Origin of the sequence: Sphingosinicella xenopeptidilytica (genome assembly GCF_042676985.1) — a bacterium.
In the GTDB taxonomy this organism is placed as follows: domain Bacteria; phylum Pseudomonadota; class Alphaproteobacteria; order Sphingomonadales; family Sphingomonadaceae; genus Sphingosinicella; species Sphingosinicella xenopeptidilytica.
In genome coordinates this window covers 621,095-678,134 of the sequence record NZ_JBHTIK010000015.1, presented here as the reverse complement: position 1 = coordinate 678,134, position 57,040 = coordinate 621,095, and the positions used below count along the sequence as shown (strand labels likewise).

Annotated in this window: 49 protein-coding genes, 2 tRNA genes and 1 pseudogene (1 of these 52 only partly in view); 26 read left to right on the top strand and 26 right to left on the bottom strand. The window is 65.5% G+C overall.

Annotated elements, in window-relative coordinates:
- Positions 1-872: the 5' portion of a hypothetical protein gene (locus ACFQ00_RS19900; RefSeq protein WP_381495185.1), read on the bottom strand. Its footprint begins 19 nt before the window's first position; 872 of the gene's 891 nt are visible here — the first part of the coding sequence; its start codon is at positions 870-872; the stop codon falls past the left edge of the window.
- A 97-nt stretch (positions 873-969) separates the two neighbouring features.
- Between ACFQ00_RS19900 and ACFQ00_RS19895 the strand changes: the two genes are divergently transcribed.
- Together ACFQ00_RS19895 and ACFQ00_RS19890 are read left to right on the top strand one after the other, a co-directional pair.
- On the top strand, positions 970-1,149 hold the full coding sequence (locus tag ACFQ00_RS19895; RefSeq protein ID WP_374593759.1) for a hypothetical protein: 180 nt from the start codon (positions 970-972) through the stop codon (positions 1,147-1,149).
- 22 nt (positions 1,150-1,171) lie between these two features.
- On the top strand, positions 1,172-2,002 hold the full coding sequence (locus ACFQ00_RS19890; RefSeq protein ID WP_374593757.1) for a class I mannose-6-phosphate isomerase: 831 nt from the start codon (positions 1,172-1,174) through the stop codon (positions 2,000-2,002).
- Positions 2,003-2,009: 7 nt separating this feature from the next.
- On the opposite strand, the gene ACFQ00_RS19885 is transcribed toward ACFQ00_RS19890, so the two are convergent.
- Positions 2,010-2,840 carry an NUDIX hydrolase gene (locus tag ACFQ00_RS19885; RefSeq protein WP_381495181.1) on the bottom strand — a complete coding sequence of 277 codons (831 nt, stop codon included), beginning with the start codon at positions 2,838-2,840 and terminating at the stop codon, positions 2,010-2,012.
- On the opposite strand from ACFQ00_RS19885, the gene ACFQ00_RS19880 reads away from it, so the two are divergent.
- The 3 genes from ACFQ00_RS19880 to ACFQ00_RS19870 are packed head-to-tail and all read left to right on the top strand — an operon-like array spanning position 2,830 to position 6,124.
- Positions 2,830-3,444 (top strand): DUF4126 domain-containing protein, encoded by a 615-nt coding sequence (locus tag ACFQ00_RS19880; protein WP_381495179.1) that lies wholly within the window; start codon positions 2,830-2,832, stop codon positions 3,442-3,444. The genes ACFQ00_RS19885 and ACFQ00_RS19880 overlap by 11 nt on opposite strands.
- 1 nt (position 3,445) lies before the next feature.
- On the top strand, positions 3,446-4,279 hold the full coding sequence (locus tag ACFQ00_RS19875) for a phytanoyl-CoA dioxygenase family protein (RefSeq protein WP_381495176.1): 834 nt from the start codon (positions 3,446-3,448) through the stop codon (positions 4,277-4,279).
- Between the two features lie 15 nt (positions 4,280-4,294).
- On the top strand, positions 4,295-6,124 hold the full coding sequence (locus ACFQ00_RS19870; protein ID WP_381495172.1) for a monovalent cation:proton antiporter-2 (CPA2) family protein: 1,830 nt from the start codon (positions 4,295-4,297) through the stop codon (positions 6,122-6,124).
- A 60-nt stretch (positions 6,125-6,184) separates the two neighbouring features.
- Here ACFQ00_RS19870 and ACFQ00_RS19865 read toward each other — a convergent pair.
- Positions 6,185-6,260 (bottom strand) — tRNA-Ala (locus tag ACFQ00_RS19865).
- A 73-nt stretch (positions 6,261-6,333) separates the two neighbouring features.
- A complete protein-coding gene (locus ACFQ00_RS19860; RefSeq protein WP_381495169.1) occupies positions 6,334-6,633 on the bottom strand; it encodes a chorismate mutase in 300 nt (99 codons plus the stop codon).
- A 104-nt stretch (positions 6,634-6,737) separates the two neighbouring features.
- Between ACFQ00_RS19860 and ACFQ00_RS19855 the strand changes: the two genes are divergently transcribed.
- From ACFQ00_RS19855 to ACFQ00_RS19845, 3 genes are all read left to right on the top strand, one after another.
- The gene (locus tag ACFQ00_RS19855) at positions 6,738-7,754 is read left to right on the top strand and encodes a polyprenyl synthetase family protein (RefSeq protein ID WP_374599291.1); all 1,017 of its coding nucleotides are present in this window, start codon (positions 6,738-6,740) and stop codon (positions 7,752-7,754) included.
- Between the two features lie 65 nt (positions 7,755-7,819).
- Complete coding sequence (locus tag ACFQ00_RS19850; RefSeq protein WP_374593747.1) at positions 7,820-8,098, top strand: ETC complex I subunit; 279 nt, start codon at positions 7,820-7,822, stop codon at positions 8,096-8,098.
- Between the two features lie 28 nt (positions 8,099-8,126).
- Positions 8,127-8,203, top strand: a tRNA-Arg gene (locus ACFQ00_RS19845).
- A gap of 15 nt (positions 8,204-8,218) precedes the next feature.
- Here ACFQ00_RS19845 and ACFQ00_RS19840 read toward each other — a convergent pair.
- Positions 8,219-9,214 (bottom strand): AraC family transcriptional regulator, encoded by a 996-nt coding sequence (locus ACFQ00_RS19840; RefSeq protein ID WP_381495160.1) that lies wholly within the window; start codon positions 9,212-9,214, stop codon positions 8,219-8,221.
- Between the two features lie 101 nt (positions 9,215-9,315).
- On the opposite strand from ACFQ00_RS19840, the gene ACFQ00_RS19835 reads away from it, so the two are divergent.
- Positions 9,316-10,059, top strand: coding sequence for an SDR family oxidoreductase (locus ACFQ00_RS19835; RefSeq protein WP_381495157.1), 744 nt, complete (start codon positions 9,316-9,318; stop codon positions 10,057-10,059).
- A 340-nt stretch (positions 10,060-10,399) separates the two neighbouring features.
- Here the strand turns inward: ACFQ00_RS19835 and ACFQ00_RS19830 are convergent, their stop codons facing one another.
- The 8 genes from ACFQ00_RS19830 to ACFQ00_RS19795 form a co-directional block, all read right to left on the bottom strand.
- On the bottom strand, positions 10,400-11,842 hold the full coding sequence (locus ACFQ00_RS19830; RefSeq protein WP_381495154.1) for an NAD-dependent succinate-semialdehyde dehydrogenase: 1,443 nt from the start codon (positions 11,840-11,842) through the stop codon (positions 10,400-10,402).
- Between the two features lie 13 nt (positions 11,843-11,855).
- On the bottom strand, positions 11,856-13,238 hold the full coding sequence (locus ACFQ00_RS19825) for an aspartate aminotransferase family protein (RefSeq protein ID WP_381495150.1): 1,383 nt from the start codon (positions 13,236-13,238) through the stop codon (positions 11,856-11,858).
- Positions 13,235-13,975: a gamma-glutamyl-gamma-aminobutyrate hydrolase family protein gene (locus ACFQ00_RS19820; RefSeq protein ID WP_381495147.1), complete on the bottom strand. Its 741-nt coding sequence runs from the start codon at positions 13,973-13,975 to the stop codon at positions 13,235-13,237. Before ACFQ00_RS19820 ends, ACFQ00_RS19825 begins: the two co-directional genes overlap by 4 nt.
- Before the next feature lie 2 nt (positions 13,976-13,977).
- Positions 13,978-15,408 carry a gamma-aminobutyraldehyde dehydrogenase gene (locus tag ACFQ00_RS19815; RefSeq protein ID WP_381495144.1) on the bottom strand — a complete coding sequence of 477 codons (1,431 nt, stop codon included), beginning with the start codon at positions 15,406-15,408 and terminating at the stop codon, positions 13,978-13,980.
- Between the two features lie 176 nt (positions 15,409-15,584).
- Positions 15,585-16,709, bottom strand: coding sequence for an ABC transporter ATP-binding protein (locus tag ACFQ00_RS19810; RefSeq protein WP_381495141.1), 1,125 nt, complete (start codon positions 16,707-16,709; stop codon positions 15,585-15,587).
- A gap of 5 nt (positions 16,710-16,714) precedes the next feature.
- The gene (locus ACFQ00_RS19805; RefSeq protein WP_381495138.1) at positions 16,715-17,566 is read right to left on the bottom strand and encodes an ABC transporter permease; all 852 of its coding nucleotides are present in this window, start codon (positions 17,564-17,566) and stop codon (positions 16,715-16,717) included.
- Entirely contained in the window at positions 17,563-18,465 is a 903-nt protein-coding gene (locus tag ACFQ00_RS19800) for an ABC transporter permease (RefSeq protein WP_381495135.1), read from the bottom strand. The genes ACFQ00_RS19805 and ACFQ00_RS19800 overlap by 4 nt, the downstream gene beginning before the upstream one ends.
- A gap of 27 nt (positions 18,466-18,492) precedes the next feature.
- The gene (locus ACFQ00_RS19795; protein WP_381495131.1) at positions 18,493-19,602 is read right to left on the bottom strand and encodes an ABC transporter substrate-binding protein; all 1,110 of its coding nucleotides are present in this window, start codon (positions 19,600-19,602) and stop codon (positions 18,493-18,495) included.
- Positions 19,603-19,788: 186 nt separating this feature from the next.
- On the opposite strand from ACFQ00_RS19795, the gene ACFQ00_RS19790 reads away from it, so the two are divergent.
- Positions 19,789-20,694: a LysR substrate-binding domain-containing protein gene (locus ACFQ00_RS19790; protein WP_381495127.1), complete on the top strand. Its 906-nt coding sequence runs from the start codon at positions 19,789-19,791 to the stop codon at positions 20,692-20,694.
- A gap of 3 nt (positions 20,695-20,697) precedes the next feature.
- On the opposite strand, the gene ACFQ00_RS19785 is transcribed toward ACFQ00_RS19790, so the two are convergent.
- The 7 genes and pseudogenes from ACFQ00_RS19785 to ACFQ00_RS19755 form a co-directional block, all read right to left on the bottom strand.
- Positions 20,698-21,372 carry a spermidine synthase gene (locus ACFQ00_RS19785; RefSeq protein WP_381495124.1) on the bottom strand — a complete coding sequence of 225 codons (675 nt, stop codon included), beginning with the start codon at positions 21,370-21,372 and terminating at the stop codon, positions 20,698-20,700.
- Positions 21,373-21,412: 40 nt separating this feature from the next.
- On the bottom strand, positions 21,413-21,748 hold the full coding sequence (locus ACFQ00_RS19780) for a DUF6481 family protein (protein WP_381495121.1): 336 nt from the start codon (positions 21,746-21,748) through the stop codon (positions 21,413-21,415).
- A 76-nt stretch (positions 21,749-21,824) separates the two neighbouring features.
- Positions 21,825-22,031 carry a cold-shock protein gene (locus tag ACFQ00_RS19775; RefSeq protein ID WP_121053057.1) on the bottom strand — a complete coding sequence of 69 codons (207 nt, stop codon included), beginning with the start codon at positions 22,029-22,031 and terminating at the stop codon, positions 21,825-21,827.
- A 177-nt stretch (positions 22,032-22,208) separates the two neighbouring features.
- Positions 22,209-23,600, bottom strand: a complete 1,392-nt coding sequence (locus ACFQ00_RS19770) for a glutamine synthetase family protein (protein ID WP_381495112.1) — start codon at positions 23,598-23,600, stop codon at positions 22,209-22,211.
- Positions 23,601-23,604: 4 nt separating this feature from the next.
- Positions 23,605-24,951, bottom strand: a complete 1,347-nt coding sequence (locus tag ACFQ00_RS19765) for an aspartate aminotransferase family protein (RefSeq protein ID WP_381495109.1) — start codon at positions 24,949-24,951, stop codon at positions 23,605-23,607.
- 143 nt (positions 24,952-25,094) lie between these two features.
- A pseudogene (locus ACFQ00_RS19760) lies at positions 25,095-26,222 on the bottom strand (NAD(P)/FAD-dependent oxidoreductase); the annotation flags it as partial.
- A gap of 2 nt (positions 26,223-26,224) precedes the next feature.
- The gene (locus tag ACFQ00_RS19755; RefSeq protein WP_381495106.1) at positions 26,225-27,574 is read right to left on the bottom strand and encodes a glutamine synthetase family protein; all 1,350 of its coding nucleotides are present in this window, start codon (positions 27,572-27,574) and stop codon (positions 26,225-26,227) included.
- Positions 27,575-27,730: 156 nt separating this feature from the next.
- Here ACFQ00_RS19755 and ACFQ00_RS19750 point away from each other — a divergent pair, with 156 nt between their 5' ends.
- The 8 genes from ACFQ00_RS19750 (at position 27,731) to ACFQ00_RS19715 (ending at position 38,041) form a co-directional block, all read left to right on the top strand.
- Complete coding sequence (locus tag ACFQ00_RS19750) at positions 27,731-29,503, top strand: tetratricopeptide repeat-containing sulfotransferase family protein (RefSeq protein ID WP_381495102.1); 1,773 nt, start codon at positions 27,731-27,733, stop codon at positions 29,501-29,503.
- A 186-nt stretch (positions 29,504-29,689) separates the two neighbouring features.
- On the top strand, positions 29,690-32,035 hold the full coding sequence (locus ACFQ00_RS19745; RefSeq protein WP_381495307.1) for a TonB-dependent receptor: 2,346 nt from the start codon (positions 29,690-29,692) through the stop codon (positions 32,033-32,035).
- 22 nt (positions 32,036-32,057) lie between these two features.
- On the top strand, positions 32,058-33,395 hold the full coding sequence (locus ACFQ00_RS19740; protein ID WP_381495099.1) for an amino acid permease: 1,338 nt from the start codon (positions 32,058-32,060) through the stop codon (positions 33,393-33,395).
- A gap of 37 nt (positions 33,396-33,432) precedes the next feature.
- Positions 33,433-34,062, top strand: a complete 630-nt coding sequence (locus tag ACFQ00_RS19735; RefSeq protein WP_381495096.1) for a TetR family transcriptional regulator C-terminal domain-containing protein — start codon at positions 33,433-33,435, stop codon at positions 34,060-34,062.
- A 45-nt stretch (positions 34,063-34,107) separates the two neighbouring features.
- Positions 34,108-35,478, top strand: coding sequence for a M20/M25/M40 family metallo-hydrolase (locus ACFQ00_RS19730; RefSeq protein WP_381495092.1), 1,371 nt, complete (start codon positions 34,108-34,110; stop codon positions 35,476-35,478).
- A gap of 68 nt (positions 35,479-35,546) precedes the next feature.
- Complete coding sequence (locus ACFQ00_RS19725) at positions 35,547-36,296, top strand: FkbM family methyltransferase (RefSeq protein WP_381495089.1); 750 nt, start codon at positions 35,547-35,549, stop codon at positions 36,294-36,296.
- Between the two features lie 45 nt (positions 36,297-36,341).
- Complete coding sequence (locus tag ACFQ00_RS19720) at positions 36,342-37,277, top strand: ABC transporter ATP-binding protein (protein WP_381495086.1); 936 nt, start codon at positions 36,342-36,344, stop codon at positions 37,275-37,277.
- Positions 37,274-38,041 carry an ABC transporter permease gene (locus ACFQ00_RS19715; protein WP_381495083.1) on the top strand — a complete coding sequence of 256 codons (768 nt, stop codon included), beginning with the start codon at positions 37,274-37,276 and terminating at the stop codon, positions 38,039-38,041. Before ACFQ00_RS19720 ends, ACFQ00_RS19715 begins: the two co-directional genes overlap by 4 nt.
- On the opposite strand, the gene ACFQ00_RS19710 is transcribed toward ACFQ00_RS19715, so the two are convergent.
- The 5 genes from ACFQ00_RS19710 to ACFQ00_RS19690 all read right to left on the bottom strand — a co-directional run bounded on the left by ACFQ00_RS19710 (position 38,023) and on the right by ACFQ00_RS19690 (position 46,474).
- The gene (locus ACFQ00_RS19710; RefSeq protein WP_381495080.1) at positions 38,023-41,097 is read right to left on the bottom strand and encodes an efflux RND transporter permease subunit; all 3,075 of its coding nucleotides are present in this window, start codon (positions 41,095-41,097) and stop codon (positions 38,023-38,025) included. The two genes, ACFQ00_RS19715 and ACFQ00_RS19710, sit on opposite strands and share 19 nt — an antisense overlap.
- Positions 41,094-42,143, bottom strand: coding sequence for an efflux RND transporter periplasmic adaptor subunit (locus ACFQ00_RS19705; RefSeq protein WP_381495076.1), 1,050 nt, complete (start codon positions 42,141-42,143; stop codon positions 41,094-41,096). Before ACFQ00_RS19705 ends, ACFQ00_RS19710 begins: the two co-directional genes overlap by 4 nt.
- Positions 42,144-42,253: 110 nt before the next feature.
- Entirely contained in the window at positions 42,254-43,924 is a 1,671-nt protein-coding gene (locus tag ACFQ00_RS19700) for a DUF389 domain-containing protein (RefSeq protein WP_381495073.1), read from the bottom strand.
- Positions 43,917-45,683 (bottom strand): SLC13 family permease, encoded by a 1,767-nt coding sequence (locus ACFQ00_RS19695; protein WP_381495071.1) that lies wholly within the window; start codon positions 45,681-45,683, stop codon positions 43,917-43,919. Before ACFQ00_RS19695 ends, ACFQ00_RS19700 begins: the two co-directional genes overlap by 8 nt.
- Positions 45,632-46,474 carry an ATP-binding protein gene (locus tag ACFQ00_RS19690; RefSeq protein WP_381495068.1) on the bottom strand — a complete coding sequence of 281 codons (843 nt, stop codon included), beginning with the start codon at positions 46,472-46,474 and terminating at the stop codon, positions 45,632-45,634. Before ACFQ00_RS19690 ends, ACFQ00_RS19695 begins: the two co-directional genes overlap by 52 nt.
- Positions 46,475-46,546: 72 nt before the next feature.
- Between ACFQ00_RS19690 and yajC the strand changes: the two genes are divergently transcribed.
- Genes yajC through ACFQ00_RS19670 form a run of 4 tightly spaced genes read left to right on the top strand, consistent with a single transcriptional unit; the run spans position 46,547 to position 49,843 of the window.
- A complete protein-coding gene (gene yajC, locus ACFQ00_RS19685) occupies positions 46,547-46,894 on the top strand; it encodes a preprotein translocase subunit YajC (RefSeq protein ID WP_381495065.1) in 348 nt (115 codons plus the stop codon).
- Positions 46,895-46,910: 16 nt separating this feature from the next.
- Positions 46,911-48,503 carry a protein translocase subunit SecD gene (gene secD / locus ACFQ00_RS19680; protein WP_381495062.1) on the top strand — a complete coding sequence of 531 codons (1,593 nt, stop codon included), beginning with the start codon at positions 46,911-46,913 and terminating at the stop codon, positions 48,501-48,503.
- A 13-nt stretch (positions 48,504-48,516) separates the two neighbouring features.
- Positions 48,517-49,467, top strand: coding sequence for a protein translocase subunit SecF (gene secF / locus ACFQ00_RS19675; protein WP_381495059.1), 951 nt, complete (start codon positions 48,517-48,519; stop codon positions 49,465-49,467).
- A gap of 4 nt (positions 49,468-49,471) precedes the next feature.
- Positions 49,472-49,843 (top strand): MTH938/NDUFAF3 family protein, encoded by a 372-nt coding sequence (locus tag ACFQ00_RS19670; protein WP_381495056.1) that lies wholly within the window; start codon positions 49,472-49,474, stop codon positions 49,841-49,843.
- Here ACFQ00_RS19670 and ACFQ00_RS19665 read toward each other — a convergent pair.
- Entirely contained in the window at positions 49,820-50,995 is a 1,176-nt protein-coding gene (locus tag ACFQ00_RS19665) for a glycosyltransferase (protein ID WP_381495053.1), read from the bottom strand. The two genes, ACFQ00_RS19670 and ACFQ00_RS19665, sit on opposite strands and share 24 nt — an antisense overlap.
- 86 nt (positions 50,996-51,081) lie before the next feature.
- Between ACFQ00_RS19665 and ACFQ00_RS19660 the strand changes: the two genes are divergently transcribed.
- From ACFQ00_RS19660 to ACFQ00_RS19645, 4 genes are all read left to right on the top strand, one after another.
- Entirely contained in the window at positions 51,082-51,879 is a 798-nt protein-coding gene (locus ACFQ00_RS19660; protein ID WP_374593672.1) for an outer membrane protein assembly factor BamD, read from the top strand.
- Between the two features lie 10 nt (positions 51,880-51,889).
- Positions 51,890-53,542, top strand: coding sequence for a DNA repair protein RecN (gene recN, locus ACFQ00_RS19655; protein WP_381495048.1), 1,653 nt, complete (start codon positions 51,890-51,892; stop codon positions 53,540-53,542).
- Entirely contained in the window at positions 53,539-55,650 is a 2,112-nt protein-coding gene (ligA, locus tag ACFQ00_RS19650; RefSeq protein ID WP_381495045.1) for an NAD-dependent DNA ligase LigA, read from the top strand. Before recN ends, ligA begins: the two co-directional genes overlap by 4 nt.
- Before the next feature lie 119 nt (positions 55,651-55,769).
- Positions 55,770-57,005: a cytochrome P450 gene (locus tag ACFQ00_RS19645; RefSeq protein WP_381495042.1), complete on the top strand. Its 1,236-nt coding sequence runs from the start codon at positions 55,770-55,772 to the stop codon at positions 57,003-57,005.
- Positions 57,006-57,040: the final 35 nt, after the last annotated feature.

Sequence of the window (57,040 nt, the reverse complement as noted above, 5' to 3'; positions counted from 1 at the left end):
CGCGACGACGGACGCGGTCCGCGACGGCGCGGCGTGAGGCCCGCAGGCGCAGCCGGCTTCGCGGGCGCAGCCGCAGCAGGCTTCGCAACCGCAGCCTTCGGCTTCGGACCCGGCTTCGCCTTCGCGGCAGCCGGAGCAGCAGTCACAGCCGGCTTCGGCGCAGCGGCCTTCGGTTTCGGACCGGGCTTGCCCTTCGGCTTCGCCGGTGCGGCAGCCTTGGCGGCTTTCGGCTTCGGACCCGGCTTACCCTTGGGCTTGGCGGGCGCCGACACCGACGGAGCAGCAGCGGCAGGCGCGGCTGCCGGCTTCGCGGGCGCGGCGGCTTTCGGCTTCGGACCCGGCTTCGCTTTCGCCTTCGCCGGTGCCTTCACGGCAGGCTTCGCAGCAGGCTTCGGCGCGGCGGCTTTCGGCTTCGGACCCGGCTTCGCTTTCGCCTTCGCCGGTGCCTTCACGGCAGGCTTCGCAGCAGCCGCTTTGGGTTTCGGACCGGGCTTGCCCTTCGGCTTCGGACCCGGCTTCGCCTTCGGTGCAACCTTGGCGCCGATGCTTGTCGATGCAGCAAATTTCGTGATCTCGCTCGCGACGTTGCTGGCGAGTTCCTTGGCAATCTTTTCGAAGCCGGAGCGCGACTTGATGTCGTCGACAATGGTCTGCACGCCGCTCTTGCGCAGCGTCGACGAAGCCTGATCGAGCCACTGCCCGAACATCGCTTCCGCACGTGCCTGCAGCTGCGCACCGGCGGCTGCGAGATGTTCACCGAAATCCGAACCCGTCGACTGCTTCTTCGCAGCCGGCTTCTTCGCGGCCGGTTTGGCAGCGCTAACCTTCTTCGGCTTCTTCGCCTTCGCTACCGTTTCTTTCTTCTTCGCCATCATGATCTCCCATTGACGGATGGAGGACGCTAACATGTCCACAAAATTTGAAAAACTACCAACGCGCAGATAGTTCGTAATAATTGCCATATTCTTGATGGAATTAGTCATGGCAAAACGCAAGACAGGATTTCTTGAGACGCGCCTGATGCTGAAGGCCGAGGATGTAAAGCAACTGAAACGCGATCCCGAAGATAAGGATGCAAAGCGCGATATCGAACGCGGCGAAAGTTTCCCGGCAAGCGGATGCGCTCTCGCAGACGCAGCCGGAACATGACTGAGGGGAGGCAGGAAATACGATGACGGTTACCAAGCTGATAACACGCCGCATCGAGAAGCCGTGGGGCCGGCGGCATCTCTCACCTTTCTTTGAAGACGTCCCGGAGGATGATGAAAAGATTGGAGAGATCTGGTTCGAGACTCCCGACGGGCGCGACCCTGACCTTCTTATAAAGTACCTGTTCACGAGCGAGCGATTGTCCGTGCAGGTGCACCCCGACGATGCCGCCGCGCGTGCCGCCGGCTATGCGCGCGGCAAGGATGAAGCGTGGCTCGTGCTTGCCGCAGAACCGCACGGTACGGTCGGCCTCGGCACGGTGCGTCCGCTGTCTGCAGACGAATTGCGCGAGGCCGCCATCGACGGTTCGATCGAGCAATTGATCGACTGGAAGCCGGTGAAGGCGGGTGATTTTATTTACTCACCGGCAGGCACGGTCCATGCGATCGGCGCCGGAGTCACCATCATCGAGATCCAGCAGAACGTCGATCTCACCTACCGACTCTATGATTATGGACGCCCGCGCGAGCTCCACCTCGAAGAGGGAGTCGCGGTTTCGAATGCGCATCCGTTCTTCGTTTCGGACGAACGGCACGACCTCTCCCGGGGGCGGACGCTGCTGTCGGCGGGTGGAAAATTCGTCGTCGAACGCTGGCGCACCGGCGCGCGATTGCACCTGCGCCCGCCGCGCGATCGGCCGGTATGGATCACGGTGATCGATGGCCGAGCCGGTGATGCACGATCGGGAGAGACGCTGCTCGTGGAAGGCGATGCCGATCTCGAAGCCGTGCCCGGCAGCGATCTCCTCGTCTCTTATCCCGGCAGCGAGGTCGCGACGATTCTGGAATTCTGAAGACGCGTCACGCGCGGCGCGCGGTCTCCAGCGGCTCGCGCGTCACCGGATAGCCGATGCCTTCCGGGATGCAGAGGTGCAGACCGCCGTCGCACATGCGAACCTCGGGCTGCACGGTGACGACCGGCGTTTCCATCGCGTGCGTGATAAGTGCGTCGACGCTCGCGTGCTGCGCGAGGCGTTCGAGATTGCGGCGCGTGGGGAACATCACTTCGGCTTCCTGACGGTCGGCGCGTGCGATCGCTTCGGACGGCGTGATCCACCACGAGGTCGTCGCCTCGTTGCCGTCGTGCCCCGCGTTCGCACCCTCCGGCAGCCGTGCGAGATAGAAGCGCGTGTCGTAGCGTTTGCCGTGGAGGCCGGGCGGCGGCACCCAGCGCGCGAAGGGAAAGAGCACGTCGAGATCGATCTGCTGATCATGACGCGCGAGGAAATCGGAGAACGCGAGCGCACGCGAAGCGATCGCCGGCTGCGCTTCGATGAAGTCACGCGGCGCGATCTCCGGCCCGTGCGTGAGCAGTACGCCCGCCTCCTCGAAGCTTTCACGGACCGCGGCGACGCGCGCGGCGATCTCTTCAAGATCGAGATCGTGGCGGCTCGCAACCAGCCGCGACGCGGCAAGGTTCATGTCGTGCGCATCCACCTTGCCGCCGGGAAAGGCGATCATGCCCGCTGCGAAGCCCATCGTCTGCGCGCGGGTCTGCATGAAGATCTCGGGCGTGCTCGATCCTTCGCGCAGGAGGATCAGCGTGGCGGCGGGCTTGGCGTCGTCGTTCGTGGACATGCGGCGTATGTGGACCTGCAATGCCCGCTTGCCAAGCGGGGCAATGCCTATCATTTTCTCGCGCATGGGCCCGATCGAACTGCTCGGTGTCGCCGCCAGCCTCAGCCTGCTCGCGGGATGGCGGCTCTATGCCACCGTATTCGCCGCAGGCCTCGCGATGCGTTTCGGCCTCCTCGATCTGCCGCAGCATCTTCAAAGCCTCGATGTTTTCGCAAGCCCCTGGGTGATCGGCGTTGCCGCGATCGGCCTCGTCGTGGAGTTCTTCGCGGACAAGATCGCGTGGCTCGACAGCATCTGGGATGCGATCCACACCGCGATCCGACCGCTCGGCGGGGCGCTCATCGCGCTCGCCGTTATCGATGCGGGCGATCCGGCATGGCAGGTGGCGGCGTTCCTGCTGGGCGGCGGCGCGGCGTTCGTCAGCCATAGCGCGAAGGCGAGCGGCCGCGCGGTCGTGAATGCGAGTCCCGAACCGTTCTCGAACGTGATCGTTTCGGGTGTGGAGGACGTGCTCACCATCGGCGGCCTCACGCTCACGCTTGTCGATCCGGTGCTCGCCGGGATCGTCGCCGTATCGCTTCTCGCGGTAACCTTACTTCTTCTTTACGCAAGCTGGCGCATCCTGAAGCGCATCGATGTGGTGCTGCGGAAACTCTGAAATGACCTTCATGGAAGACTATGTCCGGAATGGTTACGCCATCATCCGGCAGTTCTTTTCGCCTGCCGACATCGCGCGGATCGGTGCGGCGATCGACGGCGTACATGCGGAAGCCGCCACGCACGGGCAGAGCTTCCGCCATGGCAATCTCTTCTACAAGATCGCGGACGGCGACGTGCGCATGGCGCAGTGGCCTTCATGGCGCAGCGACGTGCTGGACGAGGCGCGCACCGATCCGCGCTTCGCGGCATTGCTTGGGCCGATGATCGGCGGCGACATCAAACAGATCATCAACCAGATTCACTGGAAGCGGCCGGGCGGGAAGGGGGACTTCGCCTTCCATCAGGACTCGCGTTTCCGGCGACCGCCGGACGCATACCGCAATCTCGGCGCGAGCTACGTGCAGACCGGCCTCGCGATCGATCCGCACAACGCGCGCTCGGGCGGAATGCGCATCCTTCCCGGCAGCCATCGGCTCGGCGCGCTCGACATGGAAATCGCAGGTGCGGTGATGGACAATGCCGCCGCCGAAGACACGCTCGTCGCGCTTGGCCTCGATCCATCGGGGCTCATCGACCTCGACCTGGAACCCGGCGACCTTGCATTGTGGAGCCCCTATCTCGTGCACGGATCGGGCGCCAACCGCGCCGATCACCACCGGCGCTTCTACATCAACGGCTACGTCCGCGCCGCCGATTGCGACCGCGGCGAGTGGGCGTTTCGCGATTGCGCGCCCGTTCCGCTCGGCGCCGAACCGTCGCTCGTTCACTACGAACAATTGCGCGAACGCCCCGAACCGCATTACGTGGAGGCGTTCACGACGGAGCGAAACTAGCGCGAAAGGATTCCCATGGCAGCACCTGCCGGACTTGAACTCGGACAGGCGGTGGTGCTGCTGGGCGCTGGCGTTGCCGCCGTTACCGCGTTTCGATGGCTCGGGCTCGGGTCCGTGCTCGGCTATCTCGTTGGCGGTTTTCTGGTGGGGCCGTTCGTGTTCGGGCTCGTGACCGATCCTGAAACGCTGCTCCATGTCGCCGAACTTGGTGTCGTGCTGTTTCTCTTCATCATCGGCCTCGAGATGCGCCCGTCGAAGCTCTGGGCGATGCGCCGGGACATCTTCGGCCTCGGCGCAGCGCAGGTGCTGCTGTGTACGGCGCTGCTTTCCGGAGTCGGTATTCTGGCCGGGCTGCCGCTCCCCGTGGCGGTGGTTGGGGCGAGCGGCTTCGTGCTGTCGTCGACCGCTGTCATCATGCAGATGCTTTCCGAAAGTGGAGAACTCGGGGAAGCCTCCGGGCACCGCGCGGTGGCGATTCTGTTGTTCGAAGACCTGATGATCGTGCCGCTGCTCGCACTCGTCGCGCTATGGGCGGCGATGCTCGGCGGTCCGGTGGAGGGCGGTCAGCCGCTGTGGCTCGGCGTCGTGATCGCCGTCGCGGCGCTCGTCGTGCTGATCATCGTCGGCCGCTATCTGCTCGATCCGATGTTCCGCATCCTCGCCCGCGCAGGCGCACGCGAGGTGATGACGGCTGCGGCGCTGCTCGTTGTGCTTGGCGCTGCGCTCTTCATGCAGGCGGGTGGGCTTTCGATGGCGATGGGTGCGTTCCTCGCGGGCGTGCTGCTTTCCGAATCCTCATTTCGTCATCAGCTCGAAGTCGACATCGAGCCGTTCCGCGGCATCCTGCTCGGGCTGTTTTTCCTCAGCGTCGGCATGTCGCTGAACCTCACCGTGGTGATCGCCGAATGGCGCATGGTGGTCGCTGGTCTCGCCGCTTACATGATCGTGAAGGCAACGGCGATTTATCTGGTCGGTCGTCTGTTCCGCGCAAATCATGCCGAAGCCGGCCACCGTGCACTGCTCTTTGCGCAGGGCGGTGAATTCGCATTCGTGCTCTACGGCACGGCGGTTGCGGTGGGGCTGATCGATACGCGCAGCAGCGCCGTGCTCACCGCGATCGTCATCCTTTCGATGGTGATGACGCCGCTGATGGTGCTCGTTCAGAAGCGCTTCGCGCCGAAGGTGGAGCCGTCGCTGGAGGGCGTGGAAAAGCCGGAGGGCCTGCGCGGGCAGGTGCTCATCATCGGCTTCGGACGCTTTGCGCAGATCGTCAGCCAGCCGCTGCTGGCGCGCGGCATCGACATCACGCTGATCGAGTCCGACGTCGACATGATCCGCGCCGCATCGACCTTCGGCTTCAAGGTCTATTACGGCGACGGCACGCGGCTCGACGTGCTGCGCGCATCCGGCGCGGCGACCGCGGAAGCCATATTGATCTGCGGCGGTGCGGCCGAATCCGTGAACCGCATTGTCCATCTGTGCGAGGCGGAATTCCCGTATGCGCGGCTTTTCGTGCGCGCCATCGACCGCACGCACGCTGTCGAACTCATCAAGGCGGGGGTCGACTACCAGATCCGCGAAACGCTGGAATCGGCGCTGGTGTTCGGGGAGACGGTGCTGACCAGCCTCGGTGTCAGCGAAGAGGACGCTGCCGATACGATCGCCGATGTCCGCCGCCGCGACGAGGAGCGGCTCGCATTGGAGGTGGTCGGCGGGCTCAGCGCGGGCGCGCCGCTGGTTCAAGGCAATATCGAAAAGGCGAGGCCGGCCCCGCTCAGCCCGCCGCGCAAAAAAGCCGCGGCGCTTAACGAAGAGGCTGCGGCTGTTATCGGCGAAGCTCAGTAATCATGCGAACAGAGGGGTTTATACCTCTGTATTATATGCATCTTATGGAAATGGCCGGATTGGTGGAGCTGAGGGGAATCGAACCCCTGACCTCTGCAGTGCGATTGCAGCGCTCTCCCATCTGAGCTACAGCCCCGCTCCGGACGGCGCTCTATAACGGTGCCTCCCCGCCGATGCAACGGGGTTTGCGCGGCGAGCGAAAATCGCCTTCAGGCCTGCGCTTTCTTGATACGCTCGTGGTGGCGGATCACCTCTTCGATGATGAAGCGCAGGAACTTTTCCGCGAGTTCCTCGTCCAGCCGCGCATCGGCGGCGAGCTTGCGCAGCCGCGCGATCTGGCGGGCCTCGCGGTCCGGATCGGCGGGTGGGAGGCCGGAGACGGCCTTGTATTCACCCACCGCCTGCGTGATCTTGAAGCGCTCGGCGAGCATGTGGATGAGCGCCGCGTCGATGTTGTCGATGCTGCTGCGATAGGCGGCGAGGCGATCATCTGAACGGTCGTCGGTCATCAGGCTCCCCAAAACGTCGGCGCGTCGATGTGGCGCGGTGACAAAGCGCCGTGGATGTAGCATGGACGCATGACAGCGGAAACGTCATGGGACAAGTCAGAGTCGTGAGCGCCACCATACACAGGTTGAATCCGGCAGAGCCCGCGCCGTCCATCGACGGGCTGATGCAGCTTGTGGCGCCCGAAATGAACTCCGTGAACCAGATCATCCTCGACCGGATGCAGAGCCCGGTGGCGGTGATCCCGGCACTCGCGGGGCACCTGATCTCGGGCGGCGGCAAGCGGCTGCGGCCGATGCTGACGCTCGCAAGCGCGCGGCTGCTCGGCTATTCGGGCGAGCGCCACCACAAGCTCGCGGCGAGCGTTGAGTTCATCCACACGGCGACGCTGCTCCACGACGACGTGGTGGACGGATCGGACCTACGGCGCGGCAAGAAGGCGGCCAACCTCATCTGGGGCAACCAGGCGACGGTGCTCGTCGGCGACTTCCTGTTCAGCCGCGCCTTCGAGCTGATGGTGGAAGACGGCTCGCTGCGCGTGCTCAAGATCCTCTCGAACGCTTCCGCCGTGATCGCGCAGGGCGAGGTCGACCAGCTGATGGTCGCGCGCCAGATCGAGACGAGCGAGGAAAAATACCTGCAGGTGATCACTGCGAAGACGGCGGTGCTGTTCGCCGCCGCCTGCCAGATCGCCGCCGTGGTCGCGGAGCGCGACGAGGCGTGCGAGGGCGCGCTCGAAAGCTATGGCCGCAACCTCGGCATTGCGTTCCAGCTCGTGGACGATGCGATCGATTACATGTCCGACGCTGAAACCATGGGCAAGGGGCAGGGGGACGACTTCCGCGAAGGCAAGCTGACGCTGCCCGTGATCCTCGCCTACCGGCGCGGTGACGACGAGGCGCGGCGCTTCTGGCGCGACGCCATGGAAGGCCGCCGCAAGTCCGACGAGGACCTCGCCGAGGCGATCGAGCGGTTGAAAACGTCGGGATCGATCGCCGATACGCTGGCGCGCGCGCGGCACTACGGCGAGCTCGCCATAGATGCCATTGCCGACATGCCGGCGAGCAGCGCCAAGGCTGCGCTTACCGAAACCGTGCGTTTCGCGATCGCGCGCGCATTCTGAGCGCTTGACGCGCGGCCCGAGGCTGCGCCATTGGCGTTTCCACGAGCTTTCAAGGACGAGGACAGATGGCTGCCCGGATTTACCAACGCCCGAAGAACGCGATGCAGAGCGGCAAGGCGCGCACGCAGGAATGGGTGCTGGAGTTCGAGCGCGCGGACCCGCAGCGCCCCGATCCGCTGACTGGCTGGGCAGGCTCCGCCGACACGCGCCGCCAGCTGACGCTGCGCTTCGACACCGCGGAAGCCGCCAAGGCCTATGCCGAACGCGAGGGCTTTGCCTACACGGTGCTGCCGCCGCGCACGCACCGCCTGAAAATCCAGACCTACGCCGACAATTTCAAATAGCGCACATTTGCGCTAAGGCCCCTCGCGGGCGCCCGTAGCTCAGTTGGATAGAGCACGAGCCTTCTAAGCTTGGGGTCGCAGGTTCGAATCCTGCCGGGCGCGCCAGTTTTTTGTTGTCCCTCAGGCGCCGGGCGGCCGCATCCGCGGCTTTGGCTTTCCTCGCATAAGCTCGGGCGGCCGGTCGGCCTTGCGAACCCTTCCGGGTTCGGGATCGAGCCTTTCCGGGGCGCGGGCGAAGCGTCCGGGTGGCTGGCCGACATGGCGGCTGAAGGCGGTGCTGAATGTGCTCGCCGAGCCGTAGCCGACGCGGCTTGCCACTTCATCCAGCGCCAGAGTGTCGCCGCGCAGGAGATCCTTCGCGACAGCCATGCGCCACGCGACGAGATATTCCATCGGGCGGAGCCCGACCATGCGGACGAAGCGATCGAAGAACGCCGAGCGCGACATGCCTGCCATTTTTGCCAACGCGTCCACGGTCCATGGCCGTTTCGGATCGCCGTGCATCTGGCGCAACGCCGCCGCGATGCGCGCGTCTGCGAGACCACGCAAAAGGCCCGGCGGCGTATGTTTCTGCGACGACGCGCGCAGGGATTCGACCAGAAGAAGTTCGACAAGATGTGTAAGCACGAATTCGCGGCCCGGCCGCTGAGCGCTCGCTTCCTCGCCGAAAAGCCGCACCAGCGTGGCAAGCCGCTCGTCGCCGTGGATGTGGATCATCGACGGCAGGAGCGACACGATGAGGTCCGCATCCGGAGAATCGAAAAGGAAATAGCCGCCTTGCAGGCGGACGTCGGCGGGGCCGTCTGCACGACCGTGACGGATGTCCTCGCCCGGCGACAGCATCTCGTGCGGGTCGATCCGCCTCGGCGTTGCCGGTTCGAGGCCGGACATGGTGAACGCCGGTGTGGCGGGGAGGAGCACGAAGTCGCCCTGCTCGAGGATGACCGGCGCCTCGCCCGCGACCGCGAGGCGGCAGCGCCCCTCGATCACCGCGCAGAAGCCCGGGTGTCCGAACGCCGTGTAGTTCACAGCCCAGCGCCCTGCGCCGCTGATCCCTTTGGAAAAGACGGCGCGGGGGCGGAGAAGCGCGATCACCTGTGCGAGCGGGTCTGTCATTTCCGGACTATTGCAAATGAATATAAGACTTATGATTGATGATAGTCCATCATGACGGACTTATCCTTCGCCTGTCAATCGCGACCGAAAGAAGGAACACCATGAAAACCATCCTCATCACCGGGTGCTCGTCCGGCTATGGCCTTGAAACAGCGCACCACTTCCTTGCGCAGGGCTGGCACGTGGTGGCGACCATGCGCGTGCCTCGCGCGGATATCTTGCCGCCTTCCGAGCGGCTGCGTGTGTTGTCGCTGGACGTGACGAATGCTGAAAGCATCGCGGCGGCGCTCGATGCCGCGGGGCCGATCGATGTGCTGGTCAACAATGCAGGCATCGGCGTGGTGGGCGCGTTCGAGGCGACCCCGATGCCCCACGTGCGCAAGGTATTCGAGACGAACACCTTCGGCACCATGGCGATGACGCAGGCGGTGATCCCGCAGTTCCGCGCCCGCCGATCGGGCGTGATCGTGAACGTTACATCCAGCGTGACGCTGGCCCCGATGCCGCTGGCGGCGGCCTACACGGCAAGCAAGCAGGCCATCGAAGGCTTTACAGGATCGCTTGCCCACGAACTCGCGCACTTCGGCATCCGCGCCAAGCTGGTGGAACCCGGCTATGCACCGACGACCCGCTTTGCGCACAACAGCGACGTGCGGATCGAAGATCTGATTCCGAAGGCCTACGCGGATTTCGCAGCCCCGATCTTTGCGGCCTTCGCGCAGCCCGCACTGGTGACGAAAGAAACGGACGTCGCCGAAGCCGTGTGGAAGGCGTCGAACGACCTTACCGGTCAGTTGCGGTTTCCCGCGGGGCCGGATGCGGTGGCGCTGGCGCAGGCTGCCTGATGCCGCCGCATTCTAGAGCCTGATCGTTTGAAGTGGAAGCACATAGTGCTTCCACTTCAAACGTGAATCAGTCTCTATTCAATAGCTTAGACAGCGATTCACGTTTCAGGCTGATTAAGCCTGAAACGATCGCGGTCTAAAGCGCGCTGCGTGAAATCCGACGCAGGGCGCGCGCGCTATCTCTTTGTTGACGCATCGTTTCTGGCGGAAAACCGGTTCCCACTTTTCCGCACGATGCTCTAAAAAGACGCCGGCCCTCTCAAAAGGCCGGCGTCAAGGTGTTGCATTGGGGTCAATGCACTGAACCTAAACGCCTATTGGACGAAATGTTTCCGCCGCCTCAGATGGTGAGGCAGAGGTACTTCATCTCGACATACTCATCGATGCCGTAGCGCGAGCCTTCGCGGCCGAGGCCGGACTGCTTGACGCCGCCGAAGGGCGCGACTTCTGTGGAGAGGATGCCCGAGTTGACGCACACCATGCCCGACTCGATCGCCTCCGCCACGCGCCATACGCGCGAGAGGTTGTTCGAATAGAAGTAGGAGGCAAGGCCGAACTCGCTGTCGTTCGCCATCGCGATGGCTTCCTCTTCGGTTTCGAAGCGGATGACCGGGGCAAGCGGCCCGAAGGTTTCCTCGTGCGCGACGAGCATGTCCTGCGTGACGTTCGCGAGCACGGTCGGCTCGAAGAAGGTGCCGCCGAGCGCGTGGCGCTTGCCGCCGGCGAGGATCTTCGCGCCCTTGCCAGTGGCGTCTGCGATGTGCTGCTCGACCTTTTCGACCGCAGCCATGTTGATGAGCGGGCCCTGCTCGGTGCCCGCTTCGAGGCCGCTGCCGACCTTTAGCTTCGCAGCGGCGGCGGCGAGCTTTTCGACGAATTCATCGTAAACGCCGGCCTGCACGTAAAGGCGGTTCGAGCAGACGCAGGTCTGACCCGAATTGCGGTACTTGGAGGCCATGGCGCCCACAACGGCGGCGTCCACGTCCGCATCGTCGAAAACGATGAAGGGGGCGTTTCCGCCGAGTTCGAGGCTGAGCTTCTTGATGGTCTCCGCCGACTGGCGCATCAGGAGGCGGCCGATCTCCGTGGAGCCGGTGAACGACAGCTTGCGGACGATGGGGTTCGACGTGAGCTCTCCGCCGATCGCCGAGGCCTTGCCGGTGAGCACGTTGAAGATGCCCTTGGGAAGCCCGGCCTCCTCGGCCAGCACGGCGAGCGCGATGGCGGAGTAGGGGGTTTCGGCGGCGGGCTTCAGCACGATCGGGCACCCGGCGGCGAGGGCCGGGCCGGCCTTGCGCGTGATCATCGCGTTCGGGAAGTTCCACGGCGTGATCGCGGCGGCGACACCGATCGGCTGCTTCAGCACGACGATGCGCTTGTCCGCCATGTGGCCGGGAATGACATCGCCGTAGAGGCGCTTTCCTTCCTCGGCGTACCATTCGATGAACGAGGCGCCGTAAGCGATCTCCCCGCGCGCTTCGGCGAGGCTCTTGCCCTGCTCGAGCGTGAGGAGGCGGGCGAGTTCCTCCTGGTTGGCCATGATGAGCTCGTACCAGCGGCGAAGGATGCTCGCGCGCTCCTTCGCCGTCTTGACGCGCCACGCGGGCCACGCGCGATTCGCGGCCTCGACGGCGCGCTTCGCTTCGGCCGCACCGCAGTTCGGGACGGTGCCGAGCACCTCGCCGGTGGCCGGATTCGTGACCTTTATCGTCTCGCCGCTGTCGGCCTTCACCCATTCGCCGTCGATGTAGCAGGCTTCGCGAAGCAGCGGCGATCGGGTCATGGAGACTCTCCTTTTACAGGGCTTTCAGTTTCGGCATGGCCGAATCCAGCGAACGGCGGATGATGTCAACCAGATCATCGATCTGCTGGTGCGAAATGATGAGCGGCGGCGACATGACTATGGTGTCGCGGATACCGCGCACCATCAGGCCGTTCTCGATGCAGAAATCGCGCACGACCGGCCCGGCATTGCCCTCCTTGCCGCCGAAACGCGCGGCGGTCTTCTTGTCGGCGACGACCTCGACCGCGCCGAGCAGACCGATCGAGCGCGTCTCGCCGACGAGGGGGTGATCATCGAGGCGCTTCAGCGCCGCGTTCAGATAGGGGCCCACATCGTCGCGGACCTTGCCGACGAGGTTCTCCCGCTCGATGATTTCGATGTTGCGGAGCGCGACGGCGGCGCAGACCGGATGACCGGAATAGGTGAAGCCGTGGACGAAATCGCCGCCGGTCTTGAGGACGTCCACCACATCGGACGACACCGCGACCGCCGAGATGGGGAGGTAGCCGGACGACAGGCCCTTCGCCATCGGGACGAGATCGGGGGTGAAGCCGAGCGTCTGGTGGCCGAACCATTCGCCTGTGCGTCCGAAGCCGCAGATCACCTCGTCCGCCACGAGGAGGATGCCGTATTTGCGGCAGATGCGCTCGACCTCCTGCCAATAGCCTTCGGGCGGGATGATGACGCCGCCCGCGCCCTGCACGGGCTCGCCGATGAAGGCGGCGACATTTTCGGGTCCGACTTCCAGGATGCGGTCCTCGATCGCCTGCGCACAGAGCTTGCCGAATTCGCGCGGTTCCAGGTCGCGGCCCTCGCCGTACCAGTAGGGCTGGCGGACATGCTCGATGCCGGGGATGGGGAGATCGCCCTGTGCGTGCATCGCCTTCATGCCGCCGAGACTGACGCCTGCGACCGTGGAGCCGTGATAGGCGTTCCAGCGGCTGATGAAGACCTTGCGGTTCGGTTCGCCCTTCACCTTCCAGTAGTGGCGCACCATGCGGAACACGGTGTCGTTCGCTTCGGAGCCCGAGGCGTTGAAGAAGACGTGCTGGAGCTTGCCGCCCGTCAGCCCCGCGATCTTCGCTGCGAGTTCGACGGTGGGCGGCGTCACGGTCTTGAAGAAGGTGTTGTAGAAGGGAAGCTCGCGCATCTGTTCCGACGCGACATCGGCGAGTTCTTCCCGGCCGTAGCCGATATTCACGCACCACAGCCCGGCCATGCCGTCCAGAAGCCGCTGGCCTTCGCCATCATGAATGTAGCAGCCCTCGGCGTGCGTCACGACGCGGCTGCCGCCCATCTCCTCGATCAGCTTGTAATCCTGCTGCGCGGGGAGGTGGTGCGCGACGTCGAGGCGGCGCAGCGCGGGAATGTCGTAGTTCTTGCGGACGGCGGTCATGCTGTTCCCCTGAGAGTCTGGCCAAGGAGTTTGAAGAAGGTCTGGCTGTCCGGATTCGATTCCGGGTGCCATTCGGGATGCCACTGGACGGCGACGACGGGCGATTTGCCGATGGTCGCCGAGTAGGCCTCGACGAGTCCGTCCGGTGCGGTCGCTTCGGCGGTGAGGCTGTCCGCCAGGCGGCCGATACCCTGATAGTGAACGGAGTTCACATCGAGCGCCGGCTTTTCATAGGTGCGCGCGAGGATGCCGCCGGGCACGAGATCGACGCGGTGGCGATGATCGAACATGGCATCGAAGGCAACACCGTCCGGCGCGTGGTGGCGGATGAGATCATCGCTCGCCGAGGTATCGCGGCGCAGCGTGCCGCCGAGCGCGACGTTGATCTCCTGGAAGCCGCGGCAGACGCCGAACACGGGGCGGCCGCGCCCGATCATCGCGTCCACCATCGACAGCGCGATCTCGTCGCGGCCGGGATCGAACGGGCCATCGCCGGCGTCCTCCGCATAGCGGCGGCCTTCGACGTTGGACGGGCTGCCGGTGAGCAGCACGCCGTCGAGACGCGGGGCGACCTCGGCGGCGGTCATCAGATCAGGCAGCGACGGGATCAGCAGCGCGGCGACATCTGCATAGCGCATCGCGGCGCGAACATAGCGCTCTATGACGGTCTGCGCGAGCTCGGTGCCGACGGTACGCTGACAGCAGATGATACCAAGAACGGGACGGGCTGTGATCATACCTAGTGCTTTATCATGACATGCCGCGTCGCGAGATAGTGTTCGAGGCTGTAGACGGAAAGATCGGAGCCGTAGCCCGAGGCCTTCACGCCGCCGTGCGGCATTTCGGTGGCGTTCACCGAGTGCGTGTTGATCCACGTGACGCCGTATTGCAGGCGCGACGCGAACGCGGCCGCCTTGCCGACATCGCGAGTCCACACCGAAGAAGCGAGGCCGTATTCGCTGTCGTTCGCCCAATCGAGCGCCTGGCTGTCTTCATCGAATCGCGTGACCGAGACGACCGGGCCGAACACTTCCTTCTGTACGATCTCGTCGCTGTTCTTCGCGCCCGCGATCAGCGTGGGGGCATAGAAGAAGCCGGGTCCGTCCGGTGCCCTGCCGCCGGTGACAACCTCTGCATCCGTGTCGGCGGCGGCGCGGGCGACGAAGCCGTCTACGCGGTCGCGCTGGCGGGCGGTGATGAGCGGGCCGAGCGCGGTGCCGGGCGCGGACGGATCGCCCATCGGGATCGCCTCGACTGCGCTTTGCAGCTCGGCGACGAGGCGATCGTGAATGCTGGCGTGCGCATAGACGCGGCAGGCGGCGGTACAATCCTGCCCGGCGTTATAGTAACCACCTTCCGAAATCGCTTCGACGGCGGCGGCGATGTCCGCATCCGCCAGCACGATGACGGGCGCCTTGCCGCCAAGCTCGAAATGCGTGCGCTTGATGGTCGGCGCCACGGCTTCCATGATCTTGCGGCCCGTGGCGACGTCGCCGGTGAGCGACACCATGCGCACGCGCGGGTGCGCGACGAGACGCGCGCCGACGTTCGGCCCGTTGCCGGTTACGACGTTGACGACGCCCGCAGGCAGGAACTCGGCGCACACTTCGGCGAGACGGAGCGCGGTAAGGGGGGTGTGTTCGGAGGGCTTCAGAACGACCGTGTTGCCCGCAGCAATGGCGGGCGCGATCTTCCATGACGCCATCATCAGCGGATAGTTCCACGGCGCGATGCCGACGACGACGCCGATCGGATCGCGGCGGATCATCGAGGTGTGGCCGGGCTTGTATTCAGCGGCGGCCTGACCGGGGATCGCGCGCGCGGCGCCCGCATAGAAGCGGAACACGTCGATCGTGTTGCCGACATCGACGGCACGCGCCGTGCCGATCGGCTTGCCGCAATTGCGCATTTCAAGCTCGGCGAATTCGTCCGCGAGCGCCTCGATCCGGTCGGCGATGCGGAGCATCCGCAGCGAGCGTTCCTTGGGCGACATCGCCGACCACACCGCAAACCCGCGCTCGGCGGACGCGATGGCGGCATCCACCTGCGCCCGACTGGCGCTCGCCAAACTGGCGATGACTGCCCCGGTGGCGGGATTGAACACCGACTCGGGTGCCTCGTCACCGCTCAGGGCTTTTCCATCGATGAACTGGCCGGTGCGGTCGGTCATGGTCTTTTGAATTCCCACATTGAAGCGAGGGGGCAGGATAGGGATACGGCCACGGCATCGGAAATACGAAAAGGGAAGTGGCAGTTATCGATTTTGTCGATGGCTCATGCAGGCGCGCGCAAAAGGCTGCGGCAACAAAAAAACAGTGCCGAACCTATTTCAGGATGTGGCGAACGTTATGACTGCAGCACCACCGGGCTTGATCCGTGCCATGAGAGCCAGACCTTGTCCTCCCAGGTGAAATCTTCCTGGTCGTAGCGCGAGAGATTCGGGCGGGAGACGCGGATGACGCGGCCGGAATCGAGCTTCACCTCGTAGATCGTGATGTCGCCGAGGTAGGACATGCCGCGGATCTGGCCGTGCGCGATGTTGTCGCCTTCCGGGCATTCGGGGGCCGTGGGCTTGCCCTTCGCCTCCGGGATCATGGCGATCTTTTCTGGGCGGAGCGCGACGTGGACGTTCGCATCGTGGGGGCCGGTGACGCCGTGGTTCAAATAGATGCGGCCGATTTCCGGGCAGTCGACGATCGCCCTGTCGGGCTCGTCCACCGTCAGCCTGCCATCGAACAGGTTCACCGATCCGATGAAGTCCGCGACGAAACGGTTCGCCGGGAATTCATAGAGGTCGGACGGCGTGGAGAGCTGCGCGACGAGACCCTTGTTGATGACGGCGATGCGGCCGGCCATCGAGAGCGCCTCGTCCTGATCGTGCGTCACCGTGACGAAGGTGATGCCGACCTGCTCCTGAAGATCGGCAAGCTCGAACTGCATCGCGGCGCGCAGCTTCGCGTCGAGCGCGGAGAGAGGTTCGTCGAGCAGCAGCACCTTGGGGCGCATGACGAGCGAGCGAGCAAGCGCGACGCGCTGGCGTTGGCCGCCCGAAAGCTGATCCGGGCGGCGGCCGCCGAACCCGTCGAGCTTGACGAGGGCGAGCGCCTCCTCGACGCGGGACTTGATCTCTGACGATGGCACGCGTGCGATGCGCAGGCCATAGCCGACATTCTCCGTCACCGTCATGTGCGGGAACACGGCGTAGGACTGGAACACCATGTTCACCGGGCGCTTGTTTGGCGACACGTGCGCCATGTCCTGCCCGTCGATGACAATGCGGCCTTCGGTCGGCACCTCGAAGCCGGCGATCATGCGCAGCAGCGTGGTCTTGCCGCAGCCCGAGGGGCCAAGCAGCACGAAGAACTCGCCGGGCATGATATCGAGCGAGATGTTGTCCACCGCCGCCACCGCGCCGAAGCGCTTGGTGACGTTCTGGATGCTGATGATGGGCTGTTTTGGTGCGGTCGCCATGGTGATCAGTGGCCTTGCGGGGTTCCGCCCATCCGGCTTTGCACCTTCAGGGCTATGGTCGTGAGAATGACTGTGAGGGCGATGAGCAGCGCCGAGGCGGCATTCACCTCCGGCGTCACCGAGAAGCGAACCATCGAGTAGACCTTCACGGGGAAGGTGATGGTGTTCGGGCCGCTGGTGAAGAAGGTGATCACGAAATCGTCGAGACTGAGCGTGAAGGCGAGCAGCGCGCCGGCAACGAGACCCGGCTTCATGTGCGGCAAGAGCACGTCGCGAAACGCCTGCCATTCGGTGGCGCCGAGGTCTTTCGCGGCTTCCTCTTCCTCGCGGTTGAAGCTGGTGAGGCGCGAGCGCACCACCATGGTCACGAACGGGAAGCAGAAGGTGATGTGCGCGATGATGATGGCGCCGAGGCTGAACGGCCAAGGCAGGTCCGTGGGGAAACCGATCTTCGCGAAGAACACCAGCATGGCGACGCCCATGCAGATTTCCGGCACCACGATGGGCAGCGCCATCGCGCCTTCGGTCGCGGTCTTGCCCGGGAAGCGGAAGCGCCAGAGCATCACGGCGGCGAGCGCGCCGATGACGACGCTGACGATCGTGCTGATCAGCGCGATGGTGAGCGAGTTGCCCATCGCGATCATCAGCGATTCGTTGTTGAGCGCCTTCTCGTAGTAGTCGAACGTGAAACCCCGCCAGACCACGTTGCCGCGCCGGCTGTCGTTGAAGCTGAACGCGATCAGCGTGAGGAGCGGCGCGTAGAGGAAAAAGAGCACGAGGCCGACCCACGCGCGCATCCAAAGGCGCTTCGTGTACTCAAGCGGGGCGAGCGGGACGCGAGGTTTGAAAAGGCTCATTGGCGGCGCTCCGCCTGTCGCGATTTCATGGCCTGGAACGCGATGGCGATGAAGGTTGCGTACATCAGAAGGAAGGAGAGGGCAGCGCCGAACGGCCAGTCGTTGGCCCGCTTGAACTGCCGCTCGATGACGTTGGCGATCATCTGGCTGTCGGTGCCGCCGAGGAGGTCCGGCGTCAGATACGCGCCGAGTGCGGGCACGAACGTGATGATGATGCCCGAGATGATGCCCGGCGCGGCGAGCGGCGCGACGATGCTGAGCAGCGTGCGGACGTGCCCGGCGCCAAGGTCGAGGCTCGCTTCGATGAGTGATTTGTCGAGCCGGTCGAGCGCTGCGTAGAGCGGCAGCACCATGAAGGGCAGGTGGACGTAGACGAGCCCGAGCACGACCGCGAAATTGTTGTAGAGGAGCGGCAGCGGCGTGAAATCCCCCAGAGGCTGCAGCCCCGCGAAGGTCATCAGCCCGCTCCATTTGTCCCACATCCAGCCGATCGTCTGGTTCGCGAAGCCTTCGGTGCGCAGCACCGCCATCAGTGCGTAGGTACGGATGAGGAGGTTCGTCCAGAAGGGCAGCATGATGCCGAGCAGAAGCCAGGGGCGCCATTTTGGCGTCGCGAAGACGATCGCGAGCGCGACCGGGAAGCCGACGACGAGGCAGATCACGGTGGTAAGGCCGGCGATCCATACCGATTTCAGGAAAATGCCGAGATAGAGGGGCTCAAGCGCCCGCGCATAGTTCGCGAACGTACCGCTGATATCGATTTCGGTGAGGCCGACGTTGGTGCCGAAACTGTAGAGCCAGACGAGGCCGAGGGGGACGATGAAGAACAGGACCAACCAGAGGGTGGGCGCGCTCGCGATGCTCGCGAACAGCGCCCGGTTCAGCTTCCAGTCCTGCATCTCGCGCCCCCCTCGCGCTACTGTTCGCTAGGCCGCGCGCACGCGGGTGAAAGCTTCCTCGAAGATCGGCTGCATCTTGCCGTCGTACGCGGCGTACTCGCACTTCGCGAGCTGCTCGGCGGTCGGGAAGATCACCTTGTTATCGCGGTAGTCCGCGGGCATCAGGGCCTTCGCGGCATCGTTCGGCGTCGGGAAGAGGATGTATTCCGCGATCTTCTTTCCGGCTTCCGCATCGAGCAGATAGTTTATGAAGGCGTGCGCGTTCTCCGGATGCGGTGCGCCCTTGGGGATCGCCAGCGTATCGGAGTTGAGCTGGCTGCCTTCCTTGGGCAGCACGAAGTCGATATCGTCGTCCTCGGCCATGATCTGCGCGATGTCGCCGTTGTATTCGAGCACGAGATCGACTTCACCCGACAGCAGCAGATCCTGCCCGTTGTCTTCGTGGAAGGCCTTGATGAAGGGCTTCTGCTTGATGAGCATCGCCTCGATCCGCTTCACGAGTTCAGGCGTGACACCATTCACCGAATGGCCGAGATATTTGGCGCCGAGGCGGAACATGTCGCCGGCTTCCGACAGCACCGAGATGCGGCCCTTGTACTTGTCCGAATCGAACAGCCACTTCCAGCTGTCCGGCACACCGTCCACCTTCGATTTGCGGTAGCCGATGCCGAGCGTGAGCCACGTGTAGGGCATCGAGAACTTGCGGCCCGGATCGTAGGCCACATCCTTGAACGCAGCGCCGACGTTGGCGAAGTTCGGGATCTTGGAATGATCAAGCTGCTCCAGCATGTCCGCCTGGACCATGCGCTCGACGAAGTCGTTCGAGGGGACGATCACATCGAAGCCGGGGTTACCCGCGCGCAGCTTCGCGAAGAGTTCGTCGTTGGTGGCGAAGAGGCTCATGTTGACCTCGATGCCCGACGTGTCCTTGAAATCGTCGAGCGTGGTTTCGCCGATGTAGGTGTCCCAGTTGTAGAAGTTGAGCTTGGGTTCCTCGCCGGTGGAGGCCTTGCCGGCTTCCTTCTTCTCGCAGCCCGCGAGCGCGCCGGTGAAGGTGATGCCGATGGCGGCGGCGCCAAGCCCCTGCAGGAGCGAGCGGCGGCCGATGCGTTTACGGATGCTGTCGAAGCTGTTCATGGTCCCTGTCTCCCGTTCGTCGCCCGCCAGCGATCATCCCCGGACTTCAACGCTCTGACGGCGCTTGATGGATGCTAACGCAGCCGTGGACAGCCGCAAGCCCCTCAGTCTCCCGAGGCTTATCAAAACGCTCTACCGCCACACGCGCAAATGCATTATTCAATCCGTGAGGTATCGAAAAATCCGATGGCAGAGATGAACATCACGTTCCGGCAAATCCGCTATTTCATAGCCGTCGCGGAGGCGCGCTCGGTGTCTGGCGGGTCGAGTTCCGTCGGTATTTCGCAGTCTGCGGTGACCGATGCGATCCGCACGCTGGAGGCGGAAACCGGCGTCATGCTGTTCCACCGCCACGCCAAGGGCGTGACGCTGACGCGCGAGGGGCACCAGTTTCTGCGCCATGCCCGATCGATCATCGATGCGATCGCCGACATGCAGGGCGGGGTAGGGCGCGAGCAGGACCTGACGGCGGGCAGCGTGCGCGTGGGCGTCACGCCCGTTGTCACGGGCTATTTCCTTTCGGACCTGCTCTCACGCTTCAGGCGCATGTTTCCGCGCATCGAGGTGCAACTTGTCGAAGAGCGCCGCGACTACATCGAGCACCTGCTCATCAACGGCGAACTCGACCTTGCCGTGCTGATGGTGAGCAATCTCGAGGAGCGTAGCGCGATCGACCACGAGGTGCTGCTCCGCTCCGAATGCCGCGCGTGGGTCGCGCCCTCGCACCCGCTGTCGGACGTGGATGGCCTCAGCCTTGCCGATCTTGAGAACGAGCCCGTGATCGCGCTGACGCTCGACGAGCTCGAAGGGCTGATCGACGGTATCTGGTCCAAGTTCGACCACCCGCCGCGCGTCGCCTATCGCACCTCCTCAATGGAAGGCGTGCGCAGCCTCGTCGGCACGGGGGCGGGGATCACGCTGCTGCCCGATCTCGTCTACCGGCCGTGGAGCCTCGAAGGCGACCGCATCATTGCCAAGCGCACGCGCGAGAGCCTGCCGACCGTGGACATCGGCATTGCCTGGCGCCGCCTGACACGGCACAGCGAGGCCGCGACGCTGTTCATGGAGACGGTGCACGAGCACCGGCGGTAGAACTCAGGATGGCCGTTTCGCGATCCAGATGATGTGGCGGGCGCCGCGGCGCTCTCCGTTGGTGCGGACGACGGTTTCTTCGACCTCGAAATTCGCCTTGATGAGCCGGTTCTTGAATGCGTGGTCCGGCGCGGCGGACCAGACGGCGAGTACGCCGCCGGGGCGGAGCGCCTCGCGGGCGGCGATCAGGCCCTTTCGGCTGTAGAGCCGGTCATTGTCCGGGTGGGTGAGGCCGTCCGGGCCGTTGTCGACGTCGAGCAGGATCGCATCGTAGTGCGATCGTACGTCGCCGATCAGGTCTGCGACATCATCCACGGCCACTGTGGCGCGGGGATCGTCGAGGCAGCCGTCGAAGATATGCGCCATTGGCCCGCGTGCCCACGCCACGACCGACGGGACGAGTTCGGCGACGGTGACCGACGCGTCTGCCGGAAGCCTGGCGAGCGCGGCCCTGAGCGTGAAGCCCATGCCGAGGCCGCCGATCAACATCCGTGGCTGAGGCCGGGGCAGGATCTTGCCGCACGACAAGCCCGCCAGCGCTTCTTCCGAGCCTTTGAGGCGGCTGTTCATCAGCTCGTTCGCGCCGAGCATGATGGAGAACTCGGTGCCGCGCTGGATGAGGCGAAGCTCGCCACCGCCGGGTATCTTCGCGGTATCGATCAGAACGCGCGGGAGCATGGCGGCCTCGTCAAATTTGGCGCGGGCGCGCGCAGGATCATCAACGCTTTACGCGTTTTTTCCGGGCGGCGTAGCGGGCATCGCGTGCGGCCTTCTTATCGGCCTCGCTGAGGGCGGGCGGTTCTTCGGCGGCGACGGCGGTTGCCGCTTCGAGCCTCCGCGCTTCCCGCTCGGCCCTGGCGGCTGCATCCGCGGCGCGGCGCGCGGCGCGCTCTTCCGCCTCGGCGGCTTCGCGGGCAAGGCGCGCGGCCTTGCGCTCTGCGAGCGTGGCCTCGTCGACCTGAGGCTTCGCCTTCAACTTTTCGAGGGCTTTTTGCTTCGCCTGTTTGGCGAGGGCGGCACGATCCTGAAAACTGGGAACCTTGAACGACGTCATATTCGGTGAAGCTCTATCCACTGGTGAGTTGAACGATCGGGCGGGCATCCGCTGGGGACACCCGCCCGGATACGCGTCAAGCGACCTGGAGGTTGACCGCCGAGGTCTTGCCGCGCTGATCGGTTTCCAGCTCGTAGGAAACGCGCTGGTCCTTGTCCAGCGTGCGGAGACCGGCCTTTTCGACCGCCGAGATATGGACAAAGGCGTCGTTTCCGCCCGTTTCCGGCGCGATGAAGCCGTAGCCCTTGTCTGCATTGAAGAATTTTACGGTTCCGGTGATCATAATGGGTATCCTTTGGCCCAATGTGTGACGGGAACGCATCAACAGCGATGCTTCCCGGCTTCTGTAAGGCTAGGCAGGGACAAAAGAGACCGAATTTCGGCCCGATATCCGTCGCTCGCGACGTCAGCGGACGAAGCTATAACCCAAAATCTCGGCAAGCGCAAAACGTGCGCCGCCTCAGGCGTTGCGCAAGTACCAGTCGTAATCGAGTTCGGTGACCTCGCCGTAGAAGCGCGCCATCTCGGTGCGCTTCACGATGGTGTAGTTCTTGACGAACCGCGCGCCGAGATAGTCGTTCATCAGCGGCGAGGCTTCGAAGGCGTCGTTGGCGGCGAACCAGTTGTTGGGGAGCTTCACGCCTGCGCTCGCCTCGTCCTCGTAGCCGTTGCCAACGACGGCGGGGCCGGGATCGATGCGGTTCGCGATGCCGTGGTGCATCGCGGCGAGCACGGCGGCGACGGCGAGATAGGGGTTCGCGTCCGCGCCGCAGACGCGGTGCTCGACGTGGCGCGAGGCGGGGGAACCGGCCGGGATGCGTAGCGAAACCGTGCGGTTGTTGACGCCCCATGTCGGCGCGACGGGGGCGTAGCTGTTCGCTTTGAAGCGGCGGTAGCTGTTCGCGTTTGGCGCGAAGATCGCCATCGATTCGCCGAGCGCGGCCTTCATGCCGCCGATGGCGTGGCGCAGGATCGGCGCGCCTTCGGGGTCTTCGCTGGCGAAAGCGTTGCTCCCGCTTTCGTCGGCCATCGAGATGTGGAGGTGCATCCCGTTGCCGGCCTCGTGCGCGAATGGCTTCGCCATGAACGTCGCTTCGAGGCCGTGCTTCACCGCCACGCCCTTCACCAGCCGCTTGTACATGACGGCATCGTCGGTAGCGCGGAGCGCGTCCGGCTTGTGGCGCAGCGTGAGTTCAAACTGGCCGGGGGCGTATTCGGCAATGGCCGATTCGAGCGGAATGTTCTGCGCGTCGCACGCGGCATAGAGATCGTCGAAGAACGGCTTGAAGTCTTCGAGCTCGCGCAGGCCATAGACCTGATTGTCGCCTGAGCGGTGCGGCGTGAGCAGGCCCTTTGCGGGAGCGGGCTTGCCGCCGGAAATGTCGAGCAGGAAGAACTCGAGCTCCACCGCGACGACGGGCGTCAGCCCGTCCGCCGCCAGCCGATCGATGACGCTGCCGAGGACGTGGCGCGGATCGAGGTCGTTGGGCGTGCCGTCGAGTTCGTAGAAGCTGGTAAGGAACTGACCGGCGTTCTCGCCGAGCCATGGCGCGCGGACGAGCGTGCCGGGGATGGGCTTCACATAGCGGTCGGCGTCGCCGTCTTCCCAGACGAGTCCGGTTTCCTCGGTATCGCGCCCGGTGATGTCGACGACGACGGCCGAGCCGGGCAGGAAGCGGCCGGATTCATAGACGGCGATCACCTCGTGGCGGCGCAGACGCTTGCCGCGCGGGACGCCGCACATGTTGGTGAAGATGATGTCGACAGCGTCGATATCGGGGTTCGCCGCGAAGAAGGCGTGAGCTTCCGAAACGTCGGCGATCTTGTTCGATGAGAGGGGCGGCTTGGTCATGCGTTTATTCCATAAGGCTTGAAAGGCATTCGCCCAAGACATTGCCGAGGCGGGCGACCTGATCTTCGGTCGTCGCCGGGCAAACGAGCGTCATGTTGTGGAAGGGCGCGATTAGCACGCCCCGGTTGATGAGGTAGAGGTGGATCGCGCGTTCGAGATCGCCCTGCATGGCGGCGCGCGCCTCTGTGCCGTTTCGTGGCGGCGTGCCGGCGCAGATGAACTCGCCGCGCGCGCCGACATGCGTGACGTGCCAGTCGAGGCCGTGTGCGGCGATGGTAGCGCGCAGCGTTTCGGCGAGGCGGTCCGCGAGTGGCAGCATGTGCGCGTAAGCTTCGGGTGTCATCACCTCGGCAAGCGCGGCGCGCATCGCTGCGAGCGCGAGTGCGTTGGCGCTGAGCGTGGTGCCGATGCCGGAGTGCCCGCTTTCGTTTGCGGCGCGCACGCGCTCCATGCGTTCGGCGACCTCGGCGGAAAAGCCGTAGACTGCGCAGGGCACGCCGCCGGCAACGGGTTTTCCGAGCACGAACAGGTCGGGCAGGGGGCCGTGCGTTCCCGTCCAGCCGCCGGGACGTGTGGAGATCGTGTGGGTCTCGTCGAAAACGAGCAGCGTGCCGTGGCGGCGGGTTAGGTCGCGGAGCGCCTCGAGGTAGCCGGGATCGGGCAGCACCATGCCGACGTTGGTGAGCGCGGGTTCGGTAAGCACGCACGCGACATTGCCCGGTGCCAGCGCCGCTTCGAGCGCGGAGAGATCGTTGAACTCGATGACGCGCGTGTGTTCGCGCATGTCGTAAACCTGCCCGACGAGGCTGCGGCGAAGTTCGGGCACGCCGTCTCTGAGATCGACGAACACATCGTCGACCGCGCCATGGTAGCAGCCGTTGAAGACGATGATCTTGTCGCGCCCCGTGATGCCCCGGCACCAGCGGATGACGGCGCGATTCGCTTCGCTCGCGGTGGACGTGATCTGCCAGAACGGGAGGCCGAAGCGCTCTGCGAGCAGGTCGCCGACCGCGACAGCGTCTTCTGTCGGCAGCATGAAGGTGAGGCCCTGCGCGCCCTGCCGTGCGATTGCACGGGACACGGGTACTGGGGAGTGGCCGAACATCGAGCCGGTGTCGCCAAGGCAGAAATCGTCGTAGACGTGGCCATCGGCGTCCCACAGGCGCGAACCCTCCGCCCGCGCGGCGAAGAGCGGGAAGGGCGTGCCCCAATCGAGCATCCAGTGGAACGGCACACCGCGATGCCAGTGCCGCGCGGCATCCTTCGCGAGCGCGGCGGAGCGCGGGTTCGCGGCGGTGAAACGCGCGGTCTCGTCCGCGATCATGCGGGCGATGGCGGCGGGCGCGATCACAGCCGGTCCCTCAGCGCATACCAGAGCATTCCGGCGACATAGAGCGGGTGGCGCAGCAGCGGCCCGCCCGGGAAGGGCTTCACGGGAAGCGATGCGAACAGGTCGAAACGCTCGGCGGTGCCGCGCATCGCCTCGGTGATGAGTTCGCCCGCGAGGGTGGTGAGCAGCACGCCGTGGCCCGAATAGCCGTGCGCGTAGAAGATGTTGCCCTTGCGGCCGAAGTGCGGAAGCCGGTTCATGGTGACGCCGACGAGGCCGCCCCATGCATAGTCGATGCCGATGCCTTTGACGCTTGGGAACGCGGCCTCCATGTAGGGCCGCACGAACCCGGCGACGTCGCGCGGCGGGCGCGGCGTGTATTTTTCGCCCCCGCCGAAGATCAGGCGGTTGTCGGCGGAGAGGCGGTAGTAGTTGAGGACGAAGCGGCTTTCGGAGATTGCCGCGCCTGACGGGATGAGCGCGCGGGCGCGGTCCTCGCCGAGCGGTTCCGTCGCGATATTGTAGTTCGCGACCGGCATCGTGTAGCGGCCGAGGTCGGCGTCGACCTCGCCCATGAAGGCATCGCAGGCGAGGACTACGTAGCGCGCGGAAACGCTGCCGTGCGCGGTTTTGACGGTGGGGCGATCACCGCCTGTGACATGGGTGACGGGCGAGCCTTCATAGAGCTGGACGCCCGCCGCGCGCGCAGCTTCGGCGAGGCCGAGGGCATAGTTCAGCGGATGCAGGTGGCCACCCGCCGAATCGTAAATGCCGCCGTGATAGCCCTTCGCCGAGACGATCCCGGCGGTCTGCTCGGGAAGCACGAGCTGCGCGGCGTCGTAGCCCATCACATAGTCGAGGCACTCAAGCTCGCGCTCCATGGCGGTGAGGTCAGCGGGTTTGCAGGCGGCGGTGAAATGGCCGTGGCGGAGATCGCAGGCGATACCGTGCCGGGCGATGCGATCGTGAACGCGCGCGCGCGCCGTATTGCCCACGGCGAAAAGCCGCTGGGCGGTTTCCTGGCCGAAGCGTTCCACGAGATCGGTGGCGGACCAGCGCAGGCCGGGGATCATCTGGCCGCCGTTGCGACCCGAAGCGCCCCAACCGATACGGTGCGCCTCGACGAGGGTGACCGCGTAGCCGGCTTCGGCGGCGGAGAGGGCTGCGGAGAGGCCTGTGTAGCCGCCGCCGACGACGCAGACGTCTGCGGCCGTGCTGCCGGCAAGCTGCGGCTGGGCCGGGAAGGCGTTTGCGGTCGCGGCGTAGTACGACGGCGCGTGCGGTTCTGCCAAGATCAGACCCTCAGCAGGAGGTGTTCGCGCTCCCAGGAACTGATCACCGACTGATACGCGTACAGCTCCGATTCCTTGATCGCGTAGAACACGTCGAAGAAATCCTCGCCGAGATGGTTACGCACGGCCTTGCAGTGGCTGAAGCGATCAAGCGCGCTTTCGAGCGTGCGCGGAAGGGTGCGCGCGCGGTTGTAGGCGCTGCCCTGCATGATCTTCGGCGGCTGCATACGCTCGGTCATGCCGACATAGCCGCAGATGAGCGATGCCGCGATCGCGAGATAGGGGTTCGAATCCGCGCCGGGGAGGCGGTTTTCGATGCGGCGGTTCTTCGCGTCCGAAACCGGGATGCGCAGGCCGCAGGAACGGTTGTCGCTGCCCCACTGCACGTTGATCGGCGCATCGCTATCCGGCCGCATCCGGCGGAACGAGTTGACGTTCGGCGCGAACATCGGCGTGATCTGCGGCAGCAGGCGGACGAGGCCGGCAATGTAGCTGCGGAAGAGCGCGCTGTCGCGGCCCTGCGGCGTGGTGAACAGGTTGCGGCCCGTATCGCTATCGAGCAGCGACTGGTGGATGTGCATCGAGCTGCCGGGCTGGTCCGACATCGGCTTGGCGAGGAAGGTGGCGTAGACGCCGTGCTCCAGCGCGACGTGCCGGACGATGCGCTTGAAGAGCAGCACCTGATCGGCGAGCGCTAGCGGATCGCCGTGGACGAAGTTGATCTCGAGCTGGGCGGCGCCGGACTCGTGGATCATCGTATCGATGTTGAGCTCGGCCTTCTCGCAGAAGTCGTAGATGTGCTCGATGATGTCCTCGAACTCGCCGAGCGCTTCGAGGCCGTAGGGCTGGCTCGCGGTTTCCGAACGGCCCGAGCGGCCGGCGGGCGGCGTCAGCGGGAAGTCGGAATCGAGGTTCTTCGAGACGAGATAGAATTCCAGCTCCGGCGCGATCACCGGCTTCCAGCCGCGCCGCTCATAGAGATGCAGAACCTTCTTCAGGATCATGCGCGGCGCGATGGCGAGGGGCTTTCCCTCCCGCGTGTACGCATCCGCGATCACATAAGCGGTCGGGGTCTTGAAGCCGGGGGCTTCGCGGATCGTCGATGGATCGGGGACCATCACCATATCCGGGTCGTAGTCCGGTATGATGGAATTGATGGTGTCCGGGTATTCGCCCGTGACGGTCACAGTGTAGACGCTGCCCGGAATGCGGAGCGTCTGGTCCGTAAGCGACTTCAGGAACTTGCCCGCGGGCAGAACCTTGCCGCGCTGAATGCCGTTCATGTCGGGGACGATGCACTCGACCTCGCTGATACCGCGTTCGTTGATCCAGTTGGTAATTTCGGCTGACATGATCGGATAAACCCCCGTCTGGCCTCCATACTGCGCGGGCATTAGGCGCTTGGCCAGAGGGATTTGCTGGAGCAGGGGGTATCGGTTTTTCCGATAGGCAATACGCCCTCGACTGGCGGCTTGACCGGAAACGCGCGGCTCAGCACGTTCAGGCACATGTCGACCGCACCGAACCTGCATGAGCGCGCCGAACGCGCCCGCACCTTCCTGAAAACACATCCCGGCAACGCTGACGCCCTGCGCGCGCTCGGCGCTGCGCTGCGCGGCATGGGTGAAGACACGGCCGCCGAGGAAGCCGAACTGGGCGCAATCCAGGCTTCGACGCGCGACCCGGTGCTCATAGAGGCGGCTGCCGCTCTCCTCGACAACAATATCCCGATCGCCGAACGCGTCCTCCGTGCGCGGCTGAAGGAAAAGCCGACGGACGTCGCAGCGATCCGCATGATGGCGGAGATCGCCGGGCGGCTCGGGCGCTACGGGGACGCCGAAAAGCTGCTGCGCCGCGCGCTTGAACTGGCGCCCGCGTTCGTGGCGGCGCGCGCCAACCTCGCAACCGTGCTTTATCGGCAGAACAATCCCACCGATGCCGTTGCGGAGCTTGACCGGCTGCTGGCGGGCGACCCCGACAATGCCGCGCACCGCAACCTCAAGGCCGCGGCGCTGGGGCGGATCGGCGGCTATGAGGAAGCGATCGCGCTTTATGAATCGGTGCTTGCCAGCCACCCGGCGCAGCCGCGCGTGTGGATGAGCTATGGCCATGTGCTGAAAACGGTGGGCCGGCAGGCGGATTCGATCGCCGCCTACCGCAAGGCGATCGAGCGCGCGCCGGGGCTCGGCGAGGTGTGGTGGAGCCTTGCCAACCTGAAGACCGTGCACTTCACGGATGCTGATATCGCGGCGATGCAGGGTGCGCTGGATGGCAGCGGCATCAGCGAGGACGATCGCTTTCACCTGCATTTCGCGCTCGGCAAGGCGCTGGAAGATGCGAAGGATCACGCAGGCTCGTTCGGCCACTATCTGCAGGGCAACGCGCTGCGGAAGGCGATGCTCGATTATGATTCCGGCGAAATCAGCAGCCTCGTTCGCAGCGCGGCGGCGATGATGGATGCGGCGTTCTTCGCCGCGCGCGGCGGGCAGGGCAATCCAGCGCCCGATCCGATCTTCGTCCTTGGAATGCCGCGCGCGGGATCGACGCTGATCGAGCAGATTCTCTCGTCGCACCCGATGATCGAGGGGACACAGGAACTGCCCGACATCGCGGCGATGGCGCGGCGGCTCGGCGGCCGCAGGATGCGCGACGAGGAGACTGCCTATCCCGCGTGCCTTGCGGACCTGTCCGCCGAGGCGTTCGCCGAACTCGGCGCCGAATATCTGGAACGCACGCGCATCCACCGCAAGACCGACAGACCGCTGTTCATCGACAAGATGCCGAACAACTGGGCGCACGCCGGCTTCATTCACCTGATCCTCCCAAACGCGAAGATCATCGATGCCCGCCGGCATCCGCTCGGCTGCTGCTTTTCGAACTTCAAGCAGCATTTCGCGCGGGGGCAGGGCTTCAGCTACGACCTTTCCGACCTCGGCCGCTACTACCGCGACTATGTGGCGATGATGGCGGTGATCGACGACGCGCTTCCGGGTCGTGTGCACCGTGTTTTCTACGAAGACATGATCGAGGATACTGAAGGCGAGGTGCGGCGGCTGCTGGATTATGTCGGCGTGCCGTTCGATCCCGCGTGCCTGCGTTTCTTCGAAAACGAGCGCGCGGTGCGCACGGCGAGTTCCGAACAGGTGCGGCGCCCGATCAACCGCGAAGGCATGGAGCAATGGCAGGCGTTCGCGCCGTGGCTGGCACCCCTGAAGACGAGTCTGGGGCCCGCGCTCACGGCGTATCCGGAGGTGCCGCAGGTCGCTTCGCTGTTGCAATAATGTGACGCCCGGCCAGCAATATGACATCTGTATAACAAAGCCGCGGGACCCGAATTGACCGCTGTTCCACGCACGTTCACCATTCCGCCCGGGACAGCAAAAGCTGAGAGGGGGAAAAGGGTGCACCTGCGAAATCATGTGACGATCAGGGCTGCAGTCGCCAGTGGCGTGCTGCTTGGCTCCACCATGCTGACGGCACCGGCGCTTGCACAGGAAGCGCAGGACGTTATCGGCGACACCATCATCATCACGGCGCAGAAGCGCGAGGAAAACCTGCAGGATGTGCCGATCGCGGTCGTCGCGCTCGGAACGGCGAAATTGCAGCAGCTTCAGGTGCAGGATTTCGACGACTACGCACGCTACCTGCCGAGCCTGTCCTACCAGTCGCTTGGGCCGGGCTCTTCGAACGTCTATTTCCGCGGCGTCGCCTCGGGCGAGAATGCGAACCATTCGACCTCGCTGCCGTCGGTCGGCATGTATCTCGACGAGCAGCCGATCACGACCATCCAGGGCAACCTCGACATCCACATCTACGACATCGCGCGTGTCGAGGCGCTCGCGGGTCCGCAGGGCACGCTCTATGGGGCGTCGAGCCAGGCCGGCACGGTGAAGATCGTCACCAACCGGCCGGATACGAGCGGCTTCTACGGCGCGGTCGATGCCGAGGTGAACACGATCGCGCACGGCGAGGAAGGCTATGTCCTCGAAGGCTTCATCAACGCGCCGCTTTCCGACAACGCGGCGGTGCGCGTCGTCGGTTGGTACGACAAGGACGGCGGCTACATCGACAATATTCCGGGCTCGCTGACCTTCCCGACTTCGGAGATCACCTTCAACAACGCACCGTACGTGGAGGACGACTACAACGACGTCGAGACCTACGGCGGCCGCATTGCGCTCGAGATCGATCTCAACGAGAACTGGACCGTACTGCCGACCCTGATGGGCCAGAAGCAGAAGAGCTATGGCTCGTTCGCTCAGGAGTCCGGGCTCGGCGAGCTGCAGGTGCAGCAGTTCAATCCGGAGCGCTACAACGACCGCTGGTTCCAGGCCGCGCTCACCATCGAAGGCAAGATCGGCAGCTGGGATCTGACCTATGCGGGCGCTTACATGAAGCGCAAGATCAACAGCGAATCCGATTATGTCGACTACGCGTATTTCTATGATGCGCTCTACGAATCCGGTGGTTCGTTCTACGACAACGACGATAATCTGGTGAACCCGAACCAGTATATCATCGGCATCGATCGCTTCACGAAGCAGAGCCACGAACTGCGCATCGCTTCACCGGCCGACAAGCCGCTGCGCTTCATCGGCGGTGTGTTCTATCAACGCCAGTCGCACAACATCGAGCAGAACTACATCGTCGATGACATCGCCGATTCGATCACCGTGCCGGGCACGGACAGCAATATCTGGCTGACCAAGCAGCTGCGCATCGACCGCGACTACGCGGCGTTCGGCGAAGTTTCCTACGATCTGACGGAGAAGCTGACGCTGAGCGGCGGTATCCGCGTCTACAAATACAAGAACTCGCTCGAAGGCTTCTTCGGATACAGCGACGGCTTCAGCAGCCGGACGGGTGTTGCGGCGTGTTTCCGGGATGGGAACGACGAGATTCTTCCTCCGACGATCAAGGGCAGCCCTTGCACCAACCTCGACAAGACGACGTCGGACACCGACTTCATCCACAAGCTGAACGCGACCTACAAGCTGACCGACGACGCACTCGTCTACGCGACATGGTCACGCGGTTTCCGGCCGGGCGGCGTTAACCGGCGCGGTACGCTGCCGCCATACGGGGCGGATGAGCTCGACAACTATGAGCTTGGCTGGAAGACGACGTGGGCGGGCGGTGCGTTCCGCTGGAACGGCGCCGTCTATTACGAGAAGTGGTCCAACATCCAGCTCTCGTTCCTTGGCGCCAATGGTCTCACCGAGGTCCGCAACGCCGGCGACGCGCGCATCTGGGGCATCGAAAGCGATATCTTCATCCGCGCATCGGAGGGCCTGACCTTCAACGCGGGCTTCAGCTACAACGATGCGCAGAGCACCACGGATTTCTGCCTCATCGCCAACCCGCAGTTCGATTGTACGCTGGCGGGGCCGGACGAGGAGGAGAACGCATTGCTGGCGCCTTCCGGCACGCGTCTCCCGGTCTCGGCGAAGTTCAAGGGCAACGCCTTTGCGCGCTACGAATTCCCGGTGGCAGATCTCAAGGCGCATTTCCAGGGCGGCCTCGTTTACGAGGGCAAGCGCACCAGCGATCTTCGCCTTTACGAGCGCGGCATCGTGGGTTCGCTCCCCTCCTACACGACGGTGGACGTCAGCGCGGGCGTGACCAACGGATCGTGGTCCGTGGAGCTCTACGCCCGCAACCTGTTCGACTCGCGCGGGCAGGTGACGCGCACGATCCAGTGCGGCGAGAGCGTTTGCGGCGATCCGGATGAAGTGACCGATATCGGCGGCAAATTCTACACGATCGTGACGACGCCGCGGACCATCGGTCTCAAGGTCGGCACCAAGTTCTGATACCGCGCGGCGGGAGCTTCGTATGAACGCCAAAGCTCCCGCCGTCCGGCCGCTCGGTTTCTGGATGGCGCTCGCGCTGGTCATGGGCAACATGATCGGCTCGGGCGTTTTCATGCTGCCCGCGAGCCTCGCACCCTTCGGCTGGAACGCCGTGTTCGGCTGGGTGCTGACCATCGGCGGTGCGCTCTGCCTCGCTTATGTGTTCGCGACGATGGCGCGGGAGATGCCGCACGCGGGCGGGCCGCACGGTTTTGTGGAAGCGGCGTTCGGGCATCTGCCCGCGTTCCTCATCAGCTGGTCCTACATCATTTCCATTCTGGTCGGCGTCGCGGCGCTGGCGACGGGGGGCGTCAGCTACCTCACCGCGTTCGCGCCGGACATCGCAGCGACGGCGGGCGCTCCGGCCGTGCTTGCCGTGTCGCTGCTCTGGGCGCTTATCATTCTCAACACGCGCGGGGCGGGCGCGGCGGGGCGCTTCCAGTTGCTGACGCTCGGGCTCAAGCTGCTGCCGCTCGCCCTCATCGTGGGGATCGCGGCCGTGGTTTTTATGGGCGGGGCGGAGCCCGCGACGCCCTATGTGCCCGAGACGATCTCGATGACCGCAATCAACGCGACCGCCGCGCTGACGCTGTGGGCGATGCTCGGCTTCGAATCCGCCTGCGTGCCGCAGGACAAGGTTGACCGGCCGCAGACCACGATCCCGCGCGCCACCATGGCGGGCACATTGATTGTGGGCCTCATCTACTTCGCGGTCTGCACGGCGGTGATCATGCTGATGCCCGCGGATGTGGTCGCCAATTCGAACGCGCCGCTCGCGGACGTGATCGCCGGCTACTGGGGAACAGGCGCCGGAATCGCCGTGGCGCTGTTTGCCGCGGTGAGCGCGATCGGCGCGATCAACGGCTGGATTCTTATACTGGGCGAGTATCCGCTCGCCATGGCGCGGAAGGGCGATTTCCCCCACCTCTTCCGCGACGTGAACGCACGCGGCACGCCGGTGCGCGGCATCCTGATCGGCGGCGTGCTGATCACGGTGCTGGTGCTTTCGAACTACACGCGCAGCATGGCGGGCCTGTTCACGTTCATGGCGCTGCTCTCCACCTCCGCGACGCTCGTGCTCTACTTCGCGGGGGCTGCCGCGGCGGTCCGGCTGATGCTGAAGCGGCGGCTGACGACCACGCCGCTGCTCGCCGTTCTGACATCGCTCGGGCTCATCTATGCGATATGGGCGTTTCAGGGCGCAGGGGCCGAAGCGAACGGCTGGGCGCTCGTGCTGCTGATCGCCGGACTTCCGGTCTATCTGCTCGTGCGCCGTCAAAAAGCAGCACAAGGTGTACAACAGGGCGCGACAAATGGTTAACGCGCCGATATAGGAGCCTCGCAGCTTTGGGAGGGTAATGTTGGCACGCGCGCAGTTTCAACGGCTGGATCCCGATTTTCGGCGCCAAAGCCTGATCGAGGCGACCGCGCGCTGCCTTGCCCGCTACGGTATAGGCGGCACCTCCGTGCGGGTGATCTGCGCAGAGGCGGGCGTTTCGGCGGGGTTGCTGCGCCACTATTTCGCGGGGATCGACGAGCTTGTCGCCGAAACCTATGCCGACGTTGGCGACACGCTCGTGGCGAACATGATCGCGGCGGCGGACAAGGCGGGGCCGGACCCACGCGAGCAGCTGCGCGCCTTCGTGATGGCAAGCTTCAAGCCACCGATTGCCGATCCGGACCTTCTCGCGACGTGGCTCGCTTTCTGGAGCCTCATCAAGAGCGACCCACGTATCCGCGAGCTTCACACCGAAAACTACGCGAGCCACCGGCGGCCGGTGGAGAGGATGGTCGCGGAAATCCTGGGGCCCGAGGCGAGCGATGTGGACGTGCGGCTGACGGCTGTCGGCGTGACGGCACTCGTGGACGGGCTCTGGCTGGAAATCTGCCTCGACGCATCGAGCTTCACGCCCGAAGAGGCATCGCGCATTGCCGACAAGTGGCTGAACACGCTGGTCGGCGACCCGCTGAAAGTGCTTGCCGACTGACGCGCCGATTTCTTACACCTGTAAAACAGGTGGGAGATTCTTCGAATGCTGAAAACCGGAACTTCGTTCGTCCTCGCGGCCATGCTGGCGGCTGCCCCGACGCTGGCCGCAACCCCGGCGCAGATCGACGGCGCCAAGGCCATGCTCGGCAAATCGATCGCTATTCCGACCGTCGCGGGGCGTGGGCAGGTGCCGGTGTACGCGGCCTATCTGGCAGGCGAGCTGAAGAGCGCGGGTTTCACGGACGGTGAAATCAGCATCGAGCCGCTCGGTGAAACCGCCTCGCTGATCCTGACGTGGAAGGGCACGGGCAAGAAGAAACCGATCGTGCTCAACGCGCACATGGATGTGGTGGAGGCGAAGCGCGAGGATTGGGAACGTGACCCGTTCGTGATGGCCGAAGACGGCGGCTACCTGTTCGGGCGCGGCATCAGCGACAACAAGTTCGACGTCGTGATGCTCGTGCAGACGCTGATGAGCCTGAAGCGCGAGGGCTTCAAACCTTCCCGCGATATCGTGCTGTTCCTGACCGGCGACGAGGAAACCGCGCAGAAGACCGTGGCGGCGATCGCGCCCCGCTACAAGGACGCGGCGATGGTGCTGAACGGCGACGGCGGCGGCGGAACGCTCGGCGCCGACGGCAAGCCGCTCTATTACACGATGCAGACGGCGGAGAAGACTTACGCCGACTACAAGCTGACCGTAACCGACCCGGGCGGCCATTCGAGTGCGCCGCGCGTCGAGAATGCGATCCTGACGCTGGGTGCCGCGCTGAAACGGATCGCCGATGCGCCGTTCCCTGCCGAAACCAGCGAGACGACGCGGGCGTATTTCGCGGCGTCAGCGAAGCGGACGCCGGGGGAGGCGGGCGAGGCGATGGCGCGCTTTGCGGCCAACCCGAACGATACGGCTGCGGCGGATATCCTGGCGAAGTACCCCGAGCACATCGGGACGACGCGGACGACCTGCGTGCCGACGATGATAAACGGCGGCCACGCCGAAAACGCGCTGCCGCAGCGCGCGGTCGCCAACATCAACTGCCGCATCTTCCCCGGCACGGCGCCGGAAGCGGTGCGCCAGCGGCTGCAGCAGCTTGCCGGCGACAAGGTGGTGGTGACGCTGCCCGAGCCGTTCCCGCAAAGCTCCACATCGCCGCTGCTGCCCGAGCTGGACGCGGCGCTGCGCAAGGCCGTGGACGGGCGCGCGAAGGGACTCTCGATCATCCCGAGCATGTCGGCCGGCACGACCGACAGCCTGTTTTTCCGCGCCTCGGGCATCCCTAGCTACGGGGTTTCGGGGCTGTTCATGAAGCCCGACGATGAATTCGCCCACGGTCTCAACGAACGGGTGCCGGTGAACGCCATCGGGCCCGCGCTCGATCATTACCGGACGTTGATCGTGACACTCGCTCGCTAGATCGCTCTTCGCTTTGCGGTCTATGGCCCCGATGGTACTATCATCGGGGCATTTCTGGACAGACCGCGATGAAGACGTTTCTGAAACGGGCCTTCACGGACACGCTGCGTCGGCGTGAGTGTGAGTTGAAGGATGTCCAGCATCCTTTGCGGAAGGCGCCTGCGTTTTTCCGGGCAATGACCCCCAAGGGCCTCAGCCCCGGAACCGTGATCGATGTGGGTGTCGGATACGGCACCCCATGGTTGATGGACGGCTTTCCGGATGCGTACACGGTGCTCGTGGAGCCCAATGAGGGGTTTCGGGAACCCATCGATCAACTGATGGCTCCCCGCCGGGGGGAAGTTCATTTCGCGGCTGCAGGGCGCGCTGCGTCTGAAATGGTGCTCAACCTGAATGTGCGCCGCCCGACCAGTTCCACGATGTCGAAGCCATCGACGCGTCAGGTTGACGAGTTCGCGCGCCGCGGATGGACGCGCGAGACGCGCACCGTGACCGTGCCGGTCAAACGCCTGGATTCGTTCGACCGAACAGCATGGCCGAAACCCTACCTGCTGAAAGTCGACTCGGAGGGTTTCGAGCTGGAGGTGTTGGCGGGGGCGACGGGTCTGTTGCCGGATGTGCAATGCCTCATCGCCGAGGTTTCCGTGGCAGAGCGGTACGAGGGTGGATACGATTTCGCGACATTCATCTCGGCGCTGGACGGTTACGGTTTCCGAATGTTCGACATCACGGACATGCTCCAGTTCGGGCGCAGCGGCAGACTTTCGACGATCGATGCGGTTTTCGTACCCAAAGGTTCGGCGCTTCTCGGTGCGTGAGTGCAGATGGTTTTGCGTTCGCTGAAAACCGTCTAAACACACCGCATGTCCGTGCTTTCCATTTCCGGCCTTTCCAAAACCTATGCGGGCGGCTTCACGGCGCTGAAGTCGGTCGATCTTGAAATCCGCAAGGGCGAGATCTTCGCGCTGCTCGGGCCGAACGGCGCGGGCAAGACGACATTGATCTCGATCGTCTGCGGGATCGTGACGCCTACGGCGGGCACGGTGATTGCCGATGGGCATCATATCCAGCGCGACTATCGTGCGGCGCGGATGAAGATCGGGCTGGTGCCGCAGGAGCTGCACACCGACGCCTTCGAAACCGTGTGGGCGACGGTGAGCCTGAGCCGAGGCATGTTCGGACGGGCGCCGGACCCGGCGCTGATCGAGCGGATCCTGAAAGACCTGTCGCTTTGGGAAAAGCGCAATTCGAAGATCATGGAGCTTTCGGGCGGCATGAAGCGGCGCGTGATGATCGCGAAGGCGCTCTCCCACGAGCCGGAAATCCTGTTCCTCGACGAGCCGACGGCGGGCGTCGACGTGGAGTTGCGGCGCGACATGTGGAACCTCGTGCGCGGACTTCGCGAGCGCGGCGTCACCATCATCCTCACCACGCACTACATCGAGGAGGCCGAGGAGATGGCCGACCGCGTGGGCGTGATCAACAAGGGCGAGCTGATCCTCGTGGAGGACAAGGCTGCGCTGATGAAGAAGCTCGGCCGCAAGACGCTGACGTTGAACCTTACCGAGCCGCTCGCCGCGCTCCCGCCTGAGCTGGGCGAGTGGAGCCTGAAGCTGAAGGCGGACGGCAACGAGATCGAATACGAATTCGACGCGAACGCCGAGCGCACGGGCGTGCCTTCGCTGCTGCGGCGGATGAGCGATATCGGGCTCGGCTTCAAGGATCTGAATACGGAGCAGAGTTCGCTCGAGGATATTTTCGTCGGCCTTGTGACGCAGCGGCAGGAGGCGCGGCCATGATCTTCAACCGTCATGCCGTGTGGGCGATCTACAAGTTCGAGCTGGCGCGCTTCCGGCGCACGGTCTGGACGAGCCTCATCACCCCCGTGATCACGACGACGCTCTACTTCATCGTGTTCGGCTCGGCGATCGGCTCGCGGATGCAGGAGGTCGGCACGGTGCCTTACGGCGCCTTCATCGTACCGGGGCTGATGCTGCTGACGATGCTGACCGAAAGCATCTCCAACGCTTCGTTCGGTATCTACATGCCGAAGTGGTCGGGGACGATCTACGAGTTGCTCTCCGCGCCGATTTCGGCGTTCGAGACCGTGCTCGCCTATGTGGGGGCAGCGGCGACGAAATCGGTGATCCTCGGCATCGTGATCCTCGCGACCGCGAACCTGTTCGTGGACATCGACATCGTGCATCCGCTGTGGATGATCCTGTTCATGGTGCTGCTCGCCGTGACGTTCTGCCTGTTCGGCTTCATCATCGGCATCTGGGCGAAGAGCTTCGAGCAGCTGCAGATCATTCCGCTGCTCGTGGTGATGCCGCTCACGTTCCTTGGCGGCGCGTTTTATTCGATCGACATGCTGCCCGCCGCGTGGCGCACGGCGACGCTGTTCAACCCGATCGTCTATCTGATGAGCGGGTTCCGCTGGAGCTTCTTCGGCAAGGGCGACGTGAGCGTCGAACTCAGCCTGATGGCGATGTTCGGCTTCCTGACGCTCTGTCTCGCGATCGTCTGGTGGATCTTCCGGACGGGTTACCGGCTGAAGAGCTGAGCGAAGGGTCTGCGCCGCCGCCGACTGCGCGGGCGCGCCAGCAGCAGGTACATCACCGGCGTGACGATGCGGCTGAGCAGCGTCGAGGAGATGAGGCCGCCGATGATGACCCACGCCAGCGGCGAATAGAGTGCCGAACCGCCGAGCGCGAGCGGGAGGAGACCGCCGATCGCCGTGACCGAGGTGAGCAGCACGGGCAGGAAGCGAATCTCGCCCGCCTGCTCGATCGCCTCGCGCAGACCGACGCCGCGGGCGCGAAGCTGCGACGTGAAATCGACGAGCAGGATCGAGTTCTTGATCTCGATGCCGATGAGCGCGACGAAGCCGATGATGCCCATGTAGCTCATCGGATAGCCTGTGAGCAGCAGCGCGATGATGCCGCCGAACATACCGAGCGGGATGACGCCCGCGACCACCGCGACCTCGCGGAAGCGGCCGAATTCGGCGACGAGCACGGCCATGATGCTGAACACGGCGAGGAGCAGGATGCTGCCGATACCATCGAAGCTCTGCGCGCTCGCTTCCGCCTCGCCGCCGATGCCGAGTGCATAGCCCTGCGGGAGCGTGAGGCTTTGCAGGCGTTCGACGACATCCTTGTTCACGCGGGAGGTGAGATAGCCGGCCTCGGTCCACGCGGTGACGGTGATGTTGCGCTCGAGCTGGTAGCGATCGATGCGCGGCGGCACGCTCTTCAGATACGGATTGGCGACCTCCGCGAGCGGGATCGCGCTGCCGCTGCTAGTGGTGACGTAGACGGATTGCAGCGCGGAAACGGGCTGCCGCTCTTCCATGGGAAGCCGAACGACGACGGGATAGGTATCGCCTTCGTCGTCGCGGAAGCTCGCGGCGCGCTCACCGGCGATGGCGAGACGCAGCGCGCGCCGGGGCTCGCCCGGCGGCACGCCGAGCAGCGCGGCCTTGTCCGCATCCAGCCCGAGATCGAGGTCGACGCGGTCGACCGCGAGGGGATTGTCGATATCGCGCGTGCCGGGTGTGGCGCGGATGATCTTCGCGACTTCGCCGGCGATCATCTTCAGGACGCCGTTGTCCGGGCCGCTGATGCGGATGGCGATCGGCGCGTCGATCGGCGGGCCGTTCTCGAACTTGCGGACCGTGATACGGGCATCGGGATCGATGCTGAACTTGCCGCGCAGGCGATCGAGCATCGCGTCGCTCTCTCCCGCGGTCCATTCCTTCATCACGACAAACACCGCGCCCTTGCGCGATTCCTCGGTGAGCGAACGCACGTTGTAATAGACCTGCGGATTGCCCGCGCCGCTGTTCTCCATGAACGCGGCAACGCTGGCTTCCTTCGCCACTTCGTCTGCGACGCGGCGCACGACGCGGTCGGTCTGGGCGACGCTCGTCCCTTCGGGGGTTTCGACCTCCACCATGAAATAGGGCGCGTCCGACGCCGGGAAGAGCTGCCAGCCCGCGACCGGGATGAGGCCGAGCGCACCGATGCACAGCGCCATCGAAATCGCGAGCGTGCGGTGCGGCTTTTCGAGCGCGTAATGCAGGACGGGCCCGTAAAGCCGGTGGATGCCGCGGGTGAGCGCCTTCAGGATCGGGTTGCCTTCGGGATCATCGTCGCGGCGCAGAACGCGGCTTGCGAGAAACGGGATGATCGTGAGCGAGACGACGAGCGAGGCACCGACCGTGTAGATGACGGCAAGCGGCAGCGAGCGCGTGAATTCGCCCGCGCCGCCGGGGAGGAACACCAGCGGCAGGAAGGCGAACAGCAACACGCCCGTGGAGCCGAACACGGCGGCGGTGATTTCCTTGGTGCCGGAAAGCGCGGCGGCGGTGCGCTCCGCGCCCATGCGCAGGTGGCGCGAGATGTTCTCCGTCACCACGATCGAATCGTCCACGATGAGCCCGAGCGCGAGGATGAAGCCCGACACCGAAAGCTGATTCAGCGAAAAGTTGAATACGTGCAGCAGCAGCACGCCGGTCGCGAGGCTGAGCGGGATCGAGATCATCACGATCAGCGAGGCGCGCGGACCGAGCGGCAGCAGCGTGATGAGGACGAGGCCGAGCGCGATGCCGAAATCGCGCGCGAGCGTATCGAGTCGCGAGCGGATATCGCGGGACTGATCGAAGCCGAGTTCGAGCTTGATGTCGGGCGGAAGCTGGCTGCGCGCCTGCGCGAGCGCGGTCTCGATCTCCTTGCGGATGCCGAGGACGTTGCCGTTTTCCTTCTGCATGGCGGTGACGAACACGGCGCGCTTGCCGTTGAAGCGCGTGATGTGCGTGTGTTCGGCGGTGGACCAGTTCACTTCGGCGACATCGCCGACGCGCACCAGCGTTCCGTCTTCGGCGCGGACCGGCACCGCGCGAATCTCGGCAAGGCCGCGATAGGCGCCGCCGGCGTCGACGTTCAGGCGGTGCTCGCCCGAATGGACGGCGCCCGCGGGCAGATCGACGCCGCCGCTCTGAAGCGCAGTGACGAGCGACGAGGGGGAAATGCGCAGCTCGGCGAGGCGCCCGCCATCGATGGCGATGCGAACCTCGGGGTTCGGCAGGCCGTAAATCTCGGTGGAGCGGATGCCGTCTACGCGCGCGAGACGCTCGGACAGATCGGTCGCATACTTCTCCATGCGCCGCCACGAGGCGGAATCGCTGACGAGCGCGAGCTGGACGACGGCGGCGTCGCTGGTGCGGACCTTCAGGTACTGGAGGCTGGCGAGGCCGGAGGGCAGGCGATCGCGGATGGCGCCGATCTCGCGCACGACCTCGTCGAAATGCTGCTCAGGGTCGCCGCCCCATTCGAATTCGGCGGTGATGACGGAGGCGCCGTCCTTCGAGGTGGAATCGACGTCGACGATGCCGTCGAGGCCCTTGATCACTTCCTCGATCGGCTTTGCGACCGTTTCCTCCATGTCCTGCGCATCGGCGCCGGGCTGCGAGGCGACGACGAGAACGACGGGGATCGGCAGGTGCGGATCGACGGCGCGCGGGATGTTCAGGAAGGCATAGATGCCGAGCGCGGCAAGCAGCGTGAAGAGAACGAGCGTCAGCTGCCAGCGGCTGACGGCGAAGCCGGCGAGGTTCATGTGCCGGAAACGGTCGGGGTAACGCGGCTGCCGTCGGTAAGCTGGCTGATCCCGGTGACGGCGATGCGTTCCCCGGCCTTGAGCCCGGCGAGAACCGCGACGCCCCGGTCATTCATGGCACCCGTGACGATGCGGCGCGGCTTCACGCGCTTGCCGCTCTCATCGAGCACATAGACGAAGGCTTCCCCGGCGCGCGCTGCGAATACGGCGCTGCTCGGCACGAGCATCGTTTCCGGGCCACCACCGCGCATGGAGAGCGTCGCGTGGCCGATCTGGCCCGACCTCAGTGCCGGATCGGGCGGGAGCGCGAGTTCGACCGCGAAGGTTCCGGTGCGGTCGTCGGCGCGGCCGGCAACCTCGATGATGCGCGCAGCGCGGGGGGCGGGACCGAGCGCCGCGATATCGATGGGAATGCTGCCGGTGCGGATGATGCCGGCGGCCTGCACATCGGTGATAGGGACGCGCAGCACGAAGCCGTCGCGATTGTCGCCGAAGCTGATCACCGGCGTTCCGGCGTTCACGACCTGGTTCACCTCTGCGGAGCGGCGGAGGATATGGCCGTCCGCAGGCGCGACGATGCGGGCGGTGCTGGCGGCGAACTGCGCGGACGTGGTTGCGGCGGCGGCGGCGCGGTAGGCGGCTTCGGCGCTGTCGAGCCGGGCGCGGGTGAGCCAGCCCTTGGCGAAGAGGTCGCGCGCGCGGGTGAGATCGGCCTGCGCGCGGGTGCGTTCAGCGGCGGCGGCGGCAAGGTCCGCGCCGACGGTCGTGGTGTCGAGCGCGGCGAGGAGCTGGCCCTTCCGCACGCGGTCGCCTTCCTCCACCGCGATAGCGGCGATGCGTCCGGGTGTCGTGAAGCCGAGATCGATTTCGCGGCGCAGCCGCACGGTTCCGACCGCGCGGAAGGTATCTGCGCTTTCCACGGGCCGGGCTTCGGTTACCCGGATCGGCACGGGCGCGGCTTCGGACGGCTTCGCCGCCTGATCGCCCGCCGAACATGCGGCGAGAGCAAGGAAGAAGGCCGCTGCGAAGGGCCGAACGGAATTCATAGCGGCTGATCCACTTCCGAGTCGCACTCAGACGCAATACTGGACTGGTGATTCTAAAGGAAGATAGCCTCTAAAAATCTTAAACGATACGCTTCTGCATCAATGCGTTGCTAGCGCGCGGCGCTTGGCGGTTCGGCCAGCGTGTCGGGAACGAGTTCAACGCTTCTGAGCGCGCTGCGGCCATACTCATCCTCGGCCGCGTTCTGAATCGTGCCCGAGGTGGCGCTGCGCGAAGCGACCTTGATGCCGCGTTCTCCGAGGGCAGCAGCAACGGCGGCAGCGCGATCCTCTGCAAGCTTGTCGCGCGCGTCGCCGCTGTCGGCCTCTCCGCTTGCGACGCGGCCGTTGACGAGGACGGTGGTGATCCCCCAGCGCTTCAGCGCCCACGCGGCATCCACCACGGCCTCGACGCCCTTCGGCGACAGCGTGGCAGCGTCTTCATCGAACGGAATTAGCGGGAGCTGGCCGACCGGCGGAACCACCATCACCGTCCAGCCCGGGTGACGGACGGCGACGCGGGTTTCGAGCGCGCGCCAGGCGGGGAGGCGGATGCCCGGCATCGCTTCGGCCGTCATCGAGGCGAAGCGGCGGGCAAGATCGACGTTCACGGCCGAGGGTGACTGCGCGCCGAGGATGGCGAGCTCGGCAGCAACCTGCTGCGCATCGGCTTCCGTAGCCTTGCGCAGCGATTCGCCCTGCGCGCGCTTCGCGGTTTCCAGTTCGCGCTGCTCGCGTTCCTTGAGCGTCGCATCGCTGTCGACGAGGATCTGCGCCAGATTGATCGCAACGGGTTCGTCGAGACGCGCACGCAGGCGCGCGCTGATCTGCTGATCGGCATCGTAGCGGCGCTGCGGCGTCTGCACCGTGGCGCGGGCAACGATCGGCTCGGCGGAGAAATCCATTTCGAGCTGCGAAACGCGCGCGTCCGGACCGAAATAGGCGCCGATGGCTTCGCGCGTCAGGCGGCTCGCCAGCGCTTCCCACGCGATCTGGTGCAGCGAGAACAGCAGCGGCACGGAGAGCACGGCGAAAATCCCGAGGATGCCGATGGTCTGGATGCGCGTGGAACGGTCCGACATGGCGGTGCCGAAACCGTACATCTTGGCCATCACCGCCGCGCTCAGCGCGATGGCGAGCAGGTTGGTCATGAACAGGCCGAGCGCCCCGAAGAACACGGTGCCGTTCAGCGTTGCAAGGCCGTAGCCGACGACGGCGAGGGGAGGCATGAGGGCGGTGGCGATGGCAACGCCGACGATTGTTTCGCCGCGCCCGCGAATGACGGCATAGGCGCCCGCGAGCGCCGAGAAGATCGCGACAAGCAGATCGAAGAAGTTCGGCCGCGTCCGCGCGAGGATTTCGGAGGTGACCGCCTGGAGCGGCGACAAATAGACGACGAGGGCACAAAACGCGACCGCCGCGGCGACGCCGATTCCCAGTGTCGTCAGCGCGAGCTTCGCTTCGGCGAGGTTGAAGCGCGCAAGGCTGAAACCCAGCGCCATGATCGGACCCATCAGCGGCGAGATCAGCATGGCGCCGATCACCACCGCCGGCGACGAAAGCAGCAGACCGAGCACGGCAATGCCCGCCGACATGATGAGCATGAAGCCGAAGCGGGCGGACCAGTGCGCCTCGCCATCCAGCTTCGCGGCGACCTCCGCGTGATTGACCGAGCGCACCACGGAACGCCGCCAGTAGGCGCGCTGGCGGCGCCACAATGTCGATGCGTGGTGAAGCGTTCTATCGATGCGGGCCTTCATGCCCGTGCGCGTCTTGCTATCCAAATCCTCTACTCAACAGCCAGGCCGCGAGACCGATGACGATGACCGAAAGACCCACCCCCATCCGCGCATAATCCGAGAACCGATACCCGCCGGGGCCCATTACGAGCAAGTTGTTCTGGTGTCCGATGGGCGTGAGGAAGTCCGAAGACGCGCCAATCAGCACCATGATGAGGCCCGCATCGGGCGAGAATCCAAGATGCTCGGACATCTGGATCGCGAGCGGCCCCATGATGATCGCCGTCGCCACGTTGTTGAGGAGCGCGGAGAGAAGCAGCGTCGCCGTGCCGATCGCCGCGAACATGACGAACACGCTCGCGTCGCCGAGCCACGCGCTCAGCCAGTCCGACAGGATGGTGACCGCGCCTGTGGATTCGAAGCTCTGCCCGACAGGGATCATCGCGGCGAGCAGGACGATGACGGGCCAGTCGATCGCGCGATAGACTTCCGGGGACGGAATGAGACGCGTTGCCGCCAGGATGGCAGCGGCGGCGAAGAAGGCGATCGCCGGTGAAAGATCGAAGGCCACGATGCCCACGATCGCGGCAGTAAAAATGCTGACGATCGCCGCAGCGCGGCGCGGCTCCACGGGCGGCGTGTCGAGCCGGCCGATTTCGAGCAGGCGCGCGTTCGCGATGAAGGCGCCGAGCTGATCCGCGGGACCGTGGATGAACAGCTGGTCGCCGGGCTGGATTTCCATTTCCGAAAGCGGCAACCGCTCGTGCGCGGCGCGCGGCCCAGCCGCAACGACGCGGAGTTGCTGCCCGCTCCGCCATGTGACCGCTTCGTACCTCTGGCCGATCAGGAAGGAACCGTGCGCGACGACTGCCCGCACCGTCGTGGCGTCGGGGGCCGGGTTTCGGGCAACGACCGGGAAGGTGTCGGTGGCATCCGAAAGTTCCCAAGGGTCCTTGCGGCTGAGGACGAGCACGCGGCGCCGATCGCCCCCGATTGCCTGCGAAATGCTGTCGAAGCTCGCAAGGAGACGGCTGCCGGCCTTGCGGAGCGTGGCCCGCAGGTCCGCCTCGCCGGTTTCCACGGGCACATCGAGTTCGAAGATGCGCCAAGGGTTGGCCATCGCCCGCACCGGCGCGCGCGCATTGGGCAGCAGGCGCCAGCCGATCACCGCCATGTAGAGCAGCCCCGCCGCCGCCACGCAGCTTGCCACCGGGGTCATCTGGAAAAAGCTGAACGGTTCGCCGAGCGCATTTTGCCGGATCGACGACAGGATGAGGTTCGCGGGTGTGCCGATCAGCGTCGTCATGCCGCCAAGGATGGTCGCGAATGCGAGCGGCATCAGCACGGCCGACGGAGAGCGGCGCGAATCGATGGCGACCTGCGTGGCGATCGGCATGGTGATGACGAGCGCAGCGATGTTGTTCATGAACGCCGACAGCACGGCACCGACCACCATCACGATCGCAAGGCGGACGGGGAAGGGGGCTTGGCCGGGGATCACACGGCGCGTGAATGCCGCTGCGACGCCGCTCAGCTCGACCGCGCGGCCGACCACGAGCACGGCGGCAACCGCGATCACCGCCGGGTCGGAAAAACCGGCAAGCGCCTCCTTCGGGCTGATGATGCCGAACACGAGCGCGGCGAGCAGCGCGGTGACGGCGACGAGGTCGTGCCGCACCTTTTCGCTGATGAACAGCACCAGCGAGAGGGCGAGAATCGTCGAGCTGACGAGCGCCGGTTCGAAGGAAAAGCTCAGCCGAGCCGCACGCCGGCCTCGCCGGCGACCTCCTGCACGTATTGCCACGCGACGCGGCCCGAGCGTCCGCCGCGGCCAGTCGCCCATGTGACGGCGGCCTGCGGATCGATATCGAGGCCGTAGGCGCGGCCGTAAGCCTCGACCATCGCCAGATACGTCGTCTGGTCGCAGGCGTGGAAACCGAGCGACAGGCCGAAGCGGTCGGCGAGTGCGAGGCGGTCGTCGAGCACATCGCGGGCATTGATGCTGTTCGCGAGTTCGTTCTCGCGCATCTCGCGCGGCACGATGTGGCGGCGGTTCGAGGTGACGTAGAAGCGGCAGTTGTCCGGCCGCGCCTCGATACCGCCTTCGAGCACCGAGCGCAGGCGCCGGTACTGGCGCTCGTCCGTATCGAAGCTGAGATCGTCGCAGAACAGCACGAAGGCGCGATCCAGCTTCGCGAGACGGCGCAGCAGCAGCGAGACGTCGGCGATGTCGTCGCGCTCGATCTCGACGAGGGCGATGGCCTCGCCCGCCGCCTGCAGATGCGCGACGGCGGACTTCACGAGGCTCGACTTGCCCATGCCGCGCGAACCCCAAAGCAGGATGTCGTGCGCGGGCAGGCGCTTCGCCAGCCGCTCGGTGTTGCGGAGCAGGGCTTCGCGCTGCGCATCGATGCCGACGTAGCGGTCCAGCGGCTGCGCGCGGAGCGCCGCGACCGGCCGCAGCGCGCCGTGATCCCAGGCGTAGGCGGGCGCGTCGGGCGCCTCCCCGACGGCGGTCGGCGCGGGTGCGATCCGGTCCAGCGCATCGGCGATGCGTGATAAAAGGCTGATTTCAGAGGATTCAGGCGTTTTCATTGCGTCTCGCTCTTGCATTTGTATAGTCGCGCGCCAAATCGCAGCCACACGCTTTCGAAAGCAAGGGTCTCAATGCTCATTTCTCCAGCCTATGCGCAAGCCGCGGGGGCAGCGCCGGGAGGCGGCGCGGCTTTCCTGAACGCCATCATGCCGTTCCTGCTCATCATCCCCATCTTCTACTTCCTGCTGATCCGTCCGCAACAGCGGCGTCTGAAGCAGCACCGCGAGATGATCTCGAACGTGAAAAAGGGCGACACGGTGGTGACCGCCGGCGGCCTGATCGGCAAGGTTGCGAAGGTGACCGACGACGAGGTCGAGGTCGAGCTTGCAGCCTCCACGAAGGTTCGCGTCGTGAAGTCGACGCTTTCCGAGGTTCGCGCCGCCGGGACCGGCAAGCCCGCCAACGACACGGCCGCCTGAAGGTTGACCCCGCGCCATGCTTGAATTCTCCAAGGTGAAGATCTGGTCGATCATCGCCGTACTCGTTGCGGGCTTCATCTTCGCGATCCCCAACGCCTTCCCTGAAGAGCAGGTTCAAGCCTGGCCGAGCTGGGCGCCCAAGAAGCAGATGAACCTCGGCCTCGACCTCCGGGGCGGGAGTCACATCCTGCTCGAGGCGAATGCCGATGGCCTTGCGCGCGCCAACATCGACAAGATGGAGGAAGACGCGCTTTCCGAACTGCGCCGTGCCGAAGGCGGCGCGATCGCGGTGGGCGATGTCAGCAATCGCGGCGGTCGCGTCAGCTTCCTTGTGCGTAATGTCGACGATGTCGACCGCGCGGTGGATTTGCTCCGCAACCTGTCGATGCCGATCGGCGTCACCGGGCAGCGCAGCTTCAACGTTGAGGTGGCGGACGGCAACCGCATCGTGCTGACACAAACGTCGGCGGGTCGCACGCAGGCGATGGAAAGCGCGATGACGCAGGCGGTGGAGGTGATCCGCCGCCGCATCGACGAACTCGGCACGCGCGAACCGACGATCATCCGGCAGGGCAGCCAGCGCATCGTCGTGCAGGTGCCGGGGCTTCAGGATCCTTCCGCGCTGAAACAGCTTCTCGGCAAGACCGCGCAGCTCGAGTTCAAGCTCGTCGACATCACTGCCGACCCGGCGGACGTTGCGGCGGGCCGTGCCCCCGCAGGCAGCCAGATCCTCCAGATGGCGGATACCGGCCAGCCGATCGCGGTGAAGCGCCGCGCGATCATCACCGGCGACCAGCTGATGGACGCGCAGCAGACGCTGCAACAGGGCCAGTGGGTGGTGAGCTTCCGCTTCGACAGCGCGGGCGGGCGGCGCTTCGCGCGCACCACGCAGGAGAATGTCGGCAAGCCGTTCGCGATCGTGCTCGACAACCGCGTGATCAGCGCGCCCAACATCAACGAGCCCATTCTTGGCGGATCGGGCGTCATTTCCGGCAGCTTCAACGCCGAGAGCTCGAACGAGCTGGCGATCCTGCTGCGCTCGGGCAAGCTTCCGGTGGAACTGAAGGTCGTCGAGGAACGCACCGTCGGCCCCGACCTCGGCGCCGACTCGATCCGTGCCGGCACGGTCGCGTCGCTGGTCGCGGTGCTCGCGGTGGGCGTGTTCATGCTCCTCACCTACGGGCGGTTCGGCGTCTATGCGAACATCGCGCTGGTGCTGAACGTGGTCCTGATCCTCGCGGTCATGTCCCTGACCGGCGCGACGATGACGCTGCCGGGCGTTGCGGGCATGGTGCTCACCATCGGTGCCGCGGTCGACGCCAACGTGCTCATCAACGAGCGTATCCGCGAGGAACGCCGCAAGGGCAGGAACGTGAGGGCGGCGGTGGAAACGGGCTTCAAGGAAGCCAGCCGCACGATCTGGGACGCGAACACGATGAACCTGATCGTGGCCGCCGTGATGTTCGCGTTCGGCTCCGGCCCGATCAAGGGCTTCGCGGTGGTGCTCACCATCGGCATCGTTACGTCCGTGTTCACGGCCGTGACCGTTGCCCGTCTGTTTATCGTCAATTGGCTGAACCGTAAGCGGCCAACCACCATCACGATCTGATCGGACCCAGCTCATGCGGCTCCTGAAACTTGTTCCGGACAACACCAACATCGGCTTCGTGCGGATGCGCTGGGTGGCGTTCGCCGTCACGCTGGTCCTGACGCTCAGTTCCATCGCACTTCTGATGACACGCGGTCTCAACCTCGGCGTCGACTTCGTCGGCGGCCTGATGATGGAGGTGAAATTCGAGCAGCCCGTGAAGCTCGATGAGCTTCGCGCCACAGTCGATGGTCTCGATTACGGCTCCTCGGCGCTGCAGAACTTCGGCGGGCCGGATACGGTGCTCGTGCGCCTGCCGCTGCCGCCCGGTGACGATGCCGCCGTTCAGAAGGTCGTGCAGAAGGTGCAGGCCGCGATCAGCGAGAACCACAAGGACGCTTCGTTCCGGCGCGTCGAGACGGTGAGCGGCAAGGTTTCCGACGAGCTGATCCGCGACGGCATCATCGCCATCGTGCTTTCGATGGGCGCGATCGCGCTGTTCACGTGGTTCCGATTCGAATGGCATTTCGGCGTCTCGACCATCGTGGCGCTCATCCACGACGTGACGGTGACGCTCGGTTTCTTCGCGCTGACGCAGCTCGAATTCGATCTCAACATCGTCGCGGCCGTGCTCACGATCATCGGCTATTCGCTGAACGACAAAGTCGTCATCGACGATCGTATTCGCGAGAACCTGCGCAAGTACCGGCAGATGGACATCGGCCCGCTGATCGACCTTTCGGTGAACGAAACGCTCTCGCGCACCTATGCGACGACGATGGCACTGACGCTGGCGCTCGGCTCGCTGCTGCTTCTCGGCGGCGACGTGCTGTTCGGCTTCACCGCCGCGATGCTGCTCGGCATTGTCATCGGCACCTACTCTTCGGTGTTCGTGTCGTCTTCGCTGCTGATCTCGCTCGGTGTCGGGCCGCACACGTTCGCGCCGGCCGACACGGGCGCCGCCGAAAAGGTCGGCAGCCGCTAGGCACGTGCCGCTCGAGCTACAGACCGGCCCGCGCGGCGTTCACCGTATCGATGCGATCCGAGGCGGCCGGTTCGTTGTCGCCGGGGAGCCGCGCGCGGGAAGCATCCTGATCTGGCCGGGCGGGATTGAGGACGCGGGCGATGCGCTCACGTTGGAGGCATTCGCACCACTGCTCGCGCTCGATCCGGCGCGGGAGGTTCTGCTTGTCGGTACGGGCGCTGCGCTGCGCTGGCCCGATCAGGACCTGCTCGACGCGCTCGCCGCGAAGGGGGCGGGGGTTGATGTCATGACGTCGCAACTCGCCGCGCGTACTTACAACGTGCTTGCCGGGGAAGGGCGCCTCGTCGGCGCACTACTGCTGGGCCTCGGGGCCTGAAACCAGCCCGCTGAGGTGCGCGTGGAGCGTATCTGTGTTGGTCTTCCAGTCGAAACGCAGCGCTGAAGTGCGCACCGCCTCGGGTGATGGAGGCGTTTCCAGCATGGCGCGGATCGCCTCGGCGAAAACGGCGGGCCGGGCATCATCGATGAGCGTGCCGGCTTCGGCGCGGTCCACGACCTCGGCGGCGGCGCCGACGTTCGCGGTGACGACGGGCGTGCCGCTTGCGAGCGCCTCGACCCACACGTTGGCGAGGCCTTCGCTCGACGAGGCATGAACGAACACATCTGCCGCGGCCATCAGGGCGGGCATGTCGGCGTGGTGCACCCCGCCGAGCAGCCGGACGCGCGCGGAAAGGCCACGCTCGGCGATCAATGCCTCAAGTTTTCGCCGTTCGCGGCCTTCGCCTGCGATGAACAGCGTGGCATCCGGCAGCAACTCCGCCGCGCCGATCACGAGGTCGAAGCGTTTGAGCGCCACAAGGTTGCCGACGGCGAGCAGCAGCGGCCCCGCAACGCCGAGCGACGCCTTCGCGGCGGTGCGGTCCACGGGGCGAAAACGATCGAGCTCGATGCCCGTGCGGTGCACGCGAATCTTCTCTTCGGGCATTCCGATCGCGACCATGTCGGCCTTCAGCGATTCGGAGACCGCGAGCAAGCCGTCCGCCGCATTTGCCGCATCCACCATCATCTTCCGCGCGGCGGGGCGCTGGCCCCACAGGCGGATGTCCGACCCCCGCGCCTTGATGGAGACCGGAATCCCGAACGCATGGCCCAGCCGCACGGCGGCGGGGCCGTCCGGCCAGAAGAACTCGCAATCGATCACATCGGGGCAGAAGCCGTCGGCGATGAGATCGAGGAGCACGCGCCGCCCGGCCCGGTACGCAAGCGCGGGGTTAAAGCGCCAGCCGACGGCGGGGAGCAGCGGAAAACGCGGCCAGAAAACCGGGATGCCGTTATGCTCGCCCTGTCCCGGCACGCGCGTGAGCGCCGCGTAGGGACCGACCGGCAGGAACATGCCGACGGGCGCGAGAACTTTCAGGTCCACATCGCTGCGCGCGGCGAGGCGTGCTGTCTGCCGCTCGACGAATCCGCCGAAATTCTGCTGTACCGCGTTGGGGTACAGCGAGGAGAAGGTGAGGACGTTCAGCACGGCGTCATGCTGATAGCGTCAGTATCCCGCGCCTGCCAACCCATCAGCGCTTGGCGCACCGTTCGCGACCCGTTAAGGAGTGCCGCATGACAGCTTCGTCCCGTACCGGCCGCGCGACCGGCCGTGCCCTCCTGCTTCTCGTTGCCGCCGGCCTCGCGCTGTCGGCCTGTGCCGGCAAGAAGGGGCCGAACGTCTCCGATCGCAGCTATATCGCGCGCGACGTGGAGACGCTCTACAACTTCGGCAAGGATACGCTGAACAAGGGGCGCTACAAGCAGGCGGCGCTGATCTTCGACGAGGTGGAGCGCCAGCACCCCTATTCGACATGGGCGCGCCGCGCCCAGCTGATGAGCGGTTTTTCCTATTATCTGGCGAAGGATTATCAGCAGGCGATCCTGTCTTCGCAGCGCTTCCTGTCGCTGCACCCCGGCAACAAGGACGCCGCCTACGCCTACTACCTGATCGCGATCAGCTATTACGAGCAGATCGCCAACGTGCAGCGCGACCAGAAGATCACCGATCAGGCGCTTTCCGCGCTGACCGAGGTGACGCGCCGTTTCCCCGATTCGCCCTACGCGTCCGATGCGCGGATGAAGATGGATCTTGCCCGCGATCACCTCGCCGGCAAGGAAATGGAAATCGGCCGCTTCTACCAGCAGCGCCGCCAGTTCATCGCAGCGGCTTCGCGCTTCCGGAACGTCGTCGACAAGTACGACGTAACGAGCCACACGCCGGAGGCGCTGCACCGGCTTGTGGAGGTCTATCTCGCGCTCGGCCTGCGGGACGAGGCCCGGAAGACGGCGGCGGCGCTCGGGTACAACTATCCCGGATCGAAGTGGTACGAGCGCAGCTTCGCGCTCGTCGAACGCTACACCACCGGCTGAGGCGGCTGGCGTGCTGGCCGCGCTGGAAATCCGCAACGTCGTCCTTATCGAACAGCTTTCGCTCGATTTCGGCGAAGGCCTCGGTGTGCTCACCGGTGAGACCGGCGCGGGCAAATCCATCCTGCTCGACAGTCTCGGCCTTGCGCTCGGCGCGCGCGGCGACACCGGACTGGTGCGCGCGGGGGCGGGGCAGGCGCAGGTGACGGCGGTGTTCAGCGTGGACGCAGACCACGAGGCGTTCGCGCTGCTTGGCGAACAGGGTATCGAAACCGAAGGGCAGGAGATCGTGCTGCGCCGCATCGTGCGGAGCGATGGCGGCAGCCGGGCATTCGTGAACGACCAGTCCGTGAGTGCGCAGCTTCTTCGCGACGTCGGCGGCACGCTCATTGAAATCCACGGCCAGCATGACGAGCGGGGACTCCTGAATCCCAAGGGGCACCGGGCGCTCCTCGATGCTTTCGCGGGCATCGATACGGGCGCTTGCGGTGAGGCCTACCGGGCGTGGCGAGATGCGGAAGCGGCGCTTGCGACGGCGCGGGAGACCGTGGAGCGCGACGAGCGCGACCGGGAGTTTCTGGAGCACGCCGTTGCGGAACTGCGTGCGCTGAGGCCCGAACCCGGCGAAGAGGAAATGCTCGCGGCGCGGCGCAGTGACATGCTGAAGGGCCAGAAGCTTGTCGAAGACCTGGACGCGATCAGCGGCGATCTCGACGGCAGCGACGGGGGCCTTGCACGCCTTCGCACTGCGGCGCGGCGGCTGGACCGGGTGGCTGGCGAGCATCCTCTGCTCGGCGAGATGCTCGCGGCGCTCGACCGGGCGCTTGTCGAGGCGGGAGAGGCGGAGGATCACCTTCGCGCCGTACGCGATGCGCTGTGGTTCGACCCTGCCGAGCTTGATGCTTCGGAAAGTCGTCTGTTCGAGCTGCGCGGCGTTGCGCGCAAGCACCGGGTGGAGCCGGACCGGCTCGCCGATCTTGCCGCCGAGTTCGAGGCGCGTGCTGTGGCGATCGCGGCGGGCGAGGCGGGGCTTGCTGGGCTGGAGCGGAAGGTTGCGGGCGCGCGGGAGGCGTTCGTCAAGGCAGCCGACACGCTCGGCGCGGCACGGCGTGCTGCTGCGGAGCGGCTCGATCGCGCGATGGCGGCGGAACTGCCGCCGCTGAAGCTGGAAGCCGCGAAGTTTCGCACGGTGGTGGAATCGCTGCCCGAGACGCAATGGTCGGAGGCAGGGACCGACCGCGCCGAATTCGAGATTTCGACGAACCCCGGCGCGCCGTTCGGGCCGCTGATGAAGATCGCCAGCGGCGGCGAGCTTTCGCGCTTCATGCTGGCACTGAAAGTGGCGCTTTCCGAAACGCGCGGGCAGGGCACCTTGATCTTTGACGAGATCGACAGAGGCGTCGGCGGCGCGACGGCGAGCGCGATCGGCGAGCGGCTGGCGCGGCTTGCCGAGGGCGCGCAGGTGCTGGTGGTGACGCACAGCCCGCAGGTCGCGGCGCGTGGGGCGCAACAGTTCCGCATCGAGAAGGCTTCGGACGGGAATGCGGCGCGTACCGCGGTCGTTTGGCTGGATGCCGAGGCGCGGCGTGAGGAGATCGCGCGGATGCTTTCGGGCGCCGAGATCACCGACGAGGCGCGGGCGCAGGCGGAGAGATTGCTGGCGTGAAGCGTATTGAAGACCTGACCGAGGCCGAAGCGGCGGCCGAACTCGAACATCTGGCGCAGGAAATCGCCCGGCACAGGCGTGCCTATTACGAGCACGACGACCCGGAGATCAGCGACGCCGAATTCGATGCGCTGGAAAAGCGCAACGAAGCCATCGAGGCTGCGTTTCCGCAACTCGTGCGTGCCGATAGCCCGTCGCGGAGCGTGGGCGCCGCGCCGGCGGGCGCGTTCGCGAAGGTGACGCACGCGAAGCCGATGCTGAGCCTCGACAATGCGTTCAGCGCCGAGGAGGTCGAGGATTTCGTTGGGCGCATCCGGCGTTATCTGCGGCTTGGCGCGGAGGAGCCCGTGGCGCTGACCGCCGAACCCAAGATCGATGGGCTTTCTTGCTCGCTGCGCTACGAGCGCGGCGTCTTCGTGCAGGCGGCGACGCGCGGCGACGGCAGCGTCGGCGAGGACGTGACCGCGAACGTCCGCACCATCGCCGACATTCCGCAGCGCCTGCCCATCGACACACCCGTGTTCGAGGTGCGCGGCGAGGTCTACATGTCGAAGGCCGATTTCCTTGCGCTGAATGCGGAGCAGGAGCGGGCGGGCGGCAAGATCTTCGCCAACCCCCGCAACGCGGCGGCGGGCTCGCTGCGGCAGAAGGATGCCACGATCACGGCGGCGCGGCCGCTGCGCTTTCTCGCGCACGGCTGGGGGGAGGTGACGGCGCTCCCCGCCGACACGCAGATGGCGGTGATGCAGGCGATTGCGGGCTGGGGCATCCCGGTCGATCCGCTGCTCGCGCTGGTGGACGGCGCGGAGGGTGCGCTCGATCACTACCGCCGGATCGAGCACGCGCGCGCCGATCTCGGCTACGATATCGACGGCGTCGTCTACAAGGTGAACCGGCTGGATTGGCAGGAACGGCTCGGCTTCGTTGCGCGCGCGCCGCGCTGGGGGCTGGCGCACAAATTCCCTGCCGAGCAGGCGGAGACCACGCTGGAAGCGATCGATATCCAGGTGGGGCGCACGGGCAAATTGACGCCGGTCGGCCGCCTTGTGCCGGTGGGCGTGGGCGGCGTGATCGTGTCCAACGTCACGCTGCACAACGCTGACGAGATCGGGCGGCTGGGTGCGCGGCCCGGCGATCGGGTGCGTATCCAGCGCGCGGGTGACGTGATCCCGCAGATCGTCGAGAACCTGACGCGGGATGAGGATCGTCTGCCGTTCGTGTTCCCCGATCACTGCCCCGAGTGCGGATCGGCGGCGGAGCGGGAGCCGGGCGAGGTGGATTATCGCTGCACGGGCGGGCTCATCTGCCCTGCGCAGCGTGTCGAACGCCTCCGGCACTTCGTGTCGCGGCGGGCGCTCGATATCGAGGGACTCGGTGAGAAGAGCATCGTCGAGCTGTTCGCCGACGGATTGCTGCAATCGCCTGCGGATATCTTCCGGCTGCACACGCACGCGGACGCGCTGAAAACGCGGGACGGGTGGGGCGAGCAGTCGGTCGCGAACCTCATTGCCGCGATCGACGCGCGTCGTGCGCCGCCGCTCGACCGGTTCCTGAATGCGCTCGGCATCCGGCATGTCGGCGAGGTGACGGCACGTGATCTGGCGCGGCGCTATGGGAGCTGGGCCGCGTTTCGCGAGATGATCGACCGGGCGCTCGCGCGGCGCGCGGAGCTTTCGCCTGTGGTCGGGGAGACGGAGGACAAGTTCCTCGCGCGCGAGGCCAAGGAACTTGCGGCGATCATCGAAACGCCGGGCGTCGGGCCGGAAGTGGCGCTCGCGCTCGTCGATTTCTTCGCGGAGCCGCACAATGCCGATGCGGTTGCCGACCTGCTGACGGAAGTTTCCCCCGCCGATGTCGTGTTCGAGACGCGGGAGTCGCGCGTCAGCGGCAAGACGGTGGTGTTCACCGGCACGCTCGAGGCCTTGTCGCGTGACGAAGCGAAGGCGCAGGCGCAGGCGCTCGGCGCCAAGGTCGCGGGATCGGTTTCCGCCAAGACCGATCTCGTCGTCGCCGGGCCGGGCGCGGGCTCCAAGCTCAAGAAGGCAGCCGACCTCGGTATCGAGGTGATCGACGAGGCGGCGTGGCTGGAGATCGTCCGGCAAAGCTGATGCCCTGCGGCACGTGCGCGCATCCCTGGGCCAGTCACATAGATGACGTTTTTTTATGGACATGGTAAAAACAGTCCGTAACCTGCTGGCGTTTCGGCAGAACCGGGGGTCTGTTGGACATGAGAAGCTTGGCTGTCGCCACGACGCATCTTGAGTCAGGTGCAGTCGATGTTACGGCGAACGACTTGTACGGCGAGGGCCGCTGGCCCGAGGTGTTCGCACGCCTGCGGCGCGACGATCCCGTGCATTTCTGCCCCACCAGCTTCTACGGGCCGTATTGGTCCGTCACGCGCCACGCCGATATTGCGCATGTCGAGGCGCTGCCGCAGCTCTTCTCGTCGTCGTGGACGCACGGCGGCATCACCATTCTGCACAACGATCCCGACATCCAGCTGCCGATGTTCATCGCGATGGATCGGCCCGAGCATACCGCGATGCGGCGCACTGTGTCGCCCGCGTTCAGCCCGAGTGCTCTCACCGACCATTCCGCCGCGATCCGCGCGCGCACGGCGGCGCTGCTCGACAGCCTGCCGGTGGGTGAGGCGTTCGATTGGGTGGACCGGGTTTCGACCGAACTCACCACGCAGATGCTGGCGACATTGTTCGATTTCCCGTGGGAGGACCGCCGCCTGCTCGCAACATGGGCAAACTGGGCGGGCGATTTCCGGGCTGCTGTGAGTCCGGCGCTGCGCCGCAAGCGGCAGCGCGTGCTGCAGCAGATGGTCGATTATTTCGGGCGACTGTGGGGCGAGCGGCGGAATGCTGGGCTGGCGCCCGACCTCTTGTCGCGGATGATCCATTCGGATGCGATGTCCAACCTTCGGCCGCAGGAATTCTGCGGCAATCTGATGCTGTTGGTGATCGGCGGCACCGATACGACGCGCAACTCGATGACCGGGCTCGTCGTCGCGCTCGACCAGTTTCCCGAAAACCGGGCGCTGCTGGATGCGGACCGTGGGCTTGTCGTCAACGCCGTGTCGGAGCTTATCCGCTGGCAGACGCCGCTGTCGCACATGCGGCGCACGGCGACGGAAGACACGGAGATCGGCGGCAAGATCATCCGCAAGGATGACAAGGTCGTGCTGTGGTACAACAGCGCAAACCGCGACGAGGCCGTGTTCACCGATGCCGACCGCTTCGACGTGACGCGCGCCAACGCGCGCCGCCATCTCGCCTTCGGCTTCGGCATCCATCGCTGCGTCGGCGCCCGGCTTGCCGAACTGCAGCTCTACATCCTTCTCGAAGAGATGCTGAACCGTGAAATGCGGGTAACGCCGCTGCACGCGCCGATGCGGATTCCGTCGCCCTTCGCGAACGGCTACCGCAAGCAGATGGTGACGATCACCCGATCCTAGCGTTTTGGAGCGCGTTACGGCGCGCATCCTTTCCG

Bases quoted from the DNA above. Each gene is read 5' to 3' on its own strand.
- ACFQ00_RS19660 (WP_374593672.1), top strand. From the start codon at position 51,082: ATGACAGCTTCGTCCCGTACCGGCCGCGCGACCGGCCGTGCCCTCCTG.
- ACFQ00_RS19770 (WP_381495112.1), bottom strand. From the start codon at position 23,600: ATGACCAAGCCGCCCCTCTCATCGAACAAGATCGCCGACGTTTCGGAA.
- secF (WP_381495059.1), top strand. From the start codon at position 48,517: ATGCGGCTCCTGAAACTTGTTCCGGACAACACCAACATCGGCTTCGTG.
- ACFQ00_RS19805 (WP_381495138.1), bottom strand. From the start codon at position 17,566: ATGAGCCTTTTCAAACCTCGCGTCCCGCTCGCCCCGCTTGAGTACACG.
- ACFQ00_RS19775 (WP_121053057.1), bottom strand. From the start codon at position 22,031: ATGATCACCGGAACCGTAAAATTCTTCAATGCAGACAAGGGCTACGGC.
- ACFQ00_RS19825 (WP_381495150.1), bottom strand. From the start codon at position 13,238: ATGACCGCCGTCCGCAAGAACTACGACATTCCCGCGCTGCGCCGCCTC.
- ACFQ00_RS19705 (WP_381495076.1), bottom strand. From the start codon at position 42,143: ATGAATTCCGTTCGGCCCTTCGCAGCGGCCTTCTTCCTTGCTCTCGCC.
- ACFQ00_RS19850 (WP_374593747.1), top strand. From the start codon at position 7,820: ATGGCTGCCCGGATTTACCAACGCCCGAAGAACGCGATGCAGAGCGGC.
- ACFQ00_RS19875 (WP_381495176.1), top strand. From the start codon at position 3,446: ATGACCTTCATGGAAGACTATGTCCGGAATGGTTACGCCATCATCCGG.
- ACFQ00_RS19745 (WP_381495307.1), top strand. From the start codon at position 29,690: ATGCTGACGGCACCGGCGCTTGCACAGGAAGCGCAGGACGTTATCGGC.
- ACFQ00_RS19815 (WP_381495144.1), bottom strand. From the start codon at position 15,408: ATGACCGACCGCACCGGCCAGTTCATCGATGGAAAAGCCCTGAGCGGT.
- ACFQ00_RS19710 (WP_381495080.1), bottom strand. From the start codon at position 41,097: ATGAACCTCGCCGGCTTCGCCGTCAGCCGCTGGCAGCTGACGCTCGTT.
- yajC (WP_381495065.1), top strand. From the start codon at position 46,547: ATGCTCATTTCTCCAGCCTATGCGCAAGCCGCGGGGGCAGCGCCGGGA.
- ACFQ00_RS19795 (WP_381495131.1), bottom strand. From the start codon at position 19,602: ATGAACAGCTTCGACAGCATCCGTAAACGCATCGGCCGCCGCTCGCTC.
- ACFQ00_RS19835 (WP_381495157.1), top strand. From the start codon at position 9,316: ATGAAAACCATCCTCATCACCGGGTGCTCGTCCGGCTATGGCCTTGAA.
- ACFQ00_RS19720 (WP_381495086.1), top strand. From the start codon at position 36,342: ATGTCCGTGCTTTCCATTTCCGGCCTTTCCAAAACCTATGCGGGCGGC.
- ACFQ00_RS19645 (WP_381495042.1), top strand. From the start codon at position 55,770: ATGAGAAGCTTGGCTGTCGCCACGACGCATCTTGAGTCAGGTGCAGTC.
- secD (WP_381495062.1), top strand. From the start codon at position 46,911: ATGCTTGAATTCTCCAAGGTGAAGATCTGGTCGATCATCGCCGTACTC.
- ACFQ00_RS19790 (WP_381495127.1), top strand. From the start codon at position 19,789: ATGGCAGAGATGAACATCACGTTCCGGCAAATCCGCTATTTCATAGCC.
- ACFQ00_RS19755 (WP_381495106.1), bottom strand. From the start codon at position 27,574: ATGTCAGCCGAAATTACCAACTGGATCAACGAACGCGGTATCAGCGAG.
- ACFQ00_RS19750 (WP_381495102.1), top strand. From the start codon at position 27,731: ATGTCGACCGCACCGAACCTGCATGAGCGCGCCGAACGCGCCCGCACC.
- ACFQ00_RS19740 (WP_381495099.1), top strand. From the start codon at position 32,058: ATGAACGCCAAAGCTCCCGCCGTCCGGCCGCTCGGTTTCTGGATGGCG.
- ACFQ00_RS19730 (WP_381495092.1), top strand. From the start codon at position 34,108: ATGCTGAAAACCGGAACTTCGTTCGTCCTCGCGGCCATGCTGGCGGCT.
- ACFQ00_RS19890 (WP_374593757.1), top strand. From the start codon at position 1,172: ATGACGGTTACCAAGCTGATAACACGCCGCATCGAGAAGCCGTGGGGC.
- ACFQ00_RS19830 (WP_381495154.1), bottom strand. From the start codon at position 11,842: ATGACCCGATCGCCGCTGCTTCGCGAAGCCTGCTACATCGACGGCGAA.
- ACFQ00_RS19810 (WP_381495141.1), bottom strand. From the start codon at position 16,709: ATGGCGACCGCACCAAAACAGCCCATCATCAGCATCCAGAACGTCACC.
- ACFQ00_RS19690 (WP_381495068.1), bottom strand. From the start codon at position 46,474: ATGAAAACGCCTGAATCCTCTGAAATCAGCCTTTTATCACGCATCGCC.
- ACFQ00_RS19715 (WP_381495083.1), top strand. From the start codon at position 37,274: ATGATCTTCAACCGTCATGCCGTGTGGGCGATCTACAAGTTCGAGCTG.
- ACFQ00_RS19870 (WP_381495172.1), top strand. From the start codon at position 4,295: ATGGCAGCACCTGCCGGACTTGAACTCGGACAGGCGGTGGTGCTGCTG.
- ACFQ00_RS19800 (WP_381495135.1), bottom strand. From the start codon at position 18,465: ATGCAGGACTGGAAGCTGAACCGGGCGCTGTTCGCGAGCATCGCGAGC.
- ACFQ00_RS19860 (WP_381495169.1), bottom strand. From the start codon at position 6,633: ATGACCGACGACCGTTCAGATGATCGCCTCGCCGCCTATCGCAGCAGC.
- ACFQ00_RS19840 (WP_381495160.1), bottom strand. From the start codon at position 9,214: ATGACAGACCCGCTCGCACAGGTGATCGCGCTTCTCCGCCCCCGCGCC.
- ACFQ00_RS19820 (WP_381495147.1), bottom strand. From the start codon at position 13,975: ATGATCACAGCCCGTCCCGTTCTTGGTATCATCTGCTGTCAGCGTACC.
- ACFQ00_RS19885 (WP_381495181.1), bottom strand. From the start codon at position 2,840: ATGATAGGCATTGCCCCGCTTGGCAAGCGGGCATTGCAGGTCCACATA.
- ACFQ00_RS19895 (WP_374593759.1), top strand. From the start codon at position 970: ATGGAATTAGTCATGGCAAAACGCAAGACAGGATTTCTTGAGACGCGC.
- ACFQ00_RS19880 (WP_381495179.1), top strand. From the start codon at position 2,830: ATGCCTATCATTTTCTCGCGCATGGGCCCGATCGAACTGCTCGGTGTC.
- ACFQ00_RS19735 (WP_381495096.1), top strand. From the start codon at position 33,433: ATGTTGGCACGCGCGCAGTTTCAACGGCTGGATCCCGATTTTCGGCGC.
- ACFQ00_RS19780 (WP_381495121.1), bottom strand. From the start codon at position 21,748: ATGACGTCGTTCAAGGTTCCCAGTTTTCAGGATCGTGCCGCCCTCGCC.
- ACFQ00_RS19725 (WP_381495089.1), top strand. From the start codon at position 35,547: ATGAAGACGTTTCTGAAACGGGCCTTCACGGACACGCTGCGTCGGCGT.
- ACFQ00_RS19785 (WP_381495124.1), bottom strand. From the start codon at position 21,372: ATGCTCCCGCGCGTTCTGATCGATACCGCGAAGATACCCGGCGGTGGC.